At 66.3% G+C, this 56,860-nt stretch carries 54 protein-coding genes, 2 pseudogenes and 1 riboswitch (2 of these 57 only partly in view); of the genes and pseudogenes, 30 read left to right on the top strand and 26 right to left on the bottom strand.

The features are described from left to right. From JWN03_RS17890 to JWN03_RS17875, 4 genes are all read left to right on the top strand, one after another. On the top strand, window positions 1-422 hold the end of the coding sequence (locus tag JWN03_RS17890; protein WP_297615946.1) for an MDR family MFS transporter. It extends 991 nt beyond the left edge of the window; the window shows 422 of its 1,413 coding nt (coding positions 992-1,413); its start codon lies off the left edge, out of view; the stop codon is at window positions 420-422. Window positions 423-501: 79 nt separating this feature from the next. Beyond that, window positions 502-1,689: a class I SAM-dependent methyltransferase gene (locus JWN03_RS17885; RefSeq protein ID WP_441343009.1), complete on the top strand. Its 1,188-nt coding sequence runs from the start codon at window positions 502-504 to the stop codon at window positions 1,687-1,689. A gap of 33 nt (window positions 1,690-1,722) precedes the next feature. Beyond that, a complete protein-coding gene (locus JWN03_RS17880) occupies window positions 1,723-2,649 on the top strand; it encodes an LLM class F420-dependent oxidoreductase (RefSeq protein WP_297616095.1) in 927 nt (308 codons plus the stop codon). A 192-nt stretch (window positions 2,650-2,841) separates the two neighbouring features. Next, on the top strand, window positions 2,842-3,711 hold the full coding sequence (locus JWN03_RS17875; protein ID WP_297615943.1) for a Bax inhibitor-1/YccA family protein: 870 nt from the start codon (window positions 2,842-2,844) through the stop codon (window positions 3,709-3,711). A 96-nt stretch (window positions 3,712-3,807) separates the two neighbouring features. Here JWN03_RS17875 and JWN03_RS17870 read toward each other — a convergent pair whose 3' ends face one another. The 3 genes from JWN03_RS17870 to JWN03_RS17860 form a co-directional block, all read right to left on the bottom strand. Next, on the bottom strand, window positions 3,808-4,146 hold the full coding sequence (locus JWN03_RS17870; RefSeq protein WP_297615941.1) for a DUF1330 domain-containing protein: 339 nt from the start codon (window positions 4,144-4,146) through the stop codon (window positions 3,808-3,810). Between the two features lie 141 nt (window positions 4,147-4,287). Next, a complete protein-coding gene (locus tag JWN03_RS17865; protein WP_297615939.1) occupies window positions 4,288-5,505 on the bottom strand; it encodes an acetyl-CoA C-acetyltransferase in 1,218 nt (405 codons plus the stop codon). 173 nt (window positions 5,506-5,678) lie between these two features. Then, a complete protein-coding gene (locus JWN03_RS17860) occupies window positions 5,679-6,140 on the bottom strand; it encodes a hypothetical protein (RefSeq protein WP_297615937.1) in 462 nt (153 codons plus the stop codon). An 81-nt stretch (window positions 6,141-6,221) separates the two neighbouring features. On the opposite strand from JWN03_RS17860, the gene JWN03_RS17855 reads away from it, so the two are divergent. The 4 genes from JWN03_RS17855 (at window position 6,222) to JWN03_RS17840 (ending at window position 11,475) form a co-directional block, all read left to right on the top strand. Then, the gene (locus JWN03_RS17855) at window positions 6,222-7,607 is read left to right on the top strand and encodes a cystathionine beta-synthase (protein WP_297615935.1); all 1,386 of its coding nucleotides are present in this window, start codon (window positions 6,222-6,224) and stop codon (window positions 7,605-7,607) included. A 300-nt stretch (window positions 7,608-7,907) separates the two neighbouring features. Continuing rightward, window positions 7,908-9,032, top strand: coding sequence for an AbrB family transcriptional regulator (locus JWN03_RS17850; protein WP_297615933.1), 1,125 nt, complete (start codon window positions 7,908-7,910; stop codon window positions 9,030-9,032). Window positions 9,033-9,569: 537 nt separating this feature from the next. Then, window positions 9,570-10,208 carry a transglycosylase SLT domain-containing protein gene (locus JWN03_RS17845; RefSeq protein WP_297615932.1) on the top strand — a complete coding sequence of 213 codons (639 nt, stop codon included), beginning with the start codon at window positions 9,570-9,572 and terminating at the stop codon, window positions 10,206-10,208. A 250-nt stretch (window positions 10,209-10,458) separates the two neighbouring features. Continuing rightward, window positions 10,459-11,475: a mechanosensitive ion channel family protein gene (locus tag JWN03_RS17840; RefSeq protein WP_297615931.1), complete on the top strand. Its 1,017-nt coding sequence runs from the start codon at window positions 10,459-10,461 to the stop codon at window positions 11,473-11,475. A gap of 205 nt (window positions 11,476-11,680) precedes the next feature. On the opposite strand, the gene JWN03_RS17835 is transcribed toward JWN03_RS17840, so the two are convergent. Together JWN03_RS17835 and JWN03_RS17830 are read right to left on the bottom strand one after the other, a co-directional pair. After that, entirely contained in the window at window positions 11,681-12,025 is a 345-nt protein-coding gene (locus JWN03_RS17835; RefSeq protein ID WP_297615930.1) for a DUF6401 family natural product biosynthesis protein, read from the bottom strand. 69 nt (window positions 12,026-12,094) lie between these two features. Further along, on the bottom strand, window positions 12,095-13,270 hold the full coding sequence (locus tag JWN03_RS17830) for an acyl-CoA dehydrogenase family protein (protein WP_297615928.1): 1,176 nt from the start codon (window positions 13,268-13,270) through the stop codon (window positions 12,095-12,097). 102 nt (window positions 13,271-13,372) lie between these two features. Between JWN03_RS17830 and JWN03_RS17825 the strand changes: the two genes are divergently transcribed. After that, complete coding sequence (locus JWN03_RS17825; RefSeq protein ID WP_297615926.1) at window positions 13,373-14,518, top strand: cystathionine gamma-synthase; 1,146 nt, start codon at window positions 13,373-13,375, stop codon at window positions 14,516-14,518. Window positions 14,519-14,766: 248 nt separating this feature from the next. Here JWN03_RS17825 and greA read toward each other — a convergent pair whose 3' ends face one another. After that, entirely contained in the window at window positions 14,767-15,261 is a 495-nt protein-coding gene (gene greA, locus JWN03_RS17820) for a transcription elongation factor GreA (RefSeq protein ID WP_297615924.1), read from the bottom strand. Between the two features lie 249 nt (window positions 15,262-15,510). Continuing rightward, a complete protein-coding gene (locus tag JWN03_RS17815) occupies window positions 15,511-15,927 on the bottom strand; it encodes a DUF4307 domain-containing protein (RefSeq protein WP_297615922.1) in 417 nt (138 codons plus the stop codon). A gap of 153 nt (window positions 15,928-16,080) precedes the next feature. Here JWN03_RS17815 and mca point away from each other — a divergent pair, with 153 nt between their 5' ends. From mca to JWN03_RS17800, 3 genes are read left to right on the top strand one after another with little or no spacing between them, the layout of a single operon-like run. Continuing rightward, window positions 16,081-16,974, top strand: coding sequence for a mycothiol conjugate amidase Mca (mca, locus tag JWN03_RS17810; protein ID WP_297616093.1), 894 nt, complete (start codon window positions 16,081-16,083; stop codon window positions 16,972-16,974). Beyond that, window positions 16,974-17,240 (top strand): hypothetical protein, encoded by a 267-nt coding sequence (locus JWN03_RS17805; RefSeq protein WP_297616091.1) that lies wholly within the window; start codon window positions 16,974-16,976, stop codon window positions 17,238-17,240. The genes mca and JWN03_RS17805 overlap by 1 nt, the downstream gene beginning before the upstream one ends. Window positions 17,241-17,294: 54 nt before the next feature. Continuing rightward, window positions 17,295-18,191 (top strand): alpha/beta hydrolase, encoded by an 897-nt coding sequence (locus JWN03_RS17800; RefSeq protein ID WP_297615920.1) that lies wholly within the window; start codon window positions 17,295-17,297, stop codon window positions 18,189-18,191. A 4-nt stretch (window positions 18,192-18,195) separates the two neighbouring features. Here the strand turns inward: JWN03_RS17800 and JWN03_RS17795 are convergent. The 3 genes and pseudogenes from JWN03_RS17795 to JWN03_RS17785 all read right to left on the bottom strand — a co-directional run. Beyond that, a pseudogene (locus JWN03_RS17795) lies at window positions 18,196-18,609 on the bottom strand (TetR/AcrR family transcriptional regulator C-terminal domain-containing protein); the annotation flags it as partial. 156 nt (window positions 18,610-18,765) lie between these two features. Then, on the bottom strand, window positions 18,766-20,355 hold the full coding sequence (locus JWN03_RS17790) for a hypothetical protein (RefSeq protein ID WP_297615918.1): 1,590 nt from the start codon (window positions 20,353-20,355) through the stop codon (window positions 18,766-18,768). 179 nt (window positions 20,356-20,534) lie between these two features. Continuing rightward, entirely contained in the window at window positions 20,535-21,548 is a 1,014-nt protein-coding gene (locus JWN03_RS17785; RefSeq protein WP_297615916.1) for an AraC family transcriptional regulator ligand-binding domain-containing protein, read from the bottom strand. 122 nt (window positions 21,549-21,670) lie between these two features. On the opposite strand from JWN03_RS17785, the gene JWN03_RS17780 reads away from it, so the two are divergent. From JWN03_RS17780 to JWN03_RS17770, 3 genes are read left to right on the top strand one after another with little or no spacing between them, the layout of a single operon-like run. Next, window positions 21,671-22,060, top strand: a complete 390-nt coding sequence (locus JWN03_RS17780; RefSeq protein ID WP_297615914.1) for a VOC family protein — start codon at window positions 21,671-21,673, stop codon at window positions 22,058-22,060. Continuing rightward, on the top strand, window positions 22,057-22,626 hold the full coding sequence (locus JWN03_RS17775; RefSeq protein ID WP_297615912.1) for a UbiX family flavin prenyltransferase: 570 nt from the start codon (window positions 22,057-22,059) through the stop codon (window positions 22,624-22,626). Before JWN03_RS17780 ends, JWN03_RS17775 begins: the two co-directional genes overlap by 4 nt. 2 nt (window positions 22,627-22,628) lie before the next feature. Beyond that, window positions 22,629-24,134 carry a UbiD family decarboxylase gene (locus tag JWN03_RS17770; RefSeq protein WP_297615910.1) on the top strand — a complete coding sequence of 502 codons (1,506 nt, stop codon included), beginning with the start codon at window positions 22,629-22,631 and terminating at the stop codon, window positions 24,132-24,134. A 146-nt stretch (window positions 24,135-24,280) separates the two neighbouring features. Here JWN03_RS17770 and JWN03_RS17765 read toward each other — a convergent pair whose 3' ends face one another. Further along, complete coding sequence (locus JWN03_RS17765; RefSeq protein WP_297615908.1) at window positions 24,281-24,931, bottom strand: FAD-dependent monooxygenase; 651 nt, start codon at window positions 24,929-24,931, stop codon at window positions 24,281-24,283. A gap of 576 nt (window positions 24,932-25,507) precedes the next feature. Here JWN03_RS17765 and JWN03_RS17760 point away from each other — a divergent pair. Continuing rightward, entirely contained in the window at window positions 25,508-27,607 is a 2,100-nt protein-coding gene (locus JWN03_RS17760) for a thioredoxin domain-containing protein (protein WP_297615906.1), read from the top strand. Here the strand turns inward: JWN03_RS17760 and JWN03_RS17755 are convergent. From JWN03_RS17755 to trhA, 3 genes are all read right to left on the bottom strand, one after another. Next, complete coding sequence (locus JWN03_RS17755) at window positions 27,523-28,053, bottom strand: hypothetical protein (protein ID WP_297615904.1); 531 nt, start codon at window positions 28,051-28,053, stop codon at window positions 27,523-27,525. The two genes, JWN03_RS17760 and JWN03_RS17755, sit on opposite strands and share 85 nt — an antisense overlap. Window positions 28,054-28,523: 470 nt before the next feature. Continuing rightward, window positions 28,524-30,098, bottom strand: coding sequence for an adenylate/guanylate cyclase domain-containing protein (locus JWN03_RS17750; protein ID WP_297615902.1), 1,575 nt, complete (start codon window positions 30,096-30,098; stop codon window positions 28,524-28,526). 135 nt (window positions 30,099-30,233) lie between these two features. Next, window positions 30,234-30,929 carry a PAQR family membrane homeostasis protein TrhA gene (trhA, locus tag JWN03_RS17745; protein WP_366914444.1) on the bottom strand — a complete coding sequence of 232 codons (696 nt, stop codon included), beginning with the start codon at window positions 30,927-30,929 and terminating at the stop codon, window positions 30,234-30,236. A gap of 225 nt (window positions 30,930-31,154) precedes the next feature. Here trhA and JWN03_RS17740 point away from each other — a divergent pair, with 225 nt between their 5' ends. Then, entirely contained in the window at window positions 31,155-31,934 is a 780-nt protein-coding gene (locus tag JWN03_RS17740) for an isoprenyl transferase (RefSeq protein WP_297615900.1), read from the top strand. A gap of 234 nt (window positions 31,935-32,168) precedes the next feature. Next, entirely contained in the window at window positions 32,169-32,777 is a 609-nt protein-coding gene (locus JWN03_RS17735; RefSeq protein ID WP_297615898.1) for a hypothetical protein, read from the top strand. A 134-nt stretch (window positions 32,778-32,911) separates the two neighbouring features. Here the strand turns inward: JWN03_RS17735 and coaA are convergent, their stop codons facing one another. Next, window positions 32,912-33,844: a type I pantothenate kinase gene (gene coaA, locus JWN03_RS17730; protein WP_297615896.1), complete on the bottom strand. Its 933-nt coding sequence runs from the start codon at window positions 33,842-33,844 to the stop codon at window positions 32,912-32,914. Window positions 33,845-34,097: 253 nt separating this feature from the next. Between coaA and JWN03_RS17725 the strand changes: the two genes are divergently transcribed. Continuing rightward, a complete protein-coding gene (locus tag JWN03_RS17725) occupies window positions 34,098-35,294 on the top strand; it encodes a DUF885 domain-containing protein (RefSeq protein ID WP_297615894.1) in 1,197 nt (398 codons plus the stop codon). A gap of 384 nt (window positions 35,295-35,678) precedes the next feature. Then, window positions 35,679-35,763, top strand: a riboswitch (ZMP/ZTP riboswitch). Between the two features lie 119 nt (window positions 35,764-35,882). After that, entirely contained in the window at window positions 35,883-37,178 is a 1,296-nt protein-coding gene (gene glyA / locus JWN03_RS17720) for a serine hydroxymethyltransferase (protein ID WP_297615892.1), read from the top strand. 183 nt (window positions 37,179-37,361) lie between these two features. On the opposite strand, the gene JWN03_RS17715 is transcribed toward glyA, so the two are convergent. Beyond that, window positions 37,362-37,739, bottom strand: coding sequence for a glutaredoxin family protein (locus JWN03_RS17715; protein ID WP_297615890.1), 378 nt, complete (start codon window positions 37,737-37,739; stop codon window positions 37,362-37,364). An 11-nt stretch (window positions 37,740-37,750) separates the two neighbouring features. On the opposite strand from JWN03_RS17715, the gene JWN03_RS17710 reads away from it, so the two are divergent. After that, the gene (locus JWN03_RS17710) at window positions 37,751-38,131 is read left to right on the top strand and encodes a hypothetical protein (protein ID WP_297615889.1); all 381 of its coding nucleotides are present in this window, start codon (window positions 37,751-37,753) and stop codon (window positions 38,129-38,131) included. Between the two features lie 16 nt (window positions 38,132-38,147). Here the strand turns inward: JWN03_RS17710 and JWN03_RS17705 are convergent, their stop codons facing one another. Beyond that, window positions 38,148-38,420, bottom strand: a complete 273-nt coding sequence (locus JWN03_RS17705; RefSeq protein WP_297615887.1) for a hypothetical protein — start codon at window positions 38,418-38,420, stop codon at window positions 38,148-38,150. A gap of 20 nt (window positions 38,421-38,440) precedes the next feature. Between JWN03_RS17705 and JWN03_RS17700 the strand changes: the two genes are divergently transcribed. From JWN03_RS17700 to JWN03_RS17685, 4 genes are all read left to right on the top strand, one after another. Continuing rightward, window positions 38,441-38,752, top strand: a complete 312-nt coding sequence (locus tag JWN03_RS17700; RefSeq protein WP_297615885.1) for a DUF488 domain-containing protein — start codon at window positions 38,441-38,443, stop codon at window positions 38,750-38,752. Window positions 38,753-38,981: 229 nt separating this feature from the next. Continuing rightward, the gene (locus JWN03_RS17695; RefSeq protein ID WP_297615883.1) at window positions 38,982-40,382 is read left to right on the top strand and encodes a PhoH family protein; all 1,401 of its coding nucleotides are present in this window, start codon (window positions 38,982-38,984) and stop codon (window positions 40,380-40,382) included. Window positions 40,383-40,581: 199 nt separating this feature from the next. Then, a complete protein-coding gene (locus JWN03_RS17690; protein ID WP_297615881.1) occupies window positions 40,582-41,115 on the top strand; it encodes an LGFP repeat-containing protein in 534 nt (177 codons plus the stop codon). A 137-nt stretch (window positions 41,116-41,252) separates the two neighbouring features. Beyond that, entirely contained in the window at window positions 41,253-42,110 is an 858-nt protein-coding gene (locus JWN03_RS17685; RefSeq protein ID WP_297615879.1) for an acyl-ACP desaturase, read from the top strand. A 396-nt stretch (window positions 42,111-42,506) separates the two neighbouring features. On the opposite strand, the gene JWN03_RS17680 is transcribed toward JWN03_RS17685, so the two are convergent. Together JWN03_RS17680 and JWN03_RS17675 are read right to left on the bottom strand one after the other, a co-directional pair. Then, a complete protein-coding gene (locus tag JWN03_RS17680) occupies window positions 42,507-42,929 on the bottom strand; it encodes a limonene-1,2-epoxide hydrolase family protein (protein ID WP_297615877.1) in 423 nt (140 codons plus the stop codon). A gap of 147 nt (window positions 42,930-43,076) precedes the next feature. Continuing rightward, a complete protein-coding gene (locus JWN03_RS17675; protein WP_297615875.1) occupies window positions 43,077-43,811 on the bottom strand; it encodes a TetR/AcrR family transcriptional regulator in 735 nt (244 codons plus the stop codon). Window positions 43,812-43,917: 106 nt separating this feature from the next. Between JWN03_RS17675 and JWN03_RS17670 the strand changes: the two genes are divergently transcribed. Beyond that, complete coding sequence (locus tag JWN03_RS17670) at window positions 43,918-45,102, top strand: FAD-dependent monooxygenase (protein WP_297615873.1); 1,185 nt, start codon at window positions 43,918-43,920, stop codon at window positions 45,100-45,102. Window positions 45,103-45,181: 79 nt separating this feature from the next. Here JWN03_RS17670 and JWN03_RS17665 read toward each other — a convergent pair whose 3' ends face one another. Together JWN03_RS17665 and glpX are read right to left on the bottom strand one after the other, a co-directional pair. Then, a complete protein-coding gene (locus JWN03_RS17665; protein WP_297615871.1) occupies window positions 45,182-46,588 on the bottom strand; it encodes a class II fumarate hydratase in 1,407 nt (468 codons plus the stop codon). Window positions 46,589-46,860: 272 nt separating this feature from the next. Beyond that, a complete protein-coding gene (gene glpX, locus JWN03_RS17660) occupies window positions 46,861-47,901 on the bottom strand; it encodes a class II fructose-bisphosphatase (protein WP_297615869.1) in 1,041 nt (346 codons plus the stop codon). Between the two features lie 243 nt (window positions 47,902-48,144). Here glpX and JWN03_RS17655 point away from each other — a divergent pair, with 243 nt between their 5' ends. After that, window positions 48,145-48,714 (top strand): DUF4245 domain-containing protein, encoded by a 570-nt coding sequence (locus tag JWN03_RS17655; RefSeq protein WP_297615867.1) that lies wholly within the window; start codon window positions 48,145-48,147, stop codon window positions 48,712-48,714. Between the two features lie 161 nt (window positions 48,715-48,875). Here the strand turns inward: JWN03_RS17655 and JWN03_RS17650 are convergent, their stop codons facing one another. The 3 genes from JWN03_RS17650 to JWN03_RS17640 form a co-directional block, all read right to left on the bottom strand. Continuing rightward, complete coding sequence (locus tag JWN03_RS17650; protein WP_297615865.1) at window positions 48,876-49,100, bottom strand: exodeoxyribonuclease VII small subunit; 225 nt, start codon at window positions 49,098-49,100, stop codon at window positions 48,876-48,878. Then, a complete protein-coding gene (gene xseA, locus JWN03_RS17645; protein ID WP_441343014.1) occupies window positions 49,093-50,322 on the bottom strand; it encodes an exodeoxyribonuclease VII large subunit in 1,230 nt (409 codons plus the stop codon). Before xseA ends, JWN03_RS17650 begins: the two co-directional genes overlap by 8 nt. Before the next feature lie 172 nt (window positions 50,323-50,494). Then, a complete protein-coding gene (locus JWN03_RS17640; protein ID WP_297615861.1) occupies window positions 50,495-51,271 on the bottom strand; it encodes a lipid droplet-associated protein in 777 nt (258 codons plus the stop codon). A 226-nt stretch (window positions 51,272-51,497) separates the two neighbouring features. Between JWN03_RS17640 and JWN03_RS17635 the strand changes: the two genes are divergently transcribed. Then, window positions 51,498-52,499, top strand: coding sequence for a 4-hydroxy-3-methylbut-2-enyl diphosphate reductase (locus JWN03_RS17635; RefSeq protein WP_297615859.1), 1,002 nt, complete (start codon window positions 51,498-51,500; stop codon window positions 52,497-52,499). A 66-nt stretch (window positions 52,500-52,565) separates the two neighbouring features. Here the strand turns inward: JWN03_RS17635 and JWN03_RS17630 are convergent, their stop codons facing one another. Both JWN03_RS17630 and JWN03_RS17625 read right to left on the bottom strand, forming a co-directional pair. After that, complete coding sequence (locus JWN03_RS17630; RefSeq protein WP_297615857.1) at window positions 52,566-53,573, bottom strand: DUF6542 domain-containing protein; 1,008 nt, start codon at window positions 53,571-53,573, stop codon at window positions 52,566-52,568. 76 nt (window positions 53,574-53,649) lie between these two features. Then, entirely contained in the window at window positions 53,650-54,798 is a 1,149-nt protein-coding gene (locus JWN03_RS17625) for a DNA recombination protein RmuC (protein ID WP_297615854.1), read from the bottom strand. 186 nt (window positions 54,799-54,984) lie between these two features. On the opposite strand from JWN03_RS17625, the pseudogene JWN03_RS17620 reads away from it, so the two are divergent. Together JWN03_RS17620 and JWN03_RS17615 are read left to right on the top strand one after the other, a co-directional pair. After that, window positions 54,985-56,115: pseudogene (locus JWN03_RS17620) on the top strand (exonuclease SbcCD subunit D); the annotation flags it as partial. A gap of 382 nt (window positions 56,116-56,497) precedes the next feature. Beyond that, window positions 56,498-56,860: the start of an AAA family ATPase gene (locus tag JWN03_RS17615; RefSeq protein ID WP_297615852.1), read on the top strand. It continues 2,775 nt past the right edge of the window; 363 of the gene's 3,138 nt are visible here — the first part of the coding sequence; it begins with the start codon at window positions 56,498-56,500; its stop codon lies beyond the right edge, outside the window.

Below are 56,860 nucleotides of genomic sequence, written 5' to 3'. Positions count from 1 at the left end.
CCGGAAAGGCATACCTGCGCATAGGTTTCCGCGCCACCTCTCTCATCGGCAGTGTGCTCGCGGCGATCGGCGCGGCCACGCTCCTACTGGTGAACGAGGGCTCCACACTGCTACAGGTGGCACTGGGCTGCTTCATTGTCGGCGCGGGCATGGGCCTGGTGGCCAGCCCCACTCTCATTGCCGCACAGTCCAGTGTCGACTGGTCCGAGCGCGGCGTTGTCACCTCCACCAATATGTTCGCACGCTCGCTGGGCAGTGCGCTCGGCGTGGCGCTCTTCGGCGCGCTGGTGAATTCGCGCATCGGCCGCACCGATCACCCGGCCCCACAGGACCTCTCACCCGCCATCCACCTGGTCTTCCTCGGCGTCGCCGCCATGGCGGTGGTCATGATCGCGGCGGCGGCCATGATGCCTAGAAACTGATCAGTTTGATTTGTCCGTTATTGCTGGTCGAGCAAACTTTGAGATCCGCCAGACACGGCCCCGATGGGACGCGTCGGCAATGATCCAGCACACTGTAGGTGTGGTTGAGGTCGAGGACGTGCTGAGCCGATTGCGGCGGTTTCCGGATGTGGAGGCGGTGAACCTCTACGCGGTCGATGCCGCTGATCGGTTGCTACTGGATGTCGCCGCCGATTCCCTTGCCGCAGCAGGGGATGGCCGGGTGGCGGTGATCGACGACGGGTACGGTGCGCTGACCCTCGGCGCCATTGCCGCGCACGACCTGCGCGGCATTCGGGTGCACCAGGATCTGCTCACCGGCGAACTCGCCCTGGCCAATAATGCGCGCCTGGTCGGACTGGCGGATCGCTACACCGCCATGGAGTTGGGCGAGCGGCTGCTCGCGGACGTGCGGGTCGTGCTGTGGCGGCTACCGCGCGCGCTCTCCGGACTGGCCGAAACCGCCGATGCCATTGCGCGCTACGCGTCCCCCGAGGTCCGGGTGTACGCGGGCGGGCGGGACAAGTACCTGACCCCCGCCATGAATGACGTACTGGCCGAATCCTTCGGCTCCGTCCAGGCCAGCCGCGGGCGGCAGAAATCGCGTGTCCTGCTGGCCACCGAACCGAAAACTGCTGGGGATCCCCAGTTTCCGGTGCGCAACCAGCTCGATGATCAGGGTCTCGAGGTGGTCGCCCACGGCGCCGCGTTCTCCGGTTCGCGGCTGGATATCGGCACCCGCTTCCTGCTCGACTACCTCAGGCGGATGAAGCCCGATGCCCGCGATGCCATCGATCTAGGTTGCGGCACAGGCATTCTCGCGGTGGCACTGGCCAAGGCGCGGCCCGGAATCCGCATTACCGCGACCGATCAGTCGGCCGCGGCCGTCGCCTCCACCCGCGCCACCGCCGAGGCCAATGCGGTCGCCGATCGGGTGACCGTGCTGCGCGACGATGCCATGTCGAGCGCACCGGACAACAGCGCCGATCTGGTGCTGTGCAATCCGCCCTTCCATGTCGGCGCGGCCGTGCACACCGGATCGGCTATCAAGATGTTCCAGCAGGCCGGTCGCGTGCTGCGGCCCGGCGGCGAGCTGTGGACCGTCTACAACTCGCACCTCAATTACCGCGGGGTCATGGAGCGCATGGTCGGCAAGACCGAGGTGATGGGCCGCAATCGCAAATTCACCGTCACCCGCTCGGTGCGCGGGCTGCACACCTCCACTGCGGTGGACCGGGACGCGAGCTGAAAGACCGACCAGCACAATAGAGGCATGGGCCGAATCGATCTTCGTATCTTCACCGAACCTCAGCAGGGCGCGAGCTACGACACCCTGCGCACCGTGGCCAAGGCCACCGAGGACCTGGGCTACGACGCCTTCTTCCGCTCCGACCACTACCTCGCCATGGGTGATGCCGACGGGCTGCCCGGACCGACCGACGCCTGGATCACCCTCGCCGGTCTCGCCCGGGAGACCAGTCGCATCCGCCTCGGCACGCTGGTCACCGCCGCCACCTTCCGGCCGCCCGGTGTGCTGGCCATCGAGGTCGCGCAGGTCGACGCCATGTCCGGCGGCCGCGTCGACTTCGGTTTCGGCGCAGGCTGGTTCGAGGGCGAGCACACCGCCTATGGCATTCCGTTCCCCGCTGACAAGTTCGCGCGCTTCGAGGAGCAGCTGGCCGTCATCACCGGCCTGTGGGGCACCCCGGCCGGAGAAACCTTCTCCTACACCGGCGAGCACTACACGCTCACCGATTCCCCCGCGCTGCCCAAGCCCGCGCAGGCCAAGATCCCGGTCATCATCGGCGGTATGGGCGCGAAGCGGACGCCGCGACTGGCCGCGCAGTACGCCGATGAATTCAATGTGCCGTTCCAGTCGCCCGAGGCTTGTGCCGAGCAGTTCGACCGCGTCCGCCGGGCCGCCAAGGGCATCGGCCGCGATCCGGAGGAGTTGACCTTCTCCAATGCGCTGGTGGCCTGTGTCGGCGCGACCGATGCCGAGGTAGCGCGGCGCGCGGCGGCCATCGGCCGGGATGTGGACGAGCTGAAGGCCAATGGTCTGGCCGGCAGCCCGGACGAGGTGGTCGCGAAGATCGGCCGCTATGCCGAGGTCGCCGGAACCACGCGCGTCTACCTGCAGATGCTGGATCTGCAGGATCTGGATCACCTGGAGCTGATCGCCGATCGGGTCATGAGCCAGCTGGGCTAGTTCTCGAGCTGTTCCGGGGCATGGCCCCGGGACTACGCTCGCCGTTTGCGGCACAGCACGTACAGTAAAGGTCAGGTAAAGTCCGACTGGTCCGATCCGTGCCACTTGGGAACTTGCCAGCGGCACGGGTCGTTGATTCGCTAGAACGAGGCCACGACCACCGTGGGCCGCGACTCCAGAAAGGGAAGCGCCTTGCGCACCACCTCCAACCCGGTTTTCCGGAACCTGACGCCCCAGCAGAACGGCGGCTATGCCGGCTTCGGCTCGGCGCCCGCTGGAGCCGGACAGCCCAATCCCCAGTACGGTCAGCAGCCCCCGCAGTACCCGCCCTACGGGTACCAGCAGCCCAACCAGCCCGCGGTGCCGCTCACCCGGCCCATGACCATCGACGATGTTGTCACCAAGACCGGCATCACGCTGGGTGTGGTGACCGTCGGTGCGATCATCTCCTACGCGCTCACCGCGTCCAACCACTCGCTGGCCACGCCGTTCGTGATCGTCGGCGGCCTGGTCGGCTTCGTGCTCGCCATGATCGCGAGTTTCGGTCGCAAGCAGAACAATCCGGCGCTGGTGCTCAGCTACGCGGCCTTCGAGGGTCTGTTCCTCGGCGCGCTGTCGTTCATGTTCACCAACGTTTCCTTCGGCGGTGTCGGCGGTTCCGGGCTGATCGCGCAGGCGGTGCTCGGCACCTTCGGCGTGTTCTTCGGCATGCTGGTCGTCTACAAGACCGGCGCCATCCGCGTCACCCCGCGCTTCACCCGCATGATCGTCGCCGCCATGATCGGCGTTCTGGTCCTGATGGTCGGCAATATCATCGCCTCCTTCATCACGCCGGGCGGTCTGGGCCTGCGTGACGGCGGCACCATGTCGATCATCTTCAGCCTGGTGGTCATCGCCGTCGCCGCGTTCAGCTTCCTGCTGGACTTCGACGCGGCCGATCAGCTCATCCGCGCCAATGCACCGGCGCAGGCGGCCTGGGGCGTGGCGTTCGGCCTGACCGTCACCCTGGTCTGGCTGTACATCGAGATCCTGCGCCTGCTGAGTTACTTCCAGCGCGACTGATAACGGTGGCGCACAACTGAATACCTGAATGGGCGGGCCTCGGAATTCCGGGGCCCGCCCATTTCGTTGTTCGGCGAATCCCGCGCGCCGCGATGATCAACCCTGTACCACCCGGCCCTGCAAGATGTCCGTGGCGACATGATTCTCTCCGCAGTCCTGCGCGAGTATTGCGATGCCGCTGGCATTCTCGGTCCGCAGCGGCAGGATCGCCTGGTAGGCGGGCGACTGATACCAATCCAGAGCTGCCTGGTAGTCCGGGAATTCGATGACGATGGCCGCTGCGTTCGCAGGCCCCTCCTGCACCGACTGCAACCCGGCGTGCACGAGGAACTTCCCCCCGAACGGCGCCAGTGTCGAGTCGATCCGCTCGAGATACTCCACGATCCCCGCATTGAGATCGACATCGTAAAGCTGCGCAATGGCGTAACCGGGCATGCTGGGCTCCTCATTCGGTACTGCGTACTCCTTTGATACCCACAATGTTTCCCGCTCCCGAGAGCGAAGTCGATTACCTGCCAGGTAATACGAAGAACGGCCCCCCACCGAAGTAGGGGGCCGCGCAACGAATCTCGGGTACTAGCTCAGGCGCTCGATGACCATTGCCATGCCCTGGCCGCCGCCCACACACATGGTCTCCAGCCCGAACTGCTTGTCCTGGGTCTGGAGGTTGTTGATGAGGGTGGCGGTGATGCGGGCGCCGGTCATGCCGAACGGGTGGCCGAGGGCGAGGGCGCCACCGGAGATGTTCAGCTTGTCGTGGTCCATGTTCAGTTCGCGGGCAGAGCCGAGGACCTGCACCGCGAAGGCCTCGTTGATCTCGTAGAGGTCGAGGTCGCCGATGGTCATATTGGCGTAGCCGAGGGCCTTGCGGACCGCCTCGATCGGGCCGAGGCCCATGATCTCGGGGGACAGGCCGGAGACGCCGGTGGATACGATGCGGGCCAGCGGGGTCAGGCCCAGCGACTTGGCCTTGGTGTCGCTCATGATGACCAGCGCGGCGGCGCCGTCGTTGAGCGGGCAGGCATTACCGGCGGTGACGGTGCCGTCGGGGCGGAAGACCGGCTTGAGCGAGGAGATCTTCTCGTAGGTGGTGCCGGCGCGAGGGCCGTCGTCGGTGGTGACGATGGTGCCGTCGGGCAGGGTCACCGGGGTGATCTCACGCTCGAAGAAGCCGGACTTGATGGCCTCTTCCGCACGGTTCTGCGAACGCACAGCCCAGTGGTCCTGGTCCTCACGGGAGATGCCGGTGTAGGTGGCGACGTTCTCCGCGGTCTGGCCCATGGCGATGTAGACGTCCGGCAGGATGTCGTTCTCGCGCGGGTCGATCCAGGTGGCGTTGGATTCCGCGGTGGCCTTGGTGCGGGCCTCGGCCTCGGCGAAGGTGATGTTGTGGGTGTCGGGCCAGCCGTCGGAGGTGCCCTTCGGGAAGCGCGAAACCGTCTCGACGCCGGCCGAGATGAACACGTCGCCCTCGCCGGCCTTGATGGCATGCAGGGCCATCCGGGTGGTCTGCAGCGAGGAGGAGCAGTACCGGTTGAGCGTGACACCGGGCAGGTAGTCGTAGCCCAGCTGCACCGCCACGGCGCGGGCCATATTGAAACCGGACTCACCGGCGGGCTGGCCGCAGCCCAGCATCAGATCGTCGATATCACTGGCGGCCAGGGCGGGCACCTTGTCGAGCGCGGCCTGCACCATCTGAGCCGCGAGGTCGTCCGGTCGCATGCCCACGAGCGAACCCTTGCCTGCGCGGCCGATGGGCGAGCGGGCGTACGAAACGATAACGGCCTCAGCCATGAGGACTCCTTTAAGTGCGGGGGTGAACCACTTCGAATCTACGACGGGTGTGTCGTGCATCAAACATCCGGTATGCCGGTATCCCAGTGATTGAACTGTGGAATATCCCTCACTCGCGGGGGCTCTCGTGCCCCGCTGCCTCTCGGCAGCGGGGCACGACCTGGGGCAAGGGCTTATTGCGGTACGTCGAAGGCCCCGGTCTGCGGGATGTTCGCCATGTCCGTGTATGACGTCACCACGATGTGCCCGGGCCCGGTGTCCTGGAACAGCGCGTACTGCACGCTGCCGTAGATGCCCGCGGTCACGACCACCCGGTATTCGCCTGCCGCACCGGTGTTCATATTGCGCCAGGCGACGGTGGTCAGGTTCTCGCACAGGGGTGCGAAGCTCCACTCGCCCGGACCGATTCCGACGATCGGCTGTGCCCGCACATTGATGATGGCCCGGCCCGGCCAGTCCGGGCTGGTGTCTGCCCACACTCGAATACTGCCGCCGCACAGCCCGTCCCGGAAGAGGGTCGGTACCTGCGGAAATTCCACGGTCCGGGCCTGTGCCGGCGGGGCGGAAACGATCATGGTCGCGCCCGCGAGGGATCCGAACATCAGGGCTGCACGCACATAGGTCGGGCTCCTCATGCGCCGATGGTAATTTCCCGCGACGGTGAGATCGCCTACGTGCGCGAAAGCCTCCATATCCTTTCTGCAACGATGAGGGGTATGCGCATCGCTGACTCCGTCGTGGATCTGATCGGAAACACCCCCCTCGTTCGATTGAACTCGGTGGTGGGTCCGAACTCCGGACTGGTGGCGGCGAAGGTGGAGTACCTGAACCCCGGCGGCAGTTCCAAGGACCGCATCGCGGTCAAGATGATCGACGCCGCCGAAGCGGCCGGGTTGCTGAAGCCCGGCGGCACCATCGTCGAACCGACTTCCGGTAATACCGGCGTCGGCCTGGCCCTGGTCGCACAGCAGCGCGGCTACCACTGCGTCTTCGTCTGCCCGGACAAGGTCAGCGAGGACAAGCGGAATGTGTTGCGCGCGTACGGCGCCGAGGTCGTGGTCTGCCCGACCGCGGTCGCGCCGGAGGATCCGGACAGCTACTACAACGTCTCCGATCGCCTGGTGCGCGAGATCGACGGCGCCTGGAAGCCGAACCAGTACTCCAACCCGGGCGGTCCGGAATCGCACTACGAGACCACCGGTCCGGAGATCTGGCGGGACACCGACGGCAAGGTCACGCACTTCGTGGCGGGCGTCGGCACCGGCGGCACCATCACCGGCACCGGCCGCTACCTGAAGGAGATCTCGGGCGGCAAGGTCCAGGTCATCGGCGCCGATCCCGAGGGTTCGGTGTACTCCGGCGGCACCGGGCGCCCGTACCTGGTCGAGGGTGTCGGCGAGGACTTCTGGCCCAGCGCCTACGACCCGGCCATCCCGGACGAGATTATCGCCGTCTCCGATGCGGACTCCTTCGAGATGACCCGCCGCCTGGCGCGCGAGGAGGGCCTGCTGGTCGGCGGCTCCTGCGGTATGGCCGTGGTGGCGGCGCTCAAGGTCGCCGAGCGCGATCCCGATGCGGTTGTCGTCGTACTGCTTCCGGACGGTGGCCGCGGCTACCTGTCCAAGATCTTCAACGATCAGTGGATGAGCTCCTACGGCTTCCTGCGTTCGCGCCTGGACGGTTCGACCGCCGAGGTGCACGTCGGAGATGTGCTGCGCGGCAAGACCGGTGAGCTGCCGGATCTGGTGCACACCCACCCGCAGGAAACGCTGCGCGATGCCATCGAGATCCTGCGCGAGTACGGCGTCTCACAGATGCCGGTGGTCGGCGCCGAGCCGCCCGTCATGGCCGGCGAGGTCGCGGGCAGCGTGACCGAGCGCGATCTGCTCTCCGCTGTGTTCGAGGGCCGGGCCAAGCTCACCGATTCGGTGGCGCAGCATATGAGCCCGGGCTTCCCGCTCATCGGCTCCGGCGAGCCGGTATCGGCGGCGACCAAGCTGCTCGAGTCCACCGATGCGCTCATGGTGGTCGACGACGGTAAGCCGGTCGGCGTCATCACCCGCCACGATCTGCTGGGCCACCTCAGCGACGGGGCGCTCTGACCCCGTTCACGATCTTCGAAAGGTCACGCCAGATTTCGCGAGTTCGGGGTAACTCCCCGGGTACTCCCAGAATCGTCTCGGCACCCGACTGCTGGTACGCGTGCAAATCAACGTACGGCTCCCCAGCCGTGCGTTGAAGGCGCGGAGAAGCGGGCCAGTGCCGGTCGTGCGGATTACTCGCGTGTGATTTGTGGCGCCGCTCTTGATCATTCGGTTCTGCATTGGAAATCACAAAGCCCGGCCGAGGGGATAGCTGCACCGTTACTGTCCGTTTACTGTCGCCGGGCAGTCTTGGTGACTATGAACCCGAGACAGTTGCTGATCTGGGTGGCATTGTCGGCCGCTGTGCTGGCCGGTGCGGCGCTGCTCGATCGTCTGGGGTTCCCGGCTCCGCAGATGATTCTCGCGATCGTGGTGGGCGCGATCCTGGCCATGACCAATCGGCTGCCCCGGCCGCTGCCGCGCCAGGTGAGTGTCGGCGTCCAGGCCATGCTGGGTGTGCTGATGGGCAGTTATCTGCAGGTATCGCTGCTGACCTCGATCGGTCTCGATTTGCTGCCCGTACTGGCCGTCACGGCGGCCACCATTCTGGTCAGCGTCGCGGTGGCATTGGTCTTCGCGCGGGTCGCCGAGGTGGATGTGCCGACTGCGACGCTGGGCATGCTGGCGGGTGGTTCCGCCGCCGTGGTCTCCGCCGCCGATGAGCTCGGCGCGGACCCGCGCCGGGTGGCGTTCATGCAGTATCTGCGCGTCGCGCTGGTCGCGCTGAGCGCGCCCGCGGTGGCGGCGCTGCTCGACGATGAAGAGGGAATGGCTTACCGCCCAGCGACTCTCGGCGGTTCGGTGACGGATCCCTCACTGCCGTACTGGATGATCGTCGGCCGCGGTGATCAGGTCGCCGGTATCTCGACGGCAATCATGTTGTGCCTCATAGGGATTTGGGTGGGCCGCCGCATCGGATTGCCGAATGCGGCGCTGCTGGGCCCCATGCTGCTGACCGCGGTGCTCACCGCCGCGGGTGTCAGTCACGGCTATGCGCCCACACATCTGTTCAAGGATCTGCTGTTCGTGCTCATCGGGTTCGAGGTCGGTACCCGCTTCACCCGGCAGGTGGTGCGTGAGATGGCGCGCATGATCCCGGCCATGACCGTCGCGGTGCTCGCGCTGTCGGGTCTGGTCGCGGTGATGGCGCTGGGATTGGCGCACTTCGTCGATCTCGAGATGTCGGATCTGTATCTCGCGACCACGCCCGGCGGAATCAATGCGGTGCTCGCGACGGCCGACAAAATGAATGCGAATCTGCCGCTCATCACCAGTGTGCAGACCATTCGGCTGCTGCTCATGATGTTCATGCTGCCCCTGCTCATGCGCACTTTGCGGCGGTTCGGCACACCCCGACCGGCTGTTACCCAAGTTATCCAGTGATGCGCGTGTGATTGGTGCCGGGCATTGCTGAATGATCGCTTTGCTATCGCGAAACGCCGAGAAATGGGCTGAAACGGGTATATCGCAAAAGTCGGACTAAATTGTTCTGTGATCTGAAACACTTAATGGTTTCAATTGGATCACCAGGTCAGTGCTTGTATTGATGCAGGTCTAAGGATCTCCAAGCGAGCCAGTTCACCTCCCGTTCAGTTTTGGTTCACGCTGTGTTAAACAAGCGCAATCAAGCTGTGACCTTGTTGGAAACAGACCACAAGTCTGGTTGGTGCGAGGAGATGTCGACACAGATGCGGAACGTGAACACGACAACGGTGTGATGAGGCACCACGGCCCGAAGCGGCCGGCGCAGTCTCTGCAGACCTCCTGAAGCACCGAATTTCCCTGGCCCGTAACGGGTCTCACAACAGAAACCAGAAACAGCCCCAGTGCAACGCCGGACGTCGAGAGACGTCCCGTAGTCGAGCGCTGCCTTTTTCAGGCCTGCGAGCCCCAGAAACCGAACAGGAATCTACATCCATCATGCCTACGAATACCCTGACTGCTCTGCGTTGCCCTGCTAGGCGTAGCAAGGTAGTTGCCGCCGCCCGTACGGTCGGCACCGCCGCTCTTGCTCTCGGAGTCTTCGGCTCCATCATCACCGCCGCGGGCACTGCCTCCGGTGATGTGCACCCGGTCGCGCTGAAGGAGACCCTGGCCGCCGCGACGGTTCCCGCTGTCCCGGCCGCTGCAGCCCTTCGTGCGGCTCCGGCCAACGTGGCACCGGCTGCGGCTCCGGCCCCCGCCCCCATGCCGGCACCCGCTCCGGTCATTCCGGTCGCGCCGCCCGCGCCGGTCTACCCGAACAACCTGGACGGCTGGATTCGTCAGGCGCTGGACATCATGTCCGCCCACGGCATCCCCGGCAGCTACGAGGGCATCCTGCGCAACGTGCTGCGTGAGTCCAGCGGCAACCCGCAGGCGATCAACCTGTACGACTCCAATGCGGCCATGGGCATCCCGTCCAAGGGCCTGCTGCAGGTCATCGATCCCACCTTCAACGCGTACCACGTGAACGGCACCTCGGCCGATGTCTGGGATCCGGTCGCCAATATCGTGGCCGCCTGCAACTACGCCGCCGCTCGCTACGGCTCGATGGACAACGTCAACAGCGCGTACTGAGCCCCGAGTAGCGCGGACCGAGCTGATAACGCGCACTCAGTCGATCCGACCCCGTCAGAGCCCTCCCTGAGCCTTCGCTCCGGGAGGGTTTCGGCTTTCTGCGTGAATGTCCGGCAAATCACAGGCACCCGATTTGGCAACTATTTCGCAAACCACCGAATCCGGTGATCAACAACGGGTATAACCGCCCTTGGAGTAGTTCCGGCACTCGGCCGGAACAGCCGGAGCAGATAGCGAAGGGACGGGGTTCATGAACACCTCGAGTTCGGCTATCGATTTCCAGCGGGGCCTCTCGGACGCGTGGAGCTCCGTCGCCACGTTCGTGCCGAAATTCGTCGGTTTCCTGGCCATTCTCATTGTCGGCTGGATAGTGGCGAAGATCGTCGCCCGGCTGGTGACCAGGATCTTGAATCGGGTCGGCTTCGACCGGCTGGCGGAACGCGGCGGCATCCAGGACATGTTGGCCCGCAGCCGCTACGACGCCACCGGCATCATGGCCAAGCTGGCGTATTACGCGGTACTGCTGCTCACGCTGCAGCTGGGTTTCGGTGTGTTCGGGCCGAATCCGATCAGCACCATGCTCGACGGCATCGTCGGCTGGCTGCCCAAACTGGCGGTCGCGATCGTCATCATCTGTATTGCGGGCGCCATTGCGCGCGTGGTGATGGACATGATCGCGAATATGCTCAGCGGCCTGTCCTACGGGCGCATGATGGGCCGGATCGCGGCCGTATTCATTTGGGGCATAGGCATTGTCGCGGCGCTCAATCAGATCGGGGTGGCGACCTCGGTCACCATGCCCATCCTCATCACCGTGCTCGCGGTCATCGGCGGTGTGCTCGTCGTCGGTGTCGGCGGTGGCCTGATCCGGCCCATGCAGCAGCGCTGGGAAGGCTGGCTGGAAACCGTCGAAGGCGAGATGCCCGAGGTGAAGGGGCATGCCGAGGCGTTCCAGCGCGGGCGTGAGGATGCCGCGCGAGCGCGGCAGGCGGCGCACCAGCAGATGCTGGCGCAGCAGGGCATGATGGGCGGCCAGCGGCCCATGGCCGGCCAGCAGATGCCGCCCGGAAAGTGGGCTGAGCAACCCGTTGGCTCGCCTGCTGGCTACGGCCAGCCGGGTCAGCCGGATTACGGTCAGCAGCGCGGATACGGCGGCCCGGGGCAGGGCGGAATGCCCGGCCAGAGTGGAATGCCCGGACAGGGCGGGCAGATGCCGGAGCACGGCGGGCAGATGCCCGATAATGGCAATCAGCCCGGAATGCGCTGAGCGCCCAAGTCCCCGTCATCCCGGCATGTTTTTGGCCGGGATCTACCCCGGCGTGATGGATCCCGGCCAAAAGCGCGCCGGGATGACGACGTGAACGCGCCGGTATGACGACGTGAAGCGGCCCGCGTACTTCGGTACGCGGGCCGCTTTGTCGAATATCGTTGTGGGGCTCAGGCTTTCGGCCGAGACCTACCCGAGGTGATGATCAGGCCGTGCGGGCGAGTGAGCAGACCGCGGCGAGCCGTAGATGCACCCAGTCGGCCTGCTGCCATTCCGTGGGAGTGGTCGGCGCTTCCAGGCCGATCCCCGGCAGGTCTTCGAGCAGTCCGCGCGCATAGCCGGCCAGCAGCACGCTCACCGGCACCAGGCTCGAATTCTGCACGCCCACTTCGAGAATGTCGCGCACGGACGCGGCGTGCTGATCCACCACCGCGGCCACGCCCGGGAACTCCTGTGCGGCGCTGAGGGCCGGGGCTCCGTGCGTGCGCTGCAGGCGGTTCAAAGTCTTACGCGCCGAGACGACGAGCAATGCGGAGCCGGGCAAAAACACCTGGTCATGCTAGCAATCACCCGGCAGCCGCGGCAGCGGCTGTGAGATATAGCGCACTCGACCTCTAGTTCAGCGGAAGGCTTTGGATCCGGTGAGCGCCTCGCCGAGTACCAGCTGATGCACCTCCGCGGTGCCCTCGTAGGTGAGTACGGATTCGAGATTATTGGCATGCCGCAGCACCGGGTACTCGAGCGTGATCCCATTGGCGCCCAGGATGGTCCGGCATTCGCGTGCAATGGCGATGGCCTCGCGGGTGCTGTTGAGTTTGCCCGCGCTGATCTGTTCGGCGCGAATCTCGTTGCGGTCCTTGAGACGGCCGAGATGCAGCGCCAGCAGTTGGCCCTTGCCGAGCTCCAGCGCCATATTCGCGAGCTTGGCCTGGGTCAGCTGGTAGCCCGCGAGCGGCTTGTCGAAGACCTCGCGGGTGCGCGTGTAATCGATGGTGGCGGTGAGGCAGTCGCGTGCCGCGCCGAGTGCGCCGAAGACGATGCCGAAGCGCGCCTCGGACAGACAGCCCAGCGGTGCGGCCAGGCCGCGTGCCTCGGGCAGCAGGGCGTCGGCGGGCAGGCGCACGCCGTCGAGGGACAGTTCCGCGGTGACCGAGGCGCGCAGCGACAGCTTGCGATGCATTTCGCGGGCGCTGAAACCCGGTGTGTCCGTGGGGACTACGAAGCCGCGAATGGTGTCGCGCTCACCCTCCCGCGACTGCGCCCAGATAATCGCGACATCGGCGACGGAACCATTGGTGATCCACATCTTGGACCCGTCGAGGATCCAGTCGTCGCCCTCGCGCCGCGCCCGGGTGCGCATGCCACCGGGATTGGAACCGAAATCCGGTTCGGTGAGCCCGAAGCAGCCCAGCAATTGTCCGGCGGCCATACCGGGCAGCCACTGCTGCTTCTGCTGCTCGGATCCGTACTTGTGGATGGCCGTCATGGCCAGTGACCCCTGCACCGAAACCATGCTCCGCACACCGGAATCCACCGCTTCGAGCTCCATGCAGGCCAGCCCGTAGGCGGTCGCGGAGGTGCCCGCGCACCCGTAGCCCTCGAGGTGCATGCCGAGCAGCCCCAGCTTGCCGAGCTCCGGCGCCAGCTCACGCGCCGGGAAGGTGCCCGCCTCGAACCACTCGGCGATATGCGGCCGCAGCCGCTCCGCCGCGAAGGCGCGCACGGTATCGCGGATCGCACGCTCCTCCTCATTGAGCAGGGAGTCGATGGCGAACAGCTCGTCTACGGTGACCATGCGCCCCAGCCTAGGACGGCGCACCCGTCCCGGACGAGACCCGGGCCGCCGGATGCGTGCCCGGAAGCAAGGGTGAATTCGCAGCGACTTAGGCTTACGGCTATGAGCGATCAGCTGGGTTTCTCCACACGGGCCGTGCACGCCGGGTTCGACCCGGACCCTCAGACCGGTGCGGTGAACGTGCCGATCTATGCGAGTTCGACTTTCGCCCAGGACGGTGTCGGCGGCATGCGCGGCGGTTACGAGTACGCGCGCACCGGTAATCCGACCCGTACGGCATTGGAGGCCAATCTCGCGGCCCTCGAATCCGGCACCTACGGCCGGGCCTTCGCCTCGGGTATGGCGGCGACCGACTGTGCGCTGCGCGCCAATCTGCGCCCCGGCGATCACCTGGTCATTCCGAACGATGCGTACGGCGGCACCTTCCGGCTCATCGACAAGGTGTTCACGCAGTGGGGCATCGAGTACTCGGTGGCGGACGTGACCGATGCGGACGCGGTGGCCGCGGCCATGCGCCCGAACACCAAGCTGGTGTGGATCGAGACCCCGACCAACCCGCTGCTGAATATCGGCGATATCTCCGCGCTGGCTCAGGTCGCGCACGCCGGTGGCGCGAAGCTGGTGGTGGACAACACGTTCGCCTCCCCGTACCTGCAGCAGCCGCTGCTGCTGGGCGCGGACATCGTGCTGCATTCGACCACCAAGTACGTGGGCGGGCATTCGGATGTGGTCGGCGGTGCGCTCATTACCGATGATCAGGAAATGGACGCCAAGTTCGCGTTCCTGCAGAACGGCGCGGGCGCGGTCCCCGGCCCGCTGGACGCCTTCCTCACCCTGCGCGGCATCAAGACCCTCGCGCTGCGGATGGACCGGCATTGCGACAATGCCGAGACCCTTGCCGAATTCCTGTCCAATCATCCGAAGATCGCCCAGGTCATCTACCCCGGCCTGCCGGAGCACCCGGGCCACACCGTCGCGCAGAAGCAGATGCGCCGCTTCGGCGGCATGATCTCGGTCCGCGTGCACGGTGGCAAGGACGCCGCCCTCGACTTCTGCTCCCGCACCAAGATCTTCACCCTCGCCGAATCCCTCGGCGGCGTCGAATCCCTCATCGAGCACCCCGGCGCCATGACCCACGCCTCCACCGAGGGCTCCGCCCTCGAGGTCCCCGCCGACCTCGTCCGCCTCTCGGTCGGCATCGAGGACATCAGCGACCTCCTCGCCGACATCGAACAAGCACTGGGCTGAGCCGCCTCCCCGGACCTTTAGCGCACGGCTGAGAGCCGTTGACCGTTGGGAACGCGTGCCGGCAGTCTTGTGCGGCACCGATTTCGGGGGTACCCGGGGAGTTACCCCGAGCTTGCGAGATCAGTTGTCACGTTCGGTAAGAAACGAAGCGCCGCACCGGATTCCGGTGCGGCGCATTCGTTGTTCTTGTCCCAGATATGCTGCGGCCCCCGGTCCGTTCAGGACCGGGGGCCGCTCAGCTTTAACTCTCAGCTGTGGTAGGGCTCTGCCGTTACCAGCGTTACCTTCATGGTCTTGCCGTTCGGCAAGGTGTATTCGCGGGTATCGCCGACCTTGGCGTTGATGAGGGCGCCGCCCAGCGGGGAGGCGGGCGAGTAGGTCTCCAGGTTGTCCTGGCTCAGACCCTCTTCGCGGGTGGCGATCAGGAACGTCTCGGTATCGCTCTCGTCGCCGTCGTAATAGACCTTGACGACGGAACCCGGCAGTGCCACACCGGACTTGGTCGGCGCCACGCCCACCTTGGCATTGTTGAGGAGTTCCTGCAGTTGGCGAATGCGCGCCTCCTGCTGGCCCTGCTCCTCACGAGCCGCGTGGTACCCGCCGTTCTCCTTGAGGTCACCCTCTTCACGGCGCTCGTTGATTTCGGCCGCGATGACGGGACGGTTGGCTATGAGCACGCCGAGTTCGCTCGTGAGCCTCTCGTGCGACTCCGGGGTCAGCCAGGTCACGTTCGTCTCAGTCATCTCGATCACTCCCTAGTAGTTGTCCCCGGCGCAAGCCGGGATTCCCTGAAAAATCCGTTGTCTGCGCCCCACGAGGTGTGGGCATGACAACAGCGGACAGCCAGAGCCATCCTGGGGGAGGTTCCCGACAGCGCCGGCCGTCAATGCAGCAAACACGGCTCCGAACCCCGGAACCGTGTGTTGCGTTATTTTAGCACGATTCGCAAAGATGCAGGTAGAGGCATCAAAGCGGGTCGCGTTCCGGACTTTTCACCCGACGCGCAGATATGCCGGCACCTGGTCGCTGCAGCCGTACACATTGCCTGCGCCGGCGCGGGCGGTCGTCTTGATGGTAGTCGTGAGCCGAACCGTGCCACTGCCGGAGGGCGGGATGAGCACTTCGCGGCGGCCGACTTCGTCGCTGTCGGCGGACATGGCGCGCACGAAACAGACGACCGCTTTGCCCGGATCCTTGCGGGTCAGCTTGAAATCCACGTCGACCGTGTGATCATCGACGACCGTGTATCCGATGCGATCGGGCTCGATGTCTTTCGGGCCGTATTGCTTGTAGCCGACGTAGGCGATGCCGAGTCCGGCCAGCACGACCACCGCGCCCAGGGCGAGAGGCAGCCACCGGGGTGTCTTGCGATGGGGCGAACCATACCGGTCGGCCGGTCTTTCGCTCATGACAGGACGCTCCCGGGGGGTAGGTCGGAACAAACGTTGGTCGGATGGAACTATAGGGAATAGAGATCGGACACCCCTGCCTGGACCTGGCGGAGAGCGATGAGGTGAAACAGTGATCGGTGAGGTGAACGAGAAGTGAGTGGTCTTCGCCTCATGGCGGTACACGCACACCCCGACGACGAATCCAGCAAGGGTGCGGCAACCACCGCCCGCTACGCGGCCGAGGGCAATGAGGTACTCGTTGTCACCCTGACCGGTGGCGAACGCGGCGACATCCTCAACCCCGCCATGGATACGCCCGGCATCAAAGACAATATCGCCGAGGTGCGGCGTCAGGAAATGGCTGCCGCCGCCGCGGCGCTCGGTGTCCAGCAGCTCTGGCTCGGTTTCGTGGATTCCGGTCTGCCGGAAGGGGATCCGCTGCCGCCGCTGCCCGAGGGCTGCTTCGCCCTGGTGCCTCTGGAGGAGGCCACCGAGGCGCTGGTGCGCGTCGTGCGCGAATTCAAGCCGCACGTCATCACCACCTACGACGAGCAGGGTGGCTACCCGCACCCGGATCACATCATGTGCCACAAGGTTTCCGTCGAGGCCTACGAGGCGGCCGGGGATCCGGAGCGGTTCCCGGACGCGGGCGAACCGTGGACACCGCTGAAGCTGTACTACGACCACGGTTTCACCCTCGCCCGCATGGAGGTGTTCGCCGACGAGTACGAGCGCATGGGCGAACCGTTCCCCATGCAGGAGTGGATGGACCGCATGCGCGGCTATGCCGCCGCCCGCGGCGACATCATGAGCCGCGTGACCACCCAGGTGGATTGCGGTAAGTACTTCCCGCAGCGTGACGAGGCCCTGCGCGCGCACGCCACCCAGATAGACCCCAACGGCGCCTTCTTCGCGATACCGACCGAGCTGCAGCAGAAGCTGTGGCCCACGGAGGAATTCGAACTGGCGAAGACCCGGGTGCGCACCGCCATCCCGGAGACCGACCTGTTCGCCGGGATCGACGACGCCGACACCGAAGACGACGCCGAGGATGACAACCGATGATGCTCGCCCTGCTCGCCCAGGCCCAGAACAACACGCCCACCGGGCCGGAGTTCGGCAAGGCGTCACCACTGGGCCTGGTCATCGTGCTGGTGCTGCTGGCCGGCACGGTGCTGCTCGTGCGCAGCATGAACAAGCACCTGAAGAACCTGCCCGCCTCCTTCTCCCCGGAACATCCGGAACCGGATCAGCAGGCCGACGAGGGCACCGAGCCCGGAGTTGTCGAGCAGGAGAGCGAAACCGCGAAGCCGGAGTCGGCTTCCAGCTGAGGTAAAGCCTGCGCGGCGCGGAACAAACTTGCCCGGACCGAGGTTTCGGACGGTATGCCGAGTCGCGAAATGCAGGACGTCATCGAACAGCTTCGGCTGCGCCGGGCCGATCGCCCCGCGCAGCCGCCGTCGTTGGATCAGGTCCGGGCCAACTTCCTGCCCGCGGGTAAGCAGTACGAGCTGCCCGAAGATATTGCGGTGAGCGAGGTTTCGGCCGCAGGTGTTCCGGCGTACTGGGTCGACGCTCCGGGAGTGGATTCGAACCGGGTGCTGCTGTACGTGCACGGTGGCGGTTTCTCGCTCGGATCGCTGCGCAGCCACGGTGAACTGGTGGCGCGAGTGGGGCGGGCGGCTGGGGTACGGGTGCTGTTCCCTGAGTACCGGCTCGCGCCCGAGCATCCGTATCCGGCCGCTCTCGACGATGTGCTGGCGGTATGGAATTGGCTGCGTGCGGACCAGAGCGTGCCGGCGGATTCCATTGTGCTGGCCGGTGATTCGGCGGGCGGAACCCTGGTTGCGGCACTGCTGATCGCACTGCGCGATGCGGGTGAGCAGCCACGGGCCGCTGCCCTGCTCTCCCCGGTGGTGGATATGACCGTCTCCGGTGACTCCGTCACCGAAAACGACGGCGTGGACGCGATTTTCACCCCGGATATGCTGCGCGGCGCCTTCGCTGCCTATGTGGGAGCGGCTGATCCGCGCTCTCCGCTGGTCTCGCCGCTCTTCGGCAAGCTCGACGGCCTGCCGCCACTGCTGATTCAGGCCGGCTCGGCCGAGCTGTTGCTCAGTGACGCAGAGCGTTTCGCGGAGGCGGCGGTCGCCGCGGGTGTCGAGGTGACGCTGCAGGTCCGCGCCGGGCTGCCGCATGTCTACCCGATCATGGGTGATGCCCCGGAGGCGAGGGAGGCCACCGATGACATCGGTGCCTTCCTCCGGCAGCGGCTGGGCTGAGCGGTTACAGCGTGGCCGCGTAGCCGGTGATGAGCGCTTCGATGGCGAAATCGAAGCGGGCGCTGTCGTCCGTGCCCTCCGAGGTGCCGGCGGCCTGGACCAGCAGCGGGAATTCCGCGGGATCCAGTTCCGCGACGTAATCGACAGACCCGGGCGCCTCGGCGGCATTGAGCGGTGAGATGTAGACCTCTGCCGTCGCGTGCGCGATGACGAACAGCGTGAGCGCATTGAGCGCGCTCAGGGCGTGGCCGACGGGAAACCCTGCCGCGCAAAGGATTTCCAGACCACGTTCGGCGGTGCGGAGCGTTTGCGGCGTGACCGCCGGACGAGTGGCGATCAGCGGCAGCACTCCTGGATGACGCAGCAGCGCGGCCCGCAGCAGCCGGGCGTAGTCGCCCAGGGCGGTCGTCCACGGCCCGTCGCCCGTATCGAAGGCGGCGGCGTCGGACGTGCGATGTCGAGCAGATCTGGATTTTCACTGTGGTGGAGGGCCGGATAACTGAGATCCGTGCGGTCAGCGACCGTCTGGGTATGTTCCTGCAGCTGGGCTGGGACTGGCCGACCGTCGACTGATTCAGATCCGTTCGAGGGTGATACCCGTAGGGCTGATCGCCAGCTGGGCGGTCGTCGCCTGGACCTTGACCTCGAATATCTGCTGTCCGCCGAACTGGGTCTTGATCAGGTTGTCGAGTTCGGCATTACCGTCCAGCCAGGGCTGCGCTCCGCGTAGATCGAGGGCGCCTTCCAATCCGCGGGGAGTGTCGTCCAGGCCGGAGGCGCGCGGCAGCAGGCGCAATTCGTCGGCGGTGTACAGCTCGATCGGGTAGGCCCGGCCCGTCGGCGATGTCAGTGTGGCTTGATGTTCGGTCTGCGCCCAGTCGAAGTTGTCGACATTCAATATCCAGCCGGCGGGCAGCGCACCTCGATAGGAGAGCTGACTCTCCGGAGCCAGCGCCGACCGTGATTGGTCTACGCCGGGATTTCCGGTCAGCAGGGGCTGCCGGAGTGGCTGGTCCGTGGCGGTGAACTGCCACGCTTCCGCACGAACATCCTTGTGCCAGTACCCGGTCCGGCCGTTTTCCCGGCCCTCGACGGTCAATTCCCGATCTTCCACGGCGGGTCCGGTGTCGTGAATGGAGAGCCGGGATGTGATCTCGCCCGGGACTTTCGGTTGCTGTTGCCAGTCTGCGGCGGGCAGCGATATGGCTGCATATCGGGTGTCGACGCGTTCGGCCAGTTGAGAGGGCCCCTCCGGCTTCTTGCCCTGCGGTAGCCAGGTGTAGCGCCCCGGAATGTGGTTCGCGCCGGCGAAGTCGAGGTCGTATTTGCGGGTGTACATATCGCCGTAGCGGTTCATGACAACGGTCATCGACCCTGAGGTGGACAGCGATTCGGAAATGAATCTGCCCTGCTGCGGTCCGCCGATTTCATAGCTGAGGTCCGCGGGCAGCCACGGATCCTGGTAGGTGATCCGCGAGCCGTCTCCGGTCAGGCTGACGATCTGGACCAGGCCCGCCGTCAGCGGATGGGTATTTCCCTCCGCATCGACGAAGCTGGTCGACATGCGATGGCTGAGTGCCCACTTGTTCGAGGTGGGCGATTCGGTGGCATCCTGCGGGATGGTGGCACCGGGCCACAGCCAGATGGGTCCGCCGTAGGAATGCGTCCAGTTCCACAGCATGGGTCCGGAGAGCATATTGTCGAGCGAGTAGATCCACCCGTTCTTGTCCACTGCCACAAGCATATTGCTGTCCACCGACGTCGCGACGATATTGCCGTCGAGGCAGTCCGGGGTATTGATCCTGCGCCAAGTGGAGTTCGAGTTGCGGGGGCGGACGAACAACGACCCGCGCTGCAATACCACTTCGACGTAGCTGTTGAAGCCCTGCGTGTTATCGCGGAAGTCGATACTCGGCGGAAACGTCAGATCGGCCGGCGCCGGAGCGAGATCGTCGAATTCCGAAATCCCCCGGATGCTCGGCAATGGCAGGAACAGCCCGGGCAATGGCGGGATGAGTTGCGCCGTCCCGATCGCGGGTACACAGCTCAATGGCTGCCCGACCGGATTCGCCGCCGCCGGAGCGATATCGATCCCACCGTGCATGGCTGCCAGAGCGCATACGGAAACAATCGACAAGATCGCGCCGCGCGCAGAGAAATCCACCGGGAGACCCTAACCTCGCCGCCGTGGCATATCGCGCTTCTCGCTCACGACATGCGGGCCGACCGTCGACCGAGGGAACAGTCGAGGTCGACCGCGATGCCGAATGGGATTTCGGGGATGCGGCCGGGCTGAGATCGATTCCGCTGCAGGGCAATTCGGGGGGATGGGCGGTGGCAATGTCACATTGTGGCGTGCGCGTTCTGTATTTTCTGGGCGGTGTGAGGTTCCCAGCGGTGGGCGGCGCGGCGCAGACTGCGGGCGTCGGCGTAGCCCAGCCGGTGTGCCAGGGCGAAGGTGGAGGTGGCGCCGTTCTGTTGTGCGGTGTGCTGACGGGCCAGGTCGAGTTGTGCTCGCCAGGTGGTGTCCGCTGCCGCCAGATATCGCTGGAGGGTGCGTGGGCTGACCAGGAGTCTGCGGGAGACCGCGGTGAGTGACGCGTCCCCGGTGCCGATCGTTTCGGCTAAGACCTGTTGCACCTGCTCCGGCCAAGACAGCTGGTCGAGGCTCGGGGTGGCGATAGCCGCGACGTGGGTGCGCAGAATGCCCGCCAACACCGGGTCGGCGGTGCGCAGCGGCAGGGCCAGATCGGTCACCGCCAGCGTCATGGAGTCCTGAGGGGCGTCGAAGTCGATCCGGTTGGTGCCGAATGCCGCACGGAACGGCTTCATCCGCCGGGGTGGCCGTTGGCGCAGCGTTACCCGCACCGGCGTGACCGGTGCACCGGTGGCGGTTCGGATACGGGCCAGGTTGCTGGCATAGGCAGCCTGCACCGCCATATCCACGCCGCGTCCCTCGCCTTCGCGCAATTCCAATATCGTCGTGATCTCGCGATCCGGGTCCCCTGCACCGGGCCGGTAGCGATGATTGGTGGCCATGCTCAACGGCCCACGCATAGCCGCCAACCCGTCGGCGACGGTGGCGGCGGTGCCGAAGAGATAGTCGAAAATCCCGAGTTGTCCGACCCGATATATATCGCCGATGCGCAGGCCGATTTCCTCGGTGGTGTCCTGCGCGAATTCGGCGTGCTCCCACAGCCGGAGATACGAACCGGTCGACACCAACCCGTGTTCGCTGGTCAGCAGGGCATCCGGAGCGTGCGCCGCATGCAGCAGCCGATATGGGTCCAAGCCGTGACCCGCCGTGTTCAAGACGCATCGAGCCAGGACCGCGCTATAGGTCGGCGCGTCGCTCATCGGGCCAATCTACCGGGTGTCGCGTTCTGGCACCCGGCTGGCGCGAACCGGCCTATGCGGCGGCGAGGCATTCGACAAGGCTCGGACGCGTTCGCAGTGCCGTACGAAAGGTCTTCTCCGCCATGGCAATAACGCACAGCTACACGCCCATTCGCGTCAGCGCCGACGAGTTCGACGTAACCGTCGATTACTACGAGAAGACGTTCGGCGCCCCGTCCCCGCTGCGGTTCCGCTATGACGCGGGTGGCCTCCAGATCGCCACGGTCGGTCCACTGGTGGTCATCGGTGGCTCGCAGGCGAACCTGGCGGCAGCAGTGCGCCAGGACGTGGTCGCCATGGTGTCCTCGCTCGAGGAGCAGCGCGCCATGCTGCCCGCGGACGCGACCGTGCAGCAGGAGCCGGCCGACATCCCCACCGGCCGAAATATGTTTGTCCGCAACCCCGATGGCACCCTGTTCGAGTTCGTCGAGCTGTCTCCAGTCAAGGTCGCGGCCGTGAATCTGGCCGGGTGACCGTGACCGAGCCCCGACTGGTGGTCGGCATCAGCGGTGCCACCGGGATCGCCTACGGCATCCGGGCGCTGGAGCTGGCCCGGAAGGTGGGCGTGCAGACCCACCTGGTGGTGACGCCCGCGGGACAGCAAACCCGTGCGTACGAAACAGAGCTCAGCGCAAGGGATCTCGCTGCCATGGCGGACGTGGTGTACCGGCCTGCCGATATCGGCGCGGCGATTGCGTCCGGCTCATTCCGTACCGCGGGCATGCTGGTCGCGCCGTGCTCGATTCGCACCCTGTCCGCGATCGCCTACGCCAATGGCGACAATCTGCTGACCAGGGCTGCTGACGTGACCCTGAAGGAACGGCGCCGATTGGTGCTGATGGTGCGCGAAACCCCGCTCACCCTAGGTCATTTGCGCGCTATGACCGCCGTCACCGAGATGGGCGGGATTGTCATGCCGCCGGTGCCCGCCTTCTACCTGCGCCCGAACAACATCGCCGACCTGGTCGACCACAGCGTCGGCCGGGCTCTGGACCTACTCGGCATCGAACTGCCGGACCTGCCCCGCTGGGGCGAATAGGAATGAGAGACATCGTGAACCACATCACCAGCCTGCGCGACTACATCGCCGAGTTGGACAAGCTCGGCGAGATTCAGACCATCGACGCCGAGGTCGACTGGAACCTGGAGGTCGGCGCGGTCATCCGCCGCAGCTACGACCTGCGCGCACCCGCGCCCCTGTTCACCCGGCTGAGCGGGTACGAGGACAGCGGCTTCCGCCTGTTCGGCGCGCCCGCGGCGCTGAGCGGCCCGGCGCACCCACTGGCCCGGCTCGCGCTGTCGGTCGGGCTGCCCGCCGACTCCACCGGCCAGCAGATCGTCGCGGCACTCGCCGATGCCCGTGCCGTGCCGGGCATTCCGCCCACGGTGGTCGATCGCGCCGGCGCGCCCTGCAAGCAGAACATCCTGCGCGGTGACGAGATCGATCTGTTCGCGTTCCCCACCCCGTTCATCCACGGCAATGACGGCGGACGGTACATCCAGACCTTCGGCACCAATATCGTTCGCACGCCGGATGGCTCCTGGACCAACTGGTCGATCAATCGAATGATGGTGCACGACAAGGCAAGTCTCGCCTGCCTGCTGCCCAGGACGCAGCAGATCGGAATCATCCGGTCGCAGTGGACGGCGGCGGGCGAGCCGATGCCGATCGCGGTGGCACTCGGTGTGGAACCCGGCCTGGCCGTGGTGGGCGGCATGCCATTACCCGAGGGGGTAGACGAAAGCCACTATCTCGGCGCGATATTCGGCGAGGGTATCGAGTTGGTGCCCGCCGAAACCGTGGATCTGCTGGTGCCCGCCACGGCGGAAGTTGTTATCGAGGGCTATGTCTCGATTGAAGAGACGGTCCCGGAGGGGCCGTTCAACGAATACCCCGGCTACAACGCCACCGAGCAATCGGCGAAGGCCGTGCTGCACGTCACCGCGATCACCCACTGCGACAACGCGATTCTGCCCGTTGTGGCGGCCGGTCCGCCGGTCGAGGAGGACGACACCGTCACCGGCACCGCGTCCGCCGCCGAGATCCTGCACCTGCTGCGCACCGCGGGCCTGCCGATCTCCTCGGCCTGGTACAACCCGGAGGCAGCCCTGCATTGGCTGACGCTCGCGGTGCGGCGGGACTGGCACGAGACCACCGGGCTGGCATCGCACGAACTGGTGGCCAAGGTCGCCGAAGTGGTCCTGGGTGGTCCGGCGGCGGTGCATGCACCGAAAACATTGCTGGTGGAGGACGATATCGACATCACCGACCTGAACGAGGTGGTGTGGGCGTTCGCCACCCGGTCGCACCCCGATGTCGATCGCGGGGAATTCCACTATCCGCCTGCGCTGACCGACCCCCTGGCGATCTATTTGTCCGAGCCGGAGCAGCATGGTTTCAAAGCGGGCAAGGTTATTTACAACTGCCTGCTGGCCGACCTCTATCCCCCGGAGAAGCGGCCGGCGAAGGGCAGCTTCGAGAACGGCTGGCCGGTCGAGATCCAGCAGCGCGTCCTGGCGCGCTGGTCGGCGTACGGCTATCGCTGACGCATGAACTGACTACGACGCCACATCGACCAGGCCCCGATCAACCATTGAAGCAACGAAAGTGCACTCCTATCCAGCATTGTCGCTGGGTAGGAGTGCATTGTCGCCGGAGCGGCGGGGGGAATCGAACCCCGGACTCCGCCGTATTACCAGGGCTTCTCCTTACACAGTTCGTTAGCGTCCCAGCGGTGGGCGGCGCGGCGCAGGCTGCGGGCGTCGGCGTAGCCGAGTCGGTGTGCCAGGGCGAAGGTGGAGGTGAGGTCGCTCCGTTGTGCGGTGTGCTGCCGGGCCAGGTCGAGTTGTGCTCGCCAGGTGGTGTCCGCTGCTGCCAGATATCGCTGGAGGGTGCGTGGGCTGACCAGGAGTCTGCGGGCGACCGCGGTGAGTGACGCGTCGCCGGTGCCGATTGTTTCGGCTAGGACCTGTTGGACCTGCTCCGGCCAAGACAGCCGGCGGGTCTTCCCGTAGCTGATGCGCGCAAGGTCGCCGCGCAGGATCTCGACATCGCCACCGGTGTAATCGCCGGACATCAATGCCAGTTGCGTACCGTTCTCGTCGACGAAGACGGTGTCGGTCTTGCCGGTGCGGTGTGCGCAGGCGTCATCGAGAATCCCCATGCGCTGCAATAGTTCACGCAGGGTGCTGCCCGTGCAGTCGACGGCCTGGCTGCCGGGCCGCAGCTCGGCGGGCAGGCGGTCGACAACGGTGACCTGGTAGCCGTAGTGGTTGAGCCAGTAGGCCAGTGCCGGTCCGGCGATGCTTGCACCCGAGATGAGAACGGTCCGACTGCTGGGCATGATCTCTCCTGAAGTCCGTGTGCCGAGGACGCGCAGCCCGACGACCTTGAACTGTTGATGCGACTACTGTCGCCAGGCGACCTGACACAGACCTGACACATGCGCTGACACGGCATACCCGGCCTACCGCCGACTGTCAGCAGGTCCACAGCCCAGGACCGCTCGCACAGCTGCTATTGGAATGGGTTGCCAGCCGAACAACACGAGATCCCCGGCCGCGCAAGTGATCCCATATTCGCGATGCTGAAATCCCAGAATTGCCGGATCCCTAGTTGAAGATCTGCCGGAGATCCTCCTTGGTCACCTTCTGCACGATGGCATCGCGGCGGCCGAGGCTGATGCACTGGCGGCGATCGCCTCCAGGCGGCTCCTGGATCCTTCGAACAGATCGGCCTCGCGCGTGAGCAACATGCCGGCCATCGTCAGCCGTGCGCACCGGTCGCGTCCGGCCGTACCGGACCTTCGCATCCGTGCGAGAACAGGGCTCGAGCGGAGTGCACTCCCGCCCGCAGTTGTGCGCTGTAAACACGGGCGCGAACCGGCTGACCGGCGCCGTGCTGTGGAAAGCTGGACAGTGTGAACCTCCTGAAGGATGCCACCTCGCCATACCTGCGCCAGCACGCCGACAACCCGGTGCATTGGCGGGAATGGGATGCTGCGGCGCTGGCTTCGGCGCGGGAGCGGGATGTGCCGATCCTGCTGTCTATCGGGTACGCGTCTTGCCACTGGTGTCATGTGATGGCGCACGAATCGTTCGAGGACGAGGGTACGGCGGCGCTCATGAACGAGAGCTTCGTGTGCATCAAGGTGGATCGGGAGGAGCGGCCTGATCTGGATGCGGTGTATATGAATGCGACCGTCGCCATGACCGGGCAGGGCGGGTGGCCGATGACGTGCTTCCTGACGCCGGAGGGGGAGCCGTTCTACTGCGGCACCTATTACCCGAAGACGCCGCGGCATGGGATGCCGTCGTTCACGCAGCTGTTGGGCGCGGTGACCGATACCTGGCGGAATCGGCGCGATGAGGTGGATCAGGCGGCCACGCAGGTGGGGGAGGCGCTGCGGCAGCAGACGGCGGGACTGCCGGACAGCATCGTGTCTCTCAGTGCCAATCTGCTGGATCACGCCGTCGCGTCCGTGCTGAAGGATATGGATCCACAGCATGGGGGATTCGGCGGCGCGCCGAAGTTTCCGCCGTCCGCGCTGTTGGAGGGACTGCTGCGCGATTACGAGCGCACCGGGAACGAGGCTGTGCGGCAGACGGTTTCGTTCACCGCCGAGGCGATGGCGCGGGGCGGGATCTACGACCAGCTGCGCGGCGGATTCGCGCGATACTCGGTGGACGACGCCTGGGTGGTGCCGCACTTCGAGAAGATGCTCTACGACAATGCGCAACTGCTGCGCGTGTATTCGCATCTGGCACGGCGGGCACAGGACGGGGAGGAAGCGCCCTGGCGTGATCCGCTGGCGGCGCCGGATGCCTCGGAACCGCTGGCGCTGCGCGTGACTCGCGAAACCGTCGGCTTCCTGCTGGAGGATCTGGGCACCGAACACGGCGGGTTCGCATCCGCGCTGGATGCCGATACGCACCTCGAACCGGGACAACCCGGCGTGGAGGGAGCCACCTATGTGTGGACTCCTGCGGAACTCAACGGTGAACTGGGCGCGCACGACGGGGCTTGGGCCGCAGAGCTTTTCGGCGTCACCACAGCCGGAACCTTCGAGCAGGGCACCTCGGTGCTGACCCGGTACACCGATCCCGGCGCGGCGGATTACGAACGCTTCGAACGCATTCGGGCCACATTGAGTACCGCTCGTGAGACCCGCCCGCAGCCCGCGCGCGACGACAAGGTGGTGACCGCCTGGAACGGTATGGCCATCGCTGCGCTCGCGGAAGCCGGTGCGGCACACTTGAATCCGGTCTGGATCGCCGCCGCCGAACGCTGCGCCGCCTTCCTGCTGAACGTGCACGTGCGCGACGGCCGGGTCTGTCGCGCCTCCCTCGGCGGGGTCGCCGGCGCTGCTCCCGGCGTGCTGGAGGATTACGCCTGGCTCGCACTGGGTTTGCTCACCGTGCATCAGACCAGCAGCGGGGACTGGCTGGCCCATGCGGAGCGCGTTCTAGATGCCGCGGTGACGCATTTCGCCGATCCGGAAACCCCGGGCAGCTGGTTCGATACCGCCGACGATGCCGAAACCCTGGTCACTCGCCCGCGTGACCCCGCCGACGGTGCGACCCCGGCGGGCACGTCCGTCCTGGCCGACGCGCTGCTCACCGCCTCCGCCCTCAGTGATCCGGAGCGTGCCACTCGCTACCGCGATCTGGCCGACCGGACTCTCACGCGCGGCGCGGTCCTACTCGCCCGTGCACCCCGTTCGGCGGGTCACTGGCTGGCGGTGGCCGAAGCCTCGCTGCGCGGCCCCATCCAGGTAGCCGTCTCCGCCGGTGACGCCGACCTGGACGGCTGGGCCGCCTGCCTGGCCACGGCAGCCCGTGTGGCCGCCCCGGGCGGCACCGTCATCGTCTCCGGCGATCAGGATTCCCAGCCGCTGCTGGCCGACCGTCCCCCGGTCGCGGACCTGTCCGCCGCCTACGTCTGCCGCGGCTCGGTCTGCGACCTCCCGGTCACCACAGTGTCGGAAGTCCGGTCGGCGCTGCTTCCGCCGCTGGCCTGAATCATTGCGGTGAGGGCCACCAGCACCGCCGCGATGTGCACACCGCGAAACACCCCCAGCGTGACCGCCGCCGGGGTCCAATGCGCGAACAGGTCAGCGAACCGGTCCGCCGTCAGCACCGCCGTGAGGGGCTCGACCACCAGCGAAGCCAGCCCGAGGGTGCCGAGCCCGAACACGAGAACACCTCGGGCCCAACGGACATCGGCCACCATCCGCAGGGCTACGACGAATACCGCCAGATAGCTGGCGCCCCGGACGATCAGCACGGGCAGCAGCGTTCGGGCCGCCATATCGTGGTCGCGGAGCGCCAGCACCACATGCAGCAGCGTCTCGCCCGCCCCGGCCAGCAGCGCGACGACGATCGCCCGGTAGGCCATCGACAGCAGGCTCGCATGATCTCGCCCGCCCACATCCGGTGCGGTATCGGTAAAACCGGCATCGTTCATGCCCGCAACGATGACCGGTCCCCCTGCCTCCCCGGATCACCCCCGAGTACTGCGACGCCCTAATCCCGCAGTACGACAACCCAATCCGCGCAACCGAGCGGCTATCCCGACCGCCTCCCCGTGGACCCGTCATCCCGAATGTCTCCCGTCATCCCGGCGCGCTTTTGGCCGGGATCCACCATGCCGTCGTAGATCCCGGCCAAGAGCATGCCGGGATGACGGGTGACGGGTGGTTTCATGCCGGGATGACGGATGGTTTTCATGCCCGGGTGACGGGTGGTTCTCAAGCCGGGATGCGGGGGTGACTGTGGCGGGATGACGGGTGTTACCGCGCCGGGTGGTGCTCGACGGGCGAGGTTATGGGTTAATTCGTTGCTGGGGGGTGCGGGCGGTCTTACAGTCCGGGTTGTGTTTATTTCGAGTGCTTTGACCGGATATGCCGAGGACTCTCGGAACGCGTGCGTGGATGACTAGCGATCGGCTGCCTGGTCGGCGTCGGCTGGGGCCGGGGGTACGACCGGGCGGGGGCCGGCCTGCGGGGCGGTGCCGTTGCGGCGGGCTGACGTGCGGGACGGAGTGTCGGTCCAGCCTGGAGTGGGCTCTTTGCGGCCGCGGAGGTGGAGGGTGTCGTGCAACTCCCACTTGCTGCGTTCGTACTCGGCGGCGGCGTCGATAACGGCCTGACTGGCCAGAATGCGGCGGCCGACCTGTTTGGCCTCGGTCGTGAGGCGGGCCGCTTCATTGACGGCGTCACCGATGACGGTGAATTCGATGCGGGTGTCCGCGCCGACATCACCGGCGAAAACGAGCCCGCGGGCCACACCGATGCCGACATCGAGTTCGCCCGCCGCGGTGACCTCGTCGCGAATGCGGCGGGCCGCCCGCAGTGCGGGAGTGGCATTGTCGTCCAGCGCGATCGGCGCACCGAAGATGCACAGGGCCGCATCACCTTCGAACTTGTTGACCAGCCCGTGATTGTCTTCGGTCGCCGTGATCACGATGGACAGCAGGCGATTGAGTTTGGCGACGAAATCGTGCGGGGCCAGTTCGGTGGACAGTGCCACCGAACCGGTGACGTCCACAAAAAGCGCGGTCACCACCTGTAGATCGCCGGTGAGATTGGTGGTGCCGGCGAGCGCGCGCTCGGCCACCTCCGCGCCGACGTGCCGGCCGAAGACGGTGCGCATATGTTCGCGCTCACGCAGATTCGCGGCGAGTTCGTTCACCGAGTGCTCGAGGCGGCCGATTTCGCTGGTGCTGCCGATCGGCACCTGCACATCGAGTTCGCCCCGGGCGATGCGATCCAGGGCATCGCGCAGCGTGTGCATCGGGCTGGCGACGGCGCGGGCGAGCGCGGCCGTGGCGACCGACCCCGCCGAAAGTCCCACCACCGCAAGGTAAATGCCGGTGCGCACGCGGTCGCTCGGATCGGTGGTGGGGTCGGCGAGCACGGTGATGAGCATGAGCAGCGGTACCGCGCCCACCACCGCGAAGGTGACCAGCACCCGCATGAGCACCGTGGAACTCCAGTGCGCGGTGTCGTCGAGCACCTCCGCCACCACGGGAATCGTCGGCCGGATGAGCCGGTCCACGATCAGGTAGGTGAGGGCCGCCGACTCCAGGGCGCCGAGGGTGAACATGGACAGCACCACCGCGAAATTCCGCGGCGAGGTGGCGTGCGCGTAGAGCGCCGCGGCAATGATCACACCCGGAATCCAGATGGCCAGCGCGCGCAGGGTGATGCCCATGGGCAGGTGCAGCAGCCGCCGCGCCTCGGTTTCGGTGGGCGCGCGGCGTTGATCGAGCCAGCTGAAGTAGTGCTCCCGATCGCGTACCGCGAGCACGATCCCGACCATCGCGCCGATGGCCGGGTAGATGGCGACCTGCACGAAGGTGGTCATCCACGTCGACCCGAGGCGGCCGAAGAATCCGCTCAGCAGTAGTTCGACGGAGATGACCGCGAGCCCGCTGAGGTTGCACGCCATGACGACAACCGAGAGTCCCCAACGCGCGCGCAGCGCCCACAGGATGAGCCTGCTTATCACGGCGCCAAGGGTGTCGCGCGGGTGGCGACAGTCGGTGGTGTCATCGCGGTTGCATGCCTAGGGGTCGTCCGGCTGATCTTCAGGACTTTAGAGACCTTTCGGCCCCAATTGCACGTTTGTGAGTTTTTGCTCCGGTCAGTGGAGCAGGACCAGCCAAACAGCAACATAGTGGCATAGGGCCGCGACGACCGTTGCGGCATGGAAGAACTCGTGGTGCCCGAAGGTCTCGGGCCACGGATCCGGCCAGCGGGAGGCGTAGAGAATGCCGCCCACGCTGTAGGCGATACCGCCCGCGAGCAGGAGCAATACCGGTGTCCAGCCGACATTTCCGATGAGGGTTCCGGCGACCGGCACGATGGCCCAGCCGAGCAGCAGATACAGCGGCACCCCGACCCAGCGAGGCGCGGTGGGCCACAGCATCTTCAGTGCGACACCCGCCAGCGCGCCTACCCACACGGTGATCAGCAAGATCGTTCCGGCGCGTCCGCGGACTCCGAGTAGCGCGAACGGCGTGTAACTGCCCGCGATGAACAGGAAGATCATCGAGTGATCGGCCCGCTTCATCCACATGCGGGCGCGCGCGGTGCGCCAGTTCACCCGGTGATAGGTGGCGCTGATGCCGAACACGCCGCACACGGTCAGCCCGTAGACGGCGGTGGACCAGGCGGCCGTGGCGGAGATCGTGGCGGCCTTGCTCACCAGCACGATCACGGCGATGGCGGCCACCCCGACCGCCCACGCGTGAATCCACCCGCGCATCCGCGGTTTGATCAGCGCGAGTTCTTCTCGAACGGAGTCGAGGGCGTCCGCCACCGGGGCGGAGGGCTGCACAGTGTCCGACACGTAACTACCTCCTAGTAACCTACGGTACCGTAGGTTAGCGTCGGCAGGTTTTGAAAGTGTCCGGAACAACTGGTTTCGCGAGTGTCGGGGTAACTCCTGGGGTACCCCCAGAACCTTTGGGGCACCGGACCGCCACTGCGCGAATGGGACTGGACGTCCCCTTAGCCGGGCGCCAAAGTTCCGGAGAGGCGGACCAGCGTACTGTTCCTCTCCGTGAAGCTTGCGAGTCAGGTGCGTGGACTCCCGTATCGGATTTACGAGGCCAGACTGGCCCAGCAGCTGGCGGGCAGGCAGCACCCCCGGCACGTCGCCGTCATGTGTGACGGTAATCGGCGCTGGGCGCGGGAGAACGGCTTCACCGATGTCAGTCATGGACATCGGGTGGGGGCGCTCAAGATCGCCGAGCTGGTCGGCTGGTGCGGTGAGTCGGGCGTCGAGATGGTCACCGTCTATCTGCTCTCCACCGAGAATCTGCGCCGCGACCGCGAGGAGCTGGACACGCTCTTCGAGGTGATCACCGATGTGGTCGACGAACTCTCCGCGCCGGAACAGAACTCGAGCGTGCGCATTGTCGGCGCCCTCGATCAGTTGCCGGACTACGTGGCCAAGCGATTGCGGGAGGCGGCCGACCGCACCAGCGGCCGCGACGGCGTGCACGTGAACGTGGCCATCGGCTACGGCGGCCGGCAGGAGATCACCGATGCGGTGCGCTCCCTGGTGCGCCAGGAGGTCGAGGCGGGCGAGACCGGCGAGGATCTGGTGCAGTCGATCACCGTCGACGCCATCGGGCAGCACCTCTACACCTCCGGTCAGCCGGATCCGGATCTGGTCATTCGCACCTCCGGTGAGCAGCGGCTCTCCGGATTCCTGCTGTGGCAGAGCGCCTATTCGGAGATCTGGTTCACCGAGGCGTACTGGCCGGAGTTCCGGCGCGTCGATTTTCTGCGCGCGCTGCGCGACTTCGCTGCCCGCCACCGCCGCTTCGGTGTCTAATTTGCCTCCGCTGCGCTCCGGCGGTTCGCGGCCCTGCTGACCCGGGTCTTCCCTCCTCCGCTCCTTCGCTTCGCTCCCCCGCTCCAAGGCGCAGGTCTATGGAGCCGCAGTCCAGACCCGGGCGGGCCACGAATACTCGGGTTGCTGAATTTCACATCGAACTCAGCACAGTTACATTGCAGTGCAATGCCTTCCGGGGTTCGCGGGGCCGTCGCTGCCGTACCGTCGGAGTGCATGAGTGAGCTGCGCGAAGGGCAGAGTGGCCCAGCGGATTCGGCGATCGTCCCCGTCGAGTCCTACCTCTCGTATGAGGAGTTCGGCCGCCGATTTCTCGAGTACGCGGCCTCGCCGGAACGGATAGCCGGGGCCTTCGAGAAATTGACCGGGGAGGCCTTCGAATTCGGCCCGATCGGGGTGGGGCCGGGGCGGATAGCCAAACTGTCCGCGGCCGTGCGGCTGGGCCAGCCGCGGCTGAATCGGGAAGTGCAGGACAATATTTCGTACGACCTGGTGATCCCGCTCGATATCGACCTGCTCATCGATCTCGCGGTGGATCGCTATCCGTTCCATGTGGACGGCACCATCCACCTGCATCTGACCGTGCGTACGGCCGAACCGCTGCGTGTGCTCATCGATATCGCCGAACCACAGCCCAGCAATGTGCGCATCAATGTGGCGAGCGCGTCCCGCCGCGGAGAGCTGCTGCGCATTCTGGCCAGCGTCGATCACGAGATCCGGCGCTTCGTCGCGCGCTACATCGCGACCGAGATCTGTAAGCCGAATATCCAGGCCGCCACCGACATCGATGTCGCCGCGCGTCTCGACGCGGCGTGGAGGCTATGAAAGTCGACGACTGATTTCGTAAGGGTCGGGGTAACTCCTGGGGTACGCCCAAAATGGGTTCGGTCCCGACCGTCACTACGCGTGCCCGGCGCTCGGCGGGACTCGGCCGGGCGCTGAAGGTTCGGGGAGGCGGGTCAGAGCTTGCGCAGGCGCAGCCGGTTGATGGCGTGGTCGGCGTCTTTGCGCAGTACCAGGGTTGCGCGCGGGCGGGTCGGCAGGATGTTGTCCACCAGATTGGGCCGATTGGTGTTGTTCCAGATCTCCTTCGCGGCGCTGGTGGCCTCGGAGTCGTCGAACTTCGCATAGTGGTGGAAGTGCGAATTCGGGTTGGCGAAGGCGGTTTGGCGCAGCGACAGGAAGCGCTGCACGTACCAGTTCTCGATGTCCTCGATGCGGGCGTCGACGTAGACGGAGAAGTCGAACAGGTCCGACACCATCAGGCGGGGACCGGTCTGCAGCACGTTCAGGCCCTCGACGATGAGGATGTCGGGCTGGCGCACGCAGTGGAACTGCCCGGGCACGATGTCGTAGGCGATATGCGAATACACCGGCGCACAGACCTCGGGCGCACCGGATTTCACCTCGGTGACGAAGCGCAGCAGCTTGCGGCGGTCGTAGGACTCCGGGAAACCCTTGCGATGCATGATGCCGCGCCGGGTGAGTTCGGCTGTGGGGTACAGGAATCCGTCGGTGGTGACCAGATCCACCCGGGGGTGGTGATCCCAGCGCGCCAGCAGTGCCTGCAGCACGCGAGCGGTGGTCGATTTACCGACCGCCACCGAGCCCGCCACGCCGATCACATACGGCACCTGGCGATCGGGATGGGTCTCCCCGAGGAAGGTCGCGGTCGCGGCGAACAAGCGCTGTTTCGCGGCGACCTGCAAATGAATGAGACGGGCCAGGGGGAGGTAGACCTCCGCGACCTCTTCGAGGTCGATCTGCTCGCCCAGGCCGCGCAGGCCGGTCAGTTCTTCCTCGGTGAGTACCAGGGGAGTCGACTTGCGCAGTGTGCGCCACTGCTTCCGGTCGAATTCCACATAGGGACTCGGCTCGCTCATCCGTGCCACTTATCCACGTCCCAGCGTCGGCCGACAACAGTTTCCGGAAGTTCGCACCGCCGCCGAGTCCATGCTGGCTCGACCTCCACCCCGTATTGGCCTCGGGCTCCCCATAGGCGGATACGGCGACACTCCTTGCATAGCCGAATTGTGCTCGGCCTCAACAGGGTGGTGAACACCAGGTGATGCTACTCACCGGTAACCGGAGTGACATTGGCTACACGCTCGAAGCTCGCGAGGCAATCCAATAAGGTCGTTCGCTATGGCAGCGCATCCACTCGTCACCGAATACCTGCGGCTGGGACTGGCTTTCGACCGGCTCGAGGAGGGCTTCGTCGACGCCTACACCGGCGATCCGGTCCTGCGGAGAGAAATCGAGAACGCACCCGCGCCGCAGCCGCGCGACCTCGCGAACCAGGCCGCCGCACTGCTGAAGGAACTTCCGGAGGCAGGGCTGCCGGCCGAGCGCACCGAATTCCTGGAGGCGCATCTGCGGGCCCTGGAATGCTCCGGGCGCAAATTCGCGGGGGACGACATCTCCTTCATCGACGAGGTGCACGCGTACTTCGATGTCGAGATCGCACCCGGCGACGAGGACGAGTACCGCGAGGCGCACCGGCAGTTGGACGAGGTGCTGCCCGGCGACGGTCCGCTCTTCGAGCGCATCACCGCGCACCGCCGCAGCGACGAGATTCCCCCGGAACGGCTGCGCGAATGTGTGGACGCCTTCTCCAGCGCGCTGCGCGAACTGGTGCGCGAGCGCTATCGGCTGCCCGATAACGAGCGCGTCGAATACGAAGTGGTGGGGGACAAGCCGTGGTCCGGCTTCAACTACTACCTCGGCAATTACCAGTCCAAGGTCGCCATCAACTCCGACCTCAAGCAGCATCTGTCACAGCTGCCGCATCTGATCGCGCACGAGTCGTATCCGGGCCATCACACCGAGCACTGCCGCAAGGAGGCCGGACTGGTCGGGGCCGGGCAGGACGAGCAGACCCTGTTCGTGGTCAATACCCCGCAGTGCCTGATGGCGGAGGGGCTGGCGGATCTGGCGCTCGAGTCGATCGTGGGCCCGGGCTGGGGCCGCTGGGCGCAGGACATCTACGCGGATCTCGGACTGCGCTTCGACGGGGAACGCGCCGAACGCATGTCGACCGCGTCCGGAAAGCTGCTGGGCGTGCGTCAGGATGCGGCGCTGCTGCTGCACGATCGCGGTCGCAGCGCCGATACCGTCGCGGAATTCCTGCAACGCTGGAGTCTGGTCACGCCGGAGCGGGCGCGGCAGTCGCTGCGCTTCCTGTCCTCACCGCTGTGGCGGGCCTACATCAGTACGTATGTGGAGGGTTATCGACTGCTCGGGGGCTGGCTGGATGCGGCGCCGGATGGCGAGAATCGGTCCGAGCGTTTTCGCCGCCTATTGGACGAACCCCTCACACCGGGCGCGATACGCCGGATGTGAGGGGACTCCCCGACTGGGTCTCCGGAGCTTATGCGCCCCAGCTGGCGCAGCTCGCCCCGCCACTGGACATGGTGCACAGGGACTTGAGCAGAGTGATCAGGATGTCGGGGAGACCGCCGCCGGCGATGTTGAAAAGCATATCTGTTTACCTCGAAAGCTAGTTTGGGCCAATGACACTGGCGCACTGAGGCCAGCGTTGCGTCACCTTACCGAGATTTGTTGCTCCGCCATAGCCTGAATTTCAAACCCTGTCCACCGCGTAGAACAAACCCCGCCGTCCCGGCTGCGGCGATGAGATTTTTGCCCCTACTTTCAGGGGCACGATCTCTTTCGGCGCGCTGTGCACGACATGCGGGGCGCGGCCGATCTCGGAGGTGGATAAGATGGCGACACCGCGACTGGCGCATTCGAGGTGGAAGCAACCACCGGGAAGCATCCAAGTCCCGCACCGCGCGCCTGGGTGCAGGGCATGAGGACCTTCGGCACCCCGAAGGCTCCCGGACCCCGAAGGTTGCGATGAATCACTCGGTTACCGACACCCATAACCCGCTGGTCGACACTCCGGCAACGGCCAATACACTCGGCCGCGTGACGCAGACGACCGCCTCTGTCAATTCCCAGTCCCTCGCCGAACTCGATCCCGAGGTGGCTGCCGCGATGGGTGGCGAACTCGCCCGCCAGCGCGACACCCTCGAGATGATCGCCTCGGAGAATTTCGTACCGCGCGCGGTCCTGCAGGCGCAGGGCAGCGTGCTCACCAATAAGTACGCCGAGGGTTATCCGGGCCGCCGCTACTACGGCGGCTGCGAGAACGTCGACGTGGTCGAGGATCTGGCCCGCGCCCGCGTCACCGAGCTCTTCGGCGCGGAGTACGCCAATGTCCAGCCGCATTCGGGCGCGCAGGCCAATGCCGCCGTCCTGATGGCGCTGATGAATCCGGGCGAGAAGCTGCTCGGCCTGGATCTGGCGCACGGCGGCCACCTCACACACGGCATGCGGCTGAACTTCTCCGGCAAGCTGTACGAGGTGCACGCCTACGGCGTCAGCAAGGAAGACCACCGCGTCGATATGGACGAGGTGCGCAAGATCGCCCGGGAGACTCGCCCGAAGGTGATCGTCGCCGGCTGGTCCGCGTACCCGCGGCAGCTGGACTTCGCGGCCTTCCGTGAAATCGCGGACGAGGTCGGCGCGTACCTGTGGGTGGATATGGCGCACTTCGCCGGCCTGGTCGCCGCCGGGCTGCACCCGTCGCCCGTGCCCTACGCCGATGTTGTCTCCTCGACCGTGCACAAGACCCTCGGCGGCCCGCGCTCCGGGCTGATCCTGGCCAAGCAGGAATTCGCCAAGAAGCTCAACAGCGCGGTGTTCCCGGGCCAGCAGGGCGGGCCGCTCATGCACGCGATTGCCGCCAAGGCCGTGGCCTTCAAGATCGCCGCGGGCGAAGAGTTCGCCGAGCGTCAGGCGCGCACCATCCGCGGCGCCCAGATTCTCGCCGAGCGGCTCACCCGTGAGGATGCCACGGCGAAGGGCATCAATGTCCTCACCGGCGGCACCGATGTGCACCTCGTGCTCGTCGACCTGCGCAACTCGCAGCTGGACGGCCAGCAGGGCGAGGATCTGCTGCACGAAATCGGAATCACCGTGAACCGCAATGCCGTTCCGTTCGATCCGCGCCCGCCGATGGTCACCTCGGGTCTGCGCATCGGCACCCCGGCGCTGGCCACCCGCGGCTTCGGCGATGCCGAGTTCACCGAGGTCGCCGAGATCATCGCCGCCGCGCTGACCGGCTCCGCGGATCTGGACTCGCTGCGCCTGCGGGTCTCCAAGCTGGCACAGGCATTCCCGCTGTACGAGGGCCTGGAGGACTGGCGCCTGCTCGGCTGAGCCGAACCGTAGACGTAGGCCCCCGCGACCGAATCGGACGCGGGGGCCTTTGCATACGGCGGAACTGCCTGCCGGGTCACCCGGGTGGTGAGCACGGCCGGTTGCCCGTGTGCGGGCATCGAACCTGTTGCGCAGGCATGGAATCCATTGGCGCGAAGGGCGGAGCGGCCGTTGAGCGGACGGTCAGTTTGCCGGTGGTGTGGGCGTCGGTGGTACGGGTGCCGCGGGGCGCGCGCGGGGCAGGTCGTCGCGGCGGATGGGCCAATAGCTGCGCGGGCCGCCGGTCAGGGCGGGCGCTTCGGCGGTCACCACGGAGATCAGCCACTTCGGTCGCGGATTCACCCAGGTGCGTTCCGACCCACCGTTTTTCAGCACGACGGTCGGCACCGTCTCATTGCCGTCGGCGACCTTGCGGACAAAAGCCGCCGCCTCCGGGTCCTGCCAGATGTCGACTTCGCGATGCACGATGCCATTGCTGTTGAGCACCCGTCGCAGGCGCGCGCAGAAGGGGCAGCCGGGGCGGCGGTAAACGACCAGTTCCGGGCCGGTGTCAGCGGTCATACCGGGATTGTATGGCGAGAAAGATTGCCCGCGAACAGTTCCTGGCCTTCTATGATGCGGAAGGATCGGAGGCCATCATGACGACCACGGTATTTCTGCTCGGTGCGCGGGCGAATGTCATCGAGGATGTGCGGGCGCAGCTGGATGGCTCGGGCATCGAGATCCGTTCCGGGACAAGCCTGGACGAGCTCCGGGCCGCCTTCGCGGAGGCGAGCGTCGATCACGTGATCATGGGGTCCGGGCTCGATCTCGAGGTGCGCCTGCGGGCCGTGCGCGCGGTGTTCGAAACCAGTAACGGCACCACGGTGCACATGAAGGACTGGAATTCTGGTCCGGAGGGTTATCTGCCGTTCGTGCAGGCCGTATTGGGCGGCCTGCACGGCAGCTCGTGAGGTCCTCGGCCGACGGTCAGGCGTGCTTGCTCAGGTAGTCGACATACAGCGGGCGCAGCACCTCGCCGATCTCGCCCTCGCCCGCGTGCACGTAGTCGTCGAGCATGGGCAGCACGTACTTGATGTCGGCCTCGCTCTCGCCCAGATCGCCGGCGGCGGCCTCGGCGGCCGGAATGGACTTCAGCAGCTCCCAGAGGAATTTCACATCGCCGCGACGGACCGCGGCCTTGACGGCCCGGTCGTGCAGTTCCTTGGTGGAGAGCGCCTCAAGATCCTGGGTATCGGCCATGCGTCGACTGTAATCGACCCATGGCAGCGCAGTGGCCGCGCGGCATCAGCAAACAGCAAGCGGCGATCGACGACTGGGCGACGGAGGTGACGCCTTCCACAGAGCCGCGGAAGTGGTACCCCGCGGACCCGCAGGCGCGACGCGCCGAATTCGAGACACGGTATCGACTCGAGCTCGACAATGACACGGCCCGAGATGTGCTGGCGCGGTTGCGCCGCGATGCCGCAGCCGGACCATCGACGCTGGTGACAGCGGTGAAGGTACCGGGGCACAGTCATGCCCCGGTATTGCTCGGTGAGCCTGTCGAAACCCCCACGGAGGATGGGCGTTAACGCGATCTTCACCAACACGCCTGTCAGTCGAGGAGCCGGATCGCGAATTCGGCAGTAACGTCGGGAGTGCGGGCCGCGTAGGTGTGGCTCGTACGGGAGGTCCTGATCGTGGCTGAGCAACTCAGTGCGAGGGGGCCGGCATCCGGCCCTCGGGTCATACGACCCTAACGGCCGACCGGCCCAGCGAGAACATTCGCGCGGTGCCGCGCGAGTGGCAAAGGAGCCCACCGTGACTGATGCACGCTCCGTCAACGCTCCCACCGGGAACGCCGCCTCCTACCGGGGCACGCGCACCACAGGTCCGGGAGTTCGCGCCTCGCAGTCGTCCGATTCCGGACTGAAAACCTTCGTAGTGGATACGTCGGTGCTGCTCTCCGATCCTTGGGCGCTGACCCGCTTCGGTGAGAACCGCGTGGTGCTGCCGCTTGTGGTGATCAGTGAGCTCGAGGGCAAACGTCACCACCACGAACTGGGCTGGTTCGCCCGGGAGGCATTGCGGATGCTGGACGATTTGCGTCTGGCACACGGTCGGCTCGACCAGAAGATCCCGATCGGCACCGGGGGCGGAACGCTCCAGGTGGAGCTCAATCACACGGATCCGACCGTATTGCCGGTCGGATTCCGCACGGACAGCAACGATTCCCGCATTCTCGCCTGTGCGCTCAATTTCGCAGCCGAGGGTGAACGAGTTGTGCTGGTATCCAAGGACATTCCGCTGCGCGTCAAGGCGAGCGCGGTCGGACTGCAGGCGGACGAGTACCACGCCCAGGATGTCGTCACCTCCGGGTGGACCGGCATGGTGGAGATCGAGGTCGGTTCCGAAACCGTGGATCGGCTCTACAGCGATTCCGTCATCGATCTCGATGAGGCGCGGGATATGCCGTGCCACACCGGAATCCGGCTGCTGAGCTCGCGTGGTAGCGCCCTGGCCCGGGTGTCTCCGGACAAGCGGATTCAGCTGGTGCGCGGTGATCGGGAGGCCTTCGGGCTGCACGGGCGCTCCGCCGAACAGCGCATCGCACTGGATCTGCTGATGGACGAGAGCATCGGGATCGTTTCGATGGGCGGCCGGGCCGGTACCGGCAAGTCCGCGCTCGCCCTCACCGCGGGTCTGGAAGCCGTGCTGGAGCGGCGGACTCATCGCAAGGTGGTGGTGTTCCGGCCGCTGTACGCGGTCGGCGGCCAGGATCTCGGCTATCTGCCCGGTAGCGAGAGCGAGAAGATGGGGCCGTGGGCGCAGGCTGTCTTCGACACCCTCGACGGGCTCGCCAGCCCGGAGGTGATGGAGGAGGTGCAGGCGCGCGGCATGCTGGAGGTGTTGCCGCTCACCCACATTCGCGGGCGGTCGCTGCACGACTCCTTCGTGATCGTGGACGAGGCGCAGTCCCTCGAACGTAATGTGCTGCTCACGGTGCTCAGCCGTTTGGGCAGCGGGTCGCGGGTGGTGCTGACGCACGATGTGGCGCAGCGCGACAACCTGCGGGTCGGCCGGCACGACGGTGTTGCCGCCGTGATCGAGAAGCTCAAGGGGCATCCGCTCTTCGCGCACATCACGCTGACCCGCAGCGAGCGGTCGCCGATCGCGGCACTGGTCACCGAGATGCTGGAGGAGTTCGGGCCGAACGCGTGAGCGTGTGGTAGTCAGCTTTTCCACTGCCCTGATCAGCCGGACGTCTCCGGCTGATCAGGGCAAATCTTTAGTGTGTGTTTCAACTCACATGTCGCAGGGTATATTTCGCTGAAATAGCTGCTCGGCGGTTTACTCGGCGAGATCTGCATATTCGCCGAATGGTTGCCGGGTGCCTGGCCCGAGTTACCGAGAGGATGAAATGCATACCTTCGCTCGACGTACGGCTGGCATCATCGCGGCCGTCGCGGTCGTGACCCTTTTCACCGCGGGCTGCGACAAGGACAACAAGGATTCCAAGTCCGACGCGACCACCACGGTTGTGGTGACCACCACCGAGCAGCCGGTCACCGGCGGCGAGACCACCGGCGCCACGGAGACCAAGATCGCCACCCGGGACGGTGAAATCGCGGTCGGCGGAACCGTTCTCGCCAAGTACAACGAATTCAAGGGTGAGGCCGGACCGCTCGGCGCGCCCACCGGTCCGGAGCAGGACACACCCGGCGGCGGCATCTCGCAGGAATTCGCGGGCGGCGCCATCTGCAGCAGCCCGACCACCGGAACGCATGTGGTGTGGGGCGAGATTCGCAAGGCGTGGGACGAGAACGGCGGCCCCGGCGGCAAACTCGGCTACCCGACCAGCGATGAGACCGATATCCCCGGTGGCAAGCAGAGTGAGTTCACCGGCGGCAACATCACCTGGGTGAACGGGCAGACCAGCGTCAACGAGAAGTAGCGGGCATTCGGTCCGGGGCCTTCCCTGCCCCGGACCGCGTTGCCGGCACACCGGCTGCGACCGCCGTGGATGCGATAGCCGTTGCGAATGCACAACGAAGATCCCCACGTTTGCCGCGCAGCCGCTAGGTTGTCCACGTGCAGAACGATTTGGCCGACCGCGAACTGCTGGAATCGCTGGCAGCGGAGGTAGAAGCAAACCTGGTTCGCCATATCGCCCTCGCGGCGGAATGGCAGCCTCACGACTATGTGCCGTGGGACGACGGCCGCAACTTCGAGTTCCTCGGCGGAACCGATTGGGAGCCCGGGCAGTCCGAGCTCAGTGATGTCTCCAAGCTCGCGCTGACCGTGAGCGTGCTGATTGCCGACAATCTGCCCGCGTACCACCGGGAGCTCGGCAAGTACCTGCGCACCGGTCCCTGGTGGCGCTGGGTCGGCCGCTGGACCGCCGAGGAGAACCGGCACGAAATCCTGATCCGGAACTACCTCATGGTGACCCGTGCGGTGGATCCGATCGAGCTCGAGCGCGCGCGCATGGCGCATATGGTGGAGGGCTTCAGCCGCCCCGCCATGCACCTGCTCGATGTGCTGGCGGCCTGTGCCTTCGAAGAGGCCGCCGCCGCCATCCGGCACCGCAATACCGCGGCTACCGCAGACAATCCGATCGTCACCACCATTGCCGAGCGCCTGGCCGCCGACGACGAATTGCAGGCCATCTTCTTCGCGAACCTGATCTCCGCCGCGCTCGACCTGACTCCCGATCAGGCCGTGCGCGCCATTGCCGACCGCGTCGCCGACTTCCACGTCCCCGTGGTCAAGCTCGCCGACGGCACCACCAGTGACGAACTCCTCGCCGCGGCCGGTATCTACGACCGCGCCAACGAGCCCGCCCTGGTCTTCGGTCCGCTCCTGGAGCGCTGGAACATCTTCACCCGCACCGACTTCAGCGAAGCGGGCGAGAAGGCCCGCGCCGAACTCGCCCACCTCCGCTCCTGACCCGGCCCTCGGGACCCAGCTGAGACTTCAGCGGGGGCCTCGAGTGGCAATCGGACGCTTCCACAGAGCCATCATCACGCATTTCGGCTGTCCCTCAGGGGCAGCCGGTTTGCGTTCGGCCCGACGGACCCGCCCATGACCGCTGTTTCCTGAGCCAGGACGGCGGAGTTCTTGCCGACAGCTACTGTTGCGAGGCCGCTCGGTAGCGCCGCAGCGCAATGCGTGCCGCAGGCTCAGCTCGCTGGTAAAGCGATCGTGGCGGCGGCCTTCGAGGCAACCAGGCCCCGCGCGGTGGCGGGTGCTCACCTACGACTATGTCCGACAGCGGATTCCGGCTGCTTCATGGTGGCAGCTGGTTCGTGGACGGTCGAGCTATCGTGCGGTCGAGGCCGACTGTCAGCGGCCGCGGGCTGCGCGGAAGAGGCCTACCGCGGTGCCGCGCAGGAAGTTCTCCCAGCTGAAGTGGTCGTGCCACAGGGTGATTCGGCCGTCGCGCAGTTCGAAGGTGCCGCAGACCCAGAAGGCGATCTCGACGGGGCCGAAGCGTAGGTAGTCGGTGCGTTCGGTCAGGACCACGCCGTTCTCATCGGCGGCCGCGTGGTGCATATCGGCGCGGAAGCCGTAGCGGGGATTGCTGAGCTTGTCCAGAATCCAGCGCACCCGGTCGGCGCCCCGCACATCCGGCAGCGAGGTGTTCTTCCAGACAATGGCGGGATCGACGAGATCGAGGGCCTCGGTGACGGCCTTCATCTCCATGGCGGCGAAGAACTCGCGCACGGTGGTGACGGCATCCTGCTGCAACTCCGGTAAGTCGGACATGGGCTGAGTCTATTTGCCCTCCGCTTCGCTCCGGGCGGGTTCGCGGCCCCTGGTCCCGGTTCTTCCCTCCTTCTGCTCCTCCGCTTCGCTCCTCCGCTCCACTCAGTCCAGAACCGGGACGGCCGCGAACCTCGAGGGGGTGGGGCTCTACGTCGACTTTCTGCTGGCGATCAATACGCCCAGGCCGTCGAGAATGCGGTCGATCCCGAATTGCAGCGCCTGGTTGCGGCCGGTGTCCCCCTCGGGACGGGCCGCCTGCTCGGCGAGGGCCTGTGCGACATGTGGATAGCGGTCGCCGTGCTCGATCAGCACCGCACCCAGTTCCTTGACCAGGTCCTCCTCCATGTCGAGTGCGATGGACGGCCCGAGTGTCTGCGCCAGGCCGCGGACGTGGCCGAGCAGCAGTACCACGCTGTCCATTTGTTCCGAGGCGGTCAGGCCGCTGCCGTCAAGGGCGTCGAGTGCGGCCTCCAGCCAGCTCATTTCATTGGGGCCGAGTGGCCGAATACCCACGGCGAGCTCCAGCCCCCAGTGGTGGGCGCTGAAGCGTTCGAAGGCCGTCTCGGTATAGCGGGTGAGGTAGGCGCGCCAGGGTTCGGGTGAATCCGGTACCGCGGCGACCTGCTCCGGCGGCCGGCCGAGTGCCGCGTCCAGCATGACCGCGGTGAGCTCGGCCTTGCCCGGGACATAGCGGTACAGCGCCATCTTGGCGCACCCCAGCCGTTCGGCCAGCCGCTGCATGGACAGGTTGCCGAGCCCCTCGGCATCGGCGAGCGCCATGGCCTCGGTGACGATCCGCTCCAGCGTGAGGGAGGGTTTCGGCCCGCGCTTGGGCTTCTGCTCGATACCCCAGAGCAGCTCTGTTGTGGTCGGTCCCGGCATGCCCGTCATCCTTCCGGAAATTTCTGCTTGACGTCTAACTGCGTCCAGCATACGCTAATCAATAACAGCGGCCGACGGACGCAGATAACTATCAAGGAGCGACACCATGCGCAACACCACCGTTCTCATCTCCGGCGCTTCCATCGCGGGCCCCGCCCTCGCCTACTGGCTGAGTCGCTACGGCTTCGACGTCACGGTGGTGGAGAAGGCCCCCGCAATGCGAGCCGGCGGTCAGGCAGTCGATTTCACCGGCCGCACCCATATGGCGGTGCTGGAGCGCATGGGGATCCTCGAGGACCTCAAGCGTCGCCAGACCGGCAAGACGGACATGGTCATCGTCGACGAGAGTGGCCAGGAGACGGCGCTCATCTCGGGCGATTTCACCGGCGGCGATCTCGAGATCCTGCGCGGCGATCTGGCCGACATCATGTACCAGCGCACCGCGCAGAGCTGCCGATACCTGTTCGGCGACACCATCACCGCGCTCACCGAGACCACCGACGGCGTGCACGTCGAATTCGCGAATGCGCCCGCCCGCCGCTTCGATCTCGTCTTCGGCGCGGACGGCATCCACTCCCGGGTGCGGAAGCTGGCCTTCGGCCCGGAACAGAAGTTCGTGAAGCATCAGGGCCACTACTACTGCATTGCCGGTGCGTCGACCTGGGAGAGCCGCCCCGACGGCCCGCGCGAGCGCGCGGTGTCCTACGCCCTCAATACGCCGGGCCATCTCGCCAGCCTCGGCAACTCCAAGGCCGCGCAGATGTACATGTTCGCCGCGCCCCAACTCGACTATGACCGTGACGATTTCGACGCCCAGCGCCGCATTGTCGCCGAGCGGTTCGCCGGAATCGGCTGGGAGGTGCCGCGCATGCTGGCCGAACTGCCGCGCCTGGACGGCTTCTACCTCGACTCCCTCAGCAAGGTGACGATGAAGAACTTCGTGCAGGGCCGTGTCGCGCTGCTCGGTGACGCGGGCTACGGCAATACCCTCGCCGGATTCGGCACCGGTCTCGCGATTGTCGGCGCATACGTTCTCGCCGGTGAATTGGCGGCAGCGGAAGGCGATTACACCATTGCCTTCCCGCGCTACCAGGAGATGATGAAGCGCTACGGCAAACTGGCCGCCGACTCCAGCCCAGGCCCCTTCCTGGCCCCCAAGACCGCCCTCGGCCTGCGCTTCCGCAACTGGTTCCTGGACTCCCGCTTCTTCGACATGATGGTCAAGTCCGCCGAGAAGGCCAAGAACGATATCGAGCTGAAGAACTACCCGGAAATGGTTGCCGCTCGGTGAAATACGACAGCTGCGGGCACGGTGGCGAATGCCCCCGTGCCCGCACGGTCATGTCCGGGGAACTACCTGTGGTGCAGGCTCACTCTTTATTGTCGCCGACCTTCGACATGGACAGCACGTCGAGACGGCGGTCGAGTTCCTCGACCGAGAGGTTGTCACCGATCAAACCGCGATCGATGACGGTCTGGCGAATTGTCTTGTGCGACTTGACCGCTTCCTTGGCAACAGCCGCGGCCTCTTCATACCCGATGGCCGAATTCAGCGGCGTCACAATGGACGGCGAGGATTCGGCGAGCCGGCGCAGCCGCTCCACATCGGCCACCAGCCCCACCACGCACTTGTCGGCGAAAAGGCGGGACACATTGGCCAGCAGGCGGATCGACTCCAGCACATTGCGCGCCATCACCGGAATGTAGACATTGAGCTCGAAAGCGCCATTGCCGCCGCCCCAGGCGATCGCGGCATCATTGCCGATCACCTGCGCCGCCACCTGTGTAACAGCCTCGGGCAGTACGGGATTCACCTTGCCCGGCATGATCGAGGAGCCGGGCTGCAGATCCGGCAGCTGGATCTCGGACAGGCCGGTGAGCGGGCCCGAACCCATCCAGCGGATGTCGTTGGCGATTTTGGTGAGGCTGATGGCGACCGTGCGCAGCGCACCGGACAGCTCGACCAGACCATCGCGGGCGGCCTGCGCCTCGAAGTGGTTGCGCGCCTCCGACAGTGCGTCGATATCCGTCGACTTCTTCAGCTGGGCAACCACTTTCGCACCGAATCCGTCGGGCGCGTTCAGGCCGGTGCCGACGGCGGTGCCGCCGATGGCCAGCTCGCCCAGGCGCGGGAGCGTGCTCAGCAGGCGTTCGATACCGGCGCTGACCTGCCGGGTGTAGCCGCTGAACTCCTGCCCCAGGGTGATCGGCACGGCATCCATGAGGTGGGTGCGACCGGACTTCACCACCTCCCGCCAGGTGATCGACTTGTCCAGCAATGTCAGCCGCAGATGATCCAGCGCCGGAATCAGATCCTTCACCACGGCCTCGGTCGCGGCGACATGCGTTGCGGTGGGGAAGGTGTCGTTGGACGACTGCGACATGTTCACATCGTCATTGGGGTGCACGGTGACGCCATTACGCGCCGCGATGCCCGCGATCACCTCATTGGCGTTCATATTCGAGCTGGTGCCCGAGCCGGTCTGGAACACATCGATCGGGAACTGGTCGTCGTGCTTGCCCTCGGCGATCTCGGTGGCGGCGGCGACAATGGCATCCGCCTTGGCCGGGTCCAGCAGACCCAGATCGCGGTTCACGGTCGCACAGGCCGCCTTCAACAGGCCCAGCGCCCGGATCTGCGCGCGCTCCAAGCCGCGGCCGCTGATGGGGAAGTTCTCTACCGCTCGCTGAGTCTGCGCCCGCCACAGTGCGTCCACGGGCACGCGGACCTCACCCATGGTGTCGTGTTCGATGCGGTACCGGGTGTCGTCTGCCATAGTTTCGACCCTAGGCCCGCACCCGGGCTGATGGTGGTGCCACGCCTGAGGGAATCCGCACAGGACGGACCGGGAATACGACAACAGCCGGAGCGCATCGAAAACGCTCCGGCCGTTCCCGCCGACTCGAATCCCTCTCCGCCTCCCCGAACCTTTTGCGCACCAATAGGAGCGACAACAGTCCCATTCGCGCGCCTGCAGTCAGGTGCGACACCGGTTCTGGGGGTACCCCGGGAGTTACCCCCATCTCGCGAGATCAGTTGTCACCGTTCCTAGAACATGGGTGGCGCGGCTTGGTCGTCGCCGACGAAGTCGACCGACGCGTACTCGCGCAGCTTGGTGAGGCGGTGGTAGGCATCGACGATGCGCACGGTGCCGGACTTGGCGCGCATGACGATGGACTGGGTGTACGCGCCGCCGCCGAAGTAGCGCACGCCGCGCACCAGGTCACCATCGGTGACGCCGGTGGCGCTGAAGAAGACGTCCTCACCGGAGACGAGGTCCTCGGTGTTCAGCACGCGGTCCAGATCGTGGCCGGCGTCGAGGGCCTTCTGCCGCTCCTCGTCGTCCTTCGGGGCCAGCTTGCCCTGCAGCGCACCGCCCATACAGCGCATGGCGGCCGCGGCGATAATGCCCTCGGGCGTGCCGCCGATGCCGATCAGCACGTCGACGCCGGATTCCGGGCGGGCGCAGGCGATGGCGCCGGCGACGTCACCGTCGGAGATGAGGCGAATGCGGGCGCCCGCATCGCGGACATCCTGGATGTACTGATTGTGGCGCGGGCGGTCCAGCACGCACACCGTCAGATCGGAGACGAAGGAGTTCTTGGCCTTGGCGACGCGGCGCAGGTTCTCCGCGATCGGGGCCGCGAGATCGATGACGTCGGCGGCTTCGGGGCCGACCGCGATCTTCTCCATGTAGAACACGGCCGACGGGTCGAACATCGCGCCGCGTTCGGCGACCGCGAGCACGGCGATCGCGCCGGGCGAACCCTTCGCCATCAGGGTGGTGCCGTCGATGGGGTCGACCGCGAAGTCCAGCTCCGGGCCCTCGCCATTGCCGACCAGTTCGCCGTTGTAGAGCATGGGCGCTTCGTCCTTCTCGCCCTCGCCGATCACCACGATGCCGCGCATGGAGACCGTCGATACCAACTGCCGCATGGCGTCCACTGCCGCGCCGTCGCCGCCCTCTTTGTCGCCGCGGCCGACCCAGCGACCCGCTGCCATCGCGCCGGCCTCGGTGACCCGGACCAACTCCAGAGCGAGGTTGCGGTCCGGGGCCTCACGGCGGGATGCGGGTGTCGGTGCCGTCATTACGGTGCCTCCTAGGTTGTCTACTGCTGCGTGAATTGTCTCATTGCGCTTCGCCGACCTAAGCAAGCACTCGCGTTCCACTTCTTGCCCTGATCACGCTATTGTTCGCGGCCCGTCTCGTTCTGGACTGAGTGGAGCGGGGGAGCGAAGCGGAGGAGCGGAGGGAGGGAAGAACGAGACTTCAGGGGCCGCGAACCGCCGGAGCGAAGCGGAGGCAAATCAAACACAGTGGATACTGGGTGCGTGTCGAACACCAAGCCGCGGATCCTGAACGACTGGCGGGACCTCATCTGGTCCCTGCTGCCACTGGTGCTGATCTGCCTGGTCATTGCCGGCATTGCCAGCCAATGCACCTTCACTGCGAACGGCCCCACCCAGGGCCAGGTTCCGCACTTCGATGCGCACACCGCTCTCCTGGACGATGCGAAGACCATCGGCTTCCCGATTCGCGAGCCCGCGCTGACCGCCGATTGGAAGCCGAACTCCGGCAGCCGCGACACCATTCCCGCCGCCGGTGGCGGCGCGGTGAGCACCGTCGGCTACATCACACCGCAGGGCAGCTACATGCAGTACACCCAGTCCAATGCCACCGAAGAGGCGCTCGCCAAGAAGATCATCGGCACCCGCTACGCCACCGGCACCGAGCAGATCGGTGCCCGCAAATGGGTCGAATACTCCCAGCCTGGCAGCGAACCCGCCTGGATCACCGACTTCGGCGACGTCCGAATCCTGATCAAGGGCGCCGGCAACCCGACCGCCTTCAACACCCTCGCCAACGCCGTCGACACCGCGCAGCCGCTCCCCGCGCACTGACCGTCGAATACACGGAACAGCCCGTGTCGCAATCGAACAGCAGTTACACGCGCTGTGCGATTACGACACGGGCTGTTCGGTCGGAGACACGGGCTGTTTGATCGGACACCGGTGGGCTGGCCGGTCGTGTCCGTCAGGGCACGGGTCTTCGCCTCGGGCGGCTAGTTTTCCGTAGCGCGGTGGGAGAGGGCGTCTTCGACGCGTTTGCGGGCACCGGCGAGGTGCTCCTCGCAGCGGTTGGCGAGGGCTTCGCCGCGCTCCCAGAGGGTGAGGGAATCGTCCAGATCGAGGCCGCCCTGTTCGAGCATCTTCACCACATTGACGAGCTCGTCACGGGCGCGTTCGTAACCGAAGGCGGCGATCTCGGTGAGGTCGGACTCAGTCATTCGGGGTGGATTCCTTTCGGGGGCCGAGGGATTGGGAGCCGAGGGCGGCGGCGCTGAGTGCACCGTCGGCTACCCGGATGCGGAGCTGACTGCCCGCGGGGGCGTCGTCGATGGAGCGGACCACCTCGCGTTCCTTGCCGACGACCTTCTGCACCACCGCGTAGCCGCGCGAGAGTGTGGCCGCCGGGCCCAGTGCGGAGAGTTTTTCACGCAGATGCCGGGTGGCCGTGGATTCGGTGGTGAGGCTGTGGTTGATCGCGCGGCGGGTGGCGGTGCGGAAGCGCTCCACCTCGTCGTGCCGCTGCTCCAGCAGGCGCAGCGGGTCGGACAGCACCGGTCGGGAGCGGAGTTGTTGCAGCGCCCGCGATTCGCGGTCCACCCAGCCGCGCAGGGCCGCGGCGGCGCGGGCCTGCAATTCGCGCAGCAGGGCGGATTCGGCTGCGGCGTCGGGGACTATGCGCTTGGCGGCATCGGTGGGGGTGGCGGCGCGCAGGTCGGCCACATAGTCGCTGAGCGGATTGTCGGGCTCGTGGCCGATGGCGCTGACAATCGGGGTCTTGGCCGAAACTATTGCCCGGCAGAGAGTTTCATCGGAGAAGGGCAGCAGGTCCTCGACACTGCCGCCGCCGCGCGCCAGCACGATGACATCGACCGCCTCGTCGGCATCCAGGGCGGCCAGGGCCTCCAGAATCTGAGGGACGGCGGTCGGGCCCTGCACGGCGGTATTGCGGATCTCGAATTGCACGGCGGGCCAGCGCTGGGTCGCCACCGTCACCACATCGTGCTCGGCCGCGCTGGCACGGCCGGTAATGAGCCCGATCCGGTTGGGCAGGAACGGAATCGGGCGCTTGAGGCGCGGATCGAAGAGGCCCTCCGCGGCCAGCAGCGCCTTGAGCCGCTCGATACGGGCCAGCAACTCGCCGATGCCGACCGGGCGGATCTCGGTGACGCGCAAGGAGACTGTGCCGCGGGCGGTGAAGAACGACAGCTTGCCGTAGACCACCACCCGGCTGCCCTCCTGCAGCGGCACCGGCGAATTGCGCAGCAGATCCGGATCACAGGTGACCGTCAGCGACATATCGGCGGCGGTATCGCGCAGCACCAGGAAGGCGGTGCGGGTGCCGGGGCGCAGATTGATCTGGGTGATCTGCCCCTCCACCCAGACCGCGCCCAGCTTGTCGATCCACTGCGCCACCTTCACGGCAACGGTGCGCACCGGCATCGGATTCTCGGCGGAACTCGGCGGCTTCGCCGGCTGGTCGGTGGTCACCGCACCGATTCTGGCAGTACCGACCGACGGGAAGCCGCAGCGCCCGCCGAAAAGTGGCGCTGCAACGTCGAACGCCGACCGCCTGGGCAAACCCCCCTGACGATCGGCGCTACTGGATCTTCGGTCATTTGGCCTTAACGGTGGCGATCCGGTTCGTCAGCATGGTGACGAACGGGGCGCGATCGAGGGTGCCCTTTTCGTATGCCAGCAGCGTGGCCAGATCGTCGATGGTGAGCATGCGCAGCCGGGCGCGCAGTTGCGCCAGGGTCATGTTCGGGTAGTCGTAGCGGGTGGCGACTTCGGGTTCGACCACGGCGACGCTGCCGTTCTGATGGCCATTGGTCGAGGCCTTGGAAGCTGTTGCGGGGGCAGCGGTTTCGGCAGCCTCCGGCTCGGCGACGACTACGGCCTCCGGCTCGGAAGCAGCGGCCTCCGGCTCGGTGATATCAGCGGCCTCCGGCTCGGCGACATCAGCGGTCTCCGGCTCGGCGGCCGATTCCTCGGCGACGGGCTCGGCGATCGGTTCCGGTACGGCCGCAATCGGTTCGAAAACGGGCACGGCCGGGGTTTCAGTGACCGATTCCTCAGCGACGAACAGGTCGAAACTGCTCTTGCGTGCCGATTCGGGTGCGGTGCTCGGGGTTTGCTCGAAGGCCTCGTCCTCATCGAACGTGGCCCATGCCGGCTGTTCTTCCGGCTGGTTGATCAAACGGTCGAAAACGGCATCGCCTTTGAGAGCGAGGCTGGTCACGAACTGCTGGAGATGCATGGTCGTCTGCAGCATCTGACTGATCGCGGTGATCGGGAAATTGATCGCGTTGGTCGGTAGCCGTCGAGTTTCCTCGAGGGCATAGACGGCAGCCCCGGCGGCGACCCGGGCCAGGAACGGAGGTCGGAACATGCCCCTAGCCTGCCCGAAACGCCGTGTGATGCAAAGGCGAGAAGTCGCCAAATGTAATTTCGACGGCCTTTCGGGAGAATCTGCCTCGAGGTTCGCGGCCGTCTCGGTCTGGACTGACGGAGCGGGGGAGCGAAGCGGAGGAGCGGAGGAGGGAAGACCGAGACTTCAGGGCCGCGAACCGGCCGGAGCGCAGCGGAGGCAAATTGAGCACAGTATCCTGGTGGGCATGTCCTCGGCTATCCCTTTGAACGTCGGAATCGTCCGGTCCGTGGCAGGTGATACCGACTCGCCGAAACGGGTACTGCTCGCCGAACCTCGTGGTTACTGCGCCGGTGTCGACCGCGCGGTCATCACTGTCGAGAAGGCGCTGGAGAAGCATGGCGCCCCCCTGTATGTCCGCAAGGAGATCGTGCACAACCGGCACGTGGTGGAGACGCTGCGGGACCGCGGTGTGATCTTCGTCGACGAGACCGATGAGGTGCCCCCGGGTGCGGTGGTGGTCTTCTCGGCGCACGGTGTTTCGCCGGCGGTGCACGAGTCCGCCGCCGCGCGCGATCTGCACACCATCGATGCCACCTGCCCGCTGGTGACCAAGGTGCATCAGGAGGCCAAGCGCTTCGCCCGCGACGACTTCGACATTCTCCTCATCGGCCATGAGGGCCATGAGGAGGTGGAGGGCACCGCGGGCGAGGCGCCGGAACACATTCAGCTCGTCGACGGCCCCGACTCGGTCGACAAGGTGACCGTGCGCGATGAGAACAAGGTGATCTGGCTTTCCCAGACCACGCTGTCGGTGGACGAGACCATGGAGACCGTGCACCGGCTGCGCGCGCGGTTCCCGAATCTGCAGGATCCGCCGAGCGATGACATCTGCTACGCCACGTCCAATCGCCAGACCGCGGTCAAGGCCATGGCCCCGGCCTGCGATCTGGTGATCGTGGTCGGTTCCCGCAATTCCTCCAACTCGGTGCGGCTGGTCGAGGTCGCGCTCGGTGCGGGCGCCAAGGCCTCGTACCTGGTCGACTACGCCCGCGAAGTCGATCCGGCCTGGTTCGAGGGTGTGCAGACCATCGGCCTCACCTCCGGCGCCTCGGTGCCGGAGATCCTGGTCGAGGGCGTGCTGGAGTTGCTGGCCGAACACGGTTACGGCACTGTGCAGCCGGTGTCCACCGCCAATGAAACGCTGGTTTTCTCGCTGCCGCGCGAATTGCGTGCCGCGCGAGGCTGATTCACGTCGAATAGCGAAAATCCCCGCACCGGCCGGTGCGGGGATTTCTGTTTTCAGCGTTCCTTCTCAGCGCTCGATGCGACCGGAATCGCGTTCGCGGTAGCGCACATTCGGGCGGGGGTGCGGCGGTACCTCGGGGTTCGCCGCACGGCGGCGACGGGGCTCCGCGGCGGGGTTGCCTACCGGGTTGGCGCGGTCGGGCGGGGGCCGCCGATCGACCGGGGGCTTGCGGTCGACGGGAGGCTTGCGATCGACCGGCGGTTTGCGGTCCATCGGGGGCTTGCTGCGATCGGCAGGCGGCTTGCGGTCCGGGGCGGCCTTGCGGTCGGTGGGCGGAGTGCGCTTGCGATCGGCCGGGGGTGGCCGGTTGCCGCCCGGTTGGCCGGGCGCTCCCTGGCGATCCGGTGCGCCCACGCGCGGCGGCCGAGCGGCCACCCGGCCGGGCGGGCGGCGGCCCGCTGCCGGGGTCGAAGCGGGTGCGTCGCCTGCGTCCTGCGCTGCCGAGGTGGGCCGGAAGCGTCGTCTGGCGGGGTCCTTGGTATCCGCCGCGCCGCCGCGCTGGGCGCGCGCGGCTCCGGTCGGACGAGGGGTGCGGGTCCGCGGTTTACGCGGCACGTTGCCCGAATCACTGTTCTGTGCGCGGCGGTTCAGGACCACCCGCACCGCACCGACGATCAGGACCAGCACGGTGGCCAGCGCCATGGTGGGGAAACGATTCACCAGGGGGATGGCCAGATTCAACAGAATGTCTTTGAGCTTGAGGCTGCCGGAGTGGCCGAGCATCAGCTGATAGGAGACGGGCACCGAGACGAACAGCAGTAGCGGCGGCAGCACCATGGTGGTGAAGAGCCCGCGGTATCGGACGACGAGCGCGGCCACCAGGCAGCCCAGCACGTACAGCGTCGCGAAGGTGTGGGTCAGCTCGGAGCCGCCACTCGAATCGATGAAGAATCCGATGAACGTGCAGGTCACGGCGATGAGCACGGCGGCGCCCGCCGGGACGCCGGGGACCGACGGCAGGATCGAACGGTGCGACGGAGGCACCTCTGCTCGCTCACGCTGGTTAACTGCCACGTCAAGCACACTAAAGCATGTAGCTGTTCCGCGAGGGAGGCGACATCATGCGGTGATCCGTAATGGCATTGCCCTATTAGTCGGATTCGGCGAATCCGACGGCCCGGGGCCAGGTTTCCACCTGATGTAATTCCGGCACGGGGGTGTCTGAAATCTCTAGATCATGGAGTTTGCGGGCCGTCACCATGACTCGTGTTTCGACCGAGGCGACGGTGTGATTGAACGAGTCCACCGCCTTGCCGAGTTGTGCGCCCAGCCGATCCAAATGGCGGCCGGTGGTGCCCAGCCGGGTGTACAGCTCGCGACCGAGCTGCTGAATCAGCGCCATATCCTGCGACATGGCCTCCTGCCGCCAGCCGAGGGCCACCGTGCGCAGTAGCGCGATCAATGTGGTCGGGGTAGCGAGCACCACATTGCGGCCGAAGGCGTACTCCAGCAGGCCGGCATCGGCGCCCATCGCGGCATCCAGGAAGGGATCGCCGGGCACGAACAGGACAACGAATTCCGGGGACGGATCGAATGCCGCCCAATACTCCTTCGCGGCCAATTGATCGACATGATTGCGCAGGTGTTTGGCATGCCGGGCGAGATGGTGGTCACGCTCGCGCGGTTCCTCGGTGGCCGCGGCTTCCAGATATGCGGTGCACGGCACTTTGGCGTCCACCACGATCTGCCGGCCGGCCGCCAGCCGCACCACCAGATCCGGGCGGACCACGCCCTCGGTGGTTCCAGTCGTGCCGGCACGACGGGTGACCTGGGTATCGAAATCGCAGTGCCTGGTCATGCCTGCCAGTTCGACCACTCGCTCCAATTGGATCTCACCCCAGCGGCCGCGCACCTGCGGCGCCCGCAGCGCGGCGACCAATTGCCCGGTCTGCGTGGAGAGATGGTGCGAGGTGCGCTGCATGCCCGCAACCTGTTCGCGCAGGCCGGAATACGCGTTGATGCGGTTGTGCTCGACCTCCTGGATGTGCCGGTTCAGGGTGCCGACCGCCTCACGCAGCGGCTCCATCATCGAACCCAGCGCATGTGATTGCCGCCGTGCCGCATCCTCACTGGCCGCACCCAGCGACTGATGCAGCAACCGCTCGTTGTCGTGCATGGCCGAGAGCCGGGCCTCGGCCACCGCAGCGCGCTGACCCGCGCGTGCGGAATGCCCGAGCCAGCCCAGGCCGAGTCCTGCGATGAACACCAAAAGCAGCGCGAACAGCATCGGTGCGGTCATGGGTGGCGAGTTTGCCCTATGCCACCGACAAAACCGTGAAACCGGCAACTGCGTGGCAGCTTTCGGAGGAGCCGGTAGGCGCGGCGGGGTGCGAAGTCTGCCCGCGCCCGCAATACACCGGCGTGTTTCCGGAAGCGCGCGAGGGTACGGATGAATCTGTCGGAGGGATCGCCTACGTTTTGCGGCATGCGAATCCTGCACACCTCCGACTGGCATATCGGCCGCACCTTCCACGGTGTCGATCTGCTCGCCGATCAGGAGTGTTCGCTGCGTGCCATTGCCGAACTGGTGGCCGCGGAGCAGGTGAATGTGGTGGTGCTACCGGGGGATGTGTACGACCGGTCCATTCCGAGCGCGGACGCGATCGCGGTATGCAACCGTGGTTTCGAAGCCATTCGGGCGGCGGGGGCAACCATTGTCGCCACCTCCGGCAATCACGACTCGCCGACGCGGCTCGGTGCGCTGGGGAGTTTCGCGGCGGCGGGCGGGCTGCATCTGCGGTGCGGGATATCCGAAGTGGCGCGGCCCGTAATGCTGTCCGACGCGCACGGAGAGGTGGCTTTCTACGGCATTCCATACTTGGAGCCGGAGATCACGCGTGCGGAACTGGGCGTGCCGCAGGCGCGTTCGCATGCCGAGATCCTCGATGCCGCCATGCGGTTGATCCGGGGCGATCTGGCCGAGCGTGCCGGGGTGCGGTCGGTGGTGCTGGCACACGCCTTCGTGGTGGGCGGCGAGGCCACCGGATCCGAGCGGTCCATCTCCGTGGGCGGCGTGGAGACGGTGCCGCTGGGCGCCTTCGACGGCATCGACTATGTGGCGCTGGGACATTTGCATTCGCCGCAGACGCTGTCGGAGTCGGTGCGGTACTGCGGGTCTCCGCTGCCGTATTCGTTCGGCGAGCGGTCGCAGCGCAAGGCGGTGTGGATGGTGGAATTGGACGCCGGCGGGTTGTCGTCGGTATCGCGGCGCGAACTGCCGGTGGTGCGCGGGCTCAGCCAGCTCGGCGGAACGCTGGAGGAACTGCTGGACGCACCCGAGCATGCCGGGGCCGAACAGGATTACGTATCGGCGACGCTGACCGATCATGTGCGGCCGGTCGATGCGCTGCGGCGGCTGCGCGAGCGCTTCCCGCACGCCGTGCACGTGGAATGGGTTCGGCCCGAAGGCAATCCGGAATTGCACTATCGGGAGCGCGTGCACGGCCGGCGCGATACCGAGATCGCGCAGAGCTTCCTCACCGATGTGCGCGGTGTGCCCACCGCAGGGGAAATGACGTGGCTCGAGCGGGCACTGGCCGCCGCCGTGCGGGAGAAGGAAGGCCCGGTGCGCGCCCACAGTGACCAAGCGGGTGACGGGATCGGCCGCAATGCTGGGGTGCGGGGGACGGGCGGTCTGGTGCCCGCCGCGGGTCAGGTCGAGGACAGTCAGGTGCGTGTCTCCGGTGATGGTGCGGAGAGTGCGCGCGCCGCCCGAGTCGGTTCGGCGCAGCGGATTGCCGATGATGGGAGCAAGCGGCTATCCGGTGTCGATGAGCTGGACGGGGATCCTGAGCTCTTCGGTCTGGTGCCGCCCGAATCCGATGGTGGCGCAGCCGAGTTGACTGCATGAGTCGTATTCGCGGCGCTGCGGCGGCGTGTCCTGCGGGCACTCGCCCGCGCCGAGTTGTTGGATGGTCGAAGACCGAAGGGGACGGCGCGTGCGGCTGCATCGACTGGAATTGACCGCCTTCGGCCCGTTCGCCGAAACGGCCGTGGTGGATTTCGACGAGCTCGGGGCCGACGGGCTGTTCCTGCTGCACGGGCAGACCGGCGCGGGCAAGACCACCGTGCTGGATGCGGTCGCCTTCGCGCTGTACGGCAGTGTGCCCGGGGCGCGCGGGGAGAAGCGGCTGCACTCCGATCATGCCGATGAGCAGACACCGCCGCGGGTGCAATTGGAGGCGACGCTGGGCGGCAGGCGTTTGCGATTGACCCGTTCGCCCGAGTTTCAGCGGCCGAGTACGCGCGCGAAAAGCGGTTGGGTCAAGGAGAATGCGTCCGCGACGCTGGAATGGCTGGAC

This window comes from Nocardia sp. (assembly GCF_025465275.1).
Lineage (GTDB): Bacteria > Actinomycetota > Actinomycetes > Mycobacteriales > Mycobacteriaceae > Nocardia.
This window is presented reverse-complemented; position numbering and strand designations above follow the sequence as displayed.

Coding starts and splice junctions, on each gene's coding strand:
- JWN03_RS17885 (WP_441343009.1), top strand. CDS start 502: ATGATCCAGCACACTGTAGGTGTGGTTGAGGTCGAGGACGTGCTGAGC.
- JWN03_RS17870 (WP_297615941.1), bottom strand. CDS start 4,146: ATGCCCGGTTACGCCATTGCGCAGCTTTACGATGTCGATCTCAATGCG.
- JWN03_RS17865 (WP_297615939.1), bottom strand. CDS start 5,505: ATGGCTGAGGCCGTTATCGTTTCGTACGCCCGCTCGCCCATCGGCCGC.
- JWN03_RS17860 (WP_297615937.1), bottom strand. CDS start 6,140: ATGAGGAGCCCGACCTATGTGCGTGCAGCCCTGATGTTCGGATCCCTC.
- JWN03_RS17855 (WP_297615935.1), top strand. CDS start 6,222: ATGCGCATCGCTGACTCCGTCGTGGATCTGATCGGAAACACCCCCCTC.
- JWN03_RS17850 (WP_297615933.1), top strand. CDS start 7,908: ATGAACCCGAGACAGTTGCTGATCTGGGTGGCATTGTCGGCCGCTGTG.
- JWN03_RS17845 (WP_297615932.1), top strand. CDS start 9,570: ATGCCTACGAATACCCTGACTGCTCTGCGTTGCCCTGCTAGGCGTAGC.
- JWN03_RS17840 (WP_297615931.1), top strand. CDS start 10,459: ATGAACACCTCGAGTTCGGCTATCGATTTCCAGCGGGGCCTCTCGGAC.
- JWN03_RS17830 (WP_297615928.1), bottom strand. CDS start 13,270: ATGGTCACCGTAGACGAGCTGTTCGCCATCGACTCCCTGCTCAATGAG.
- JWN03_RS17825 (WP_297615926.1), top strand. CDS start 13,373: ATGAGCGATCAGCTGGGTTTCTCCACACGGGCCGTGCACGCCGGGTTC.
- greA (WP_297615924.1), bottom strand. CDS start 15,261: ATGACTGAGACGAACGTGACCTGGCTGACCCCGGAGTCGCACGAGAGG.
- JWN03_RS17815 (WP_297615922.1), bottom strand. CDS start 15,927: ATGAGCGAAAGACCGGCCGACCGGTATGGTTCGCCCCATCGCAAGACA.
- mca (WP_297616093.1), top strand. CDS start 16,081: ATGGCGGTACACGCACACCCCGACGACGAATCCAGCAAGGGTGCGGCA.
- JWN03_RS17805 (WP_297616091.1), top strand. CDS start 16,974: ATGCTCGCCCTGCTCGCCCAGGCCCAGAACAACACGCCCACCGGGCCG.
- JWN03_RS17800 (WP_297615920.1), top strand. CDS start 17,295: ATGCCGAGTCGCGAAATGCAGGACGTCATCGAACAGCTTCGGCTGCGC.
- JWN03_RS17785 (WP_297615916.1), bottom strand. CDS start 21,548: ATGAGCGACGCGCCGACCTATAGCGCGGTCCTGGCTCGATGCGTCTTG.
- JWN03_RS17780 (WP_297615914.1), top strand. CDS start 21,671: ATGGCAATAACGCACAGCTACACGCCCATTCGCGTCAGCGCCGACGAG.
- JWN03_RS17770 (WP_297615910.1), top strand. CDS start 22,629: ATGAGAGACATCGTGAACCACATCACCAGCCTGCGCGACTACATCGCC.
- JWN03_RS17765 (WP_297615908.1), bottom strand. CDS start 24,931: ATGCCCAGCAGTCGGACCGTTCTCATCTCGGGTGCAAGCATCGCCGGA.
- JWN03_RS17755 (WP_297615904.1), bottom strand. CDS start 28,053: ATGAACGATGCCGGTTTTACCGATACCGCACCGGATGTGGGCGGGCGA.
- JWN03_RS17735 (WP_297615898.1), top strand. CDS start 32,169: ATGAGTGAGCTGCGCGAAGGGCAGAGTGGCCCAGCGGATTCGGCGATC.
- JWN03_RS17725 (WP_297615894.1), top strand. CDS start 34,098: ATGGCAGCGCATCCACTCGTCACCGAATACCTGCGGCTGGGACTGGCT.
- JWN03_RS17715 (WP_297615890.1), bottom strand. CDS start 37,739: ATGACCGCTGACACCGGCCCGGAACTGGTCGTTTACCGCCGCCCCGGC.
- JWN03_RS17710 (WP_297615889.1), top strand. CDS start 37,751: ATGGCGAGAAAGATTGCCCGCGAACAGTTCCTGGCCTTCTATGATGCG.
- JWN03_RS17705 (WP_297615887.1), bottom strand. CDS start 38,420: ATGGCCGATACCCAGGATCTTGAGGCGCTCTCCACCAAGGAACTGCAC.
- JWN03_RS17700 (WP_297615885.1), top strand. CDS start 38,441: ATGGCAGCGCAGTGGCCGCGCGGCATCAGCAAACAGCAAGCGGCGATC.
- JWN03_RS17690 (WP_297615881.1), top strand. CDS start 40,582: ATGCATACCTTCGCTCGACGTACGGCTGGCATCATCGCGGCCGTCGCG.
- JWN03_RS17680 (WP_297615877.1), bottom strand. CDS start 42,929: ATGTCCGACTTACCGGAGTTGCAGCAGGATGCCGTCACCACCGTGCGC.
- JWN03_RS17675 (WP_297615875.1), bottom strand. CDS start 43,811: ATGCCGGGACCGACCACAACAGAGCTGCTCTGGGGTATCGAGCAGAAG.
- JWN03_RS17670 (WP_297615873.1), top strand. CDS start 43,918: ATGCGCAACACCACCGTTCTCATCTCCGGCGCTTCCATCGCGGGCCCC.
- JWN03_RS17665 (WP_297615871.1), bottom strand. CDS start 46,588: ATGGCAGACGACACCCGGTACCGCATCGAACACGACACCATGGGTGAG.
- glpX (WP_297615869.1), bottom strand. CDS start 47,901: ATGACGGCACCGACACCCGCATCCCGCCGTGAGGCCCCGGACCGCAAC.
- JWN03_RS17650 (WP_297615865.1), bottom strand. CDS start 49,100: ATGACTGAGTCCGACCTCACCGAGATCGCCGCCTTCGGTTACGAACGC.
- xseA (WP_441343014.1), bottom strand. CDS start 50,322: ATGCCGGTGCGCACCGTTGCCGTGAAGGTGGCGCAGTGGATCGACAAG.
- JWN03_RS17640 (WP_297615861.1), bottom strand. CDS start 51,271: ATGTTCCGACCTCCGTTCCTGGCCCGGGTCGCCGCCGGGGCTGCCGTC.
- JWN03_RS17635 (WP_297615859.1), top strand. CDS start 51,498: ATGTCCTCGGCTATCCCTTTGAACGTCGGAATCGTCCGGTCCGTGGCA.
- JWN03_RS17625 (WP_297615854.1), bottom strand. CDS start 54,798: ATGACCGCACCGATGCTGTTCGCGCTGCTTTTGGTGTTCATCGCAGGA.